The sequence below is a fragment of the Nocardioides jensenii JCM 1364 = NBRC 14755 genome (assembly GCF_001552535.1).
Taxonomy (GTDB): Bacteria; Actinomycetota; Actinomycetes; order Propionibacteriales; family Nocardioidaceae; genus Nocardioides; species Nocardioides jensenii.
Genome location: NZ_BCRJ01000004.1, coordinates 54,033 through 111,703, shown reverse-complemented (window position 1 = coordinate 111,703; position 57,671 = coordinate 54,033). Strand labels below are relative to the sequence as shown.

General features: G+C 68.1%; 50 protein-coding genes and 1 tRNA gene (2 of these 51 cut by a window edge). 32 read left to right on the top strand and 19 right to left on the bottom strand.

Going from position 1 to position 57,671, the window contains the following annotated elements; genetic code table 11:
* The 12 genes from NJ4_RS02545 to NJ4_RS02495 all read left to right on the top strand — a co-directional run.
* Positions 1-1,017 carry the 3' portion of a sensor histidine kinase gene (locus NJ4_RS02545; protein ID WP_067429688.1) on the top strand. The gene continues 210 nt to the left of window position 1, outside the view, so 1,017 of the gene's 1,227 nt are visible here — the last part of the coding sequence; its start codon lies off the left edge, out of view; it ends in the stop codon at positions 1,015-1,017.
* A 102-nt stretch (positions 1,018-1,119) separates the two neighbouring features.
* Positions 1,120-1,977, top strand: a complete 858-nt coding sequence (locus tag NJ4_RS02540; protein ID WP_067429686.1) for a hypothetical protein — start codon at positions 1,120-1,122, stop codon at positions 1,975-1,977.
* Entirely contained in the window at positions 1,974-3,215 is a 1,242-nt protein-coding gene (locus NJ4_RS02535) for an NRAMP family divalent metal transporter (RefSeq protein ID WP_067429684.1), read from the top strand. The genes NJ4_RS02540 and NJ4_RS02535 overlap by 4 nt, the downstream gene beginning before the upstream one ends.
* 111 nt (positions 3,216-3,326) lie before the next feature.
* Entirely contained in the window at positions 3,327-4,556 is a 1,230-nt protein-coding gene (locus tag NJ4_RS02530; protein ID WP_067429682.1) for an MFS transporter, read from the top strand.
* A gap of 134 nt (positions 4,557-4,690) precedes the next feature.
* Positions 4,691-8,386, top strand: coding sequence for a nitrate reductase subunit alpha (locus tag NJ4_RS02525; RefSeq protein WP_067429679.1), 3,696 nt, complete (start codon positions 4,691-4,693; stop codon positions 8,384-8,386).
* A gap of 60 nt (positions 8,387-8,446) precedes the next feature.
* Complete coding sequence (gene narH, locus NJ4_RS02520; RefSeq protein WP_067429676.1) at positions 8,447-10,096, top strand: nitrate reductase subunit beta; 1,650 nt, start codon at positions 8,447-8,449, stop codon at positions 10,094-10,096.
* Positions 10,093-10,797 (top strand): nitrate reductase molybdenum cofactor assembly chaperone, encoded by a 705-nt coding sequence (gene narJ / locus NJ4_RS02515; protein WP_067429673.1) that lies wholly within the window; start codon positions 10,093-10,095, stop codon positions 10,795-10,797. The genes narH and narJ overlap by 4 nt, the downstream gene beginning before the upstream one ends.
* The gene (gene narI / locus NJ4_RS02510) at positions 10,794-11,525 is read left to right on the top strand and encodes a respiratory nitrate reductase subunit gamma (RefSeq protein ID WP_067429669.1); all 732 of its coding nucleotides are present in this window, start codon (positions 10,794-10,796) and stop codon (positions 11,523-11,525) included. Before narJ ends, narI begins: the two co-directional genes overlap by 4 nt.
* A 9-nt stretch (positions 11,526-11,534) precedes the next feature.
* Entirely contained in the window at positions 11,535-11,993 is a 459-nt protein-coding gene (locus NJ4_RS02505; RefSeq protein WP_067429664.1) for a hemerythrin domain-containing protein, read from the top strand.
* A complete protein-coding gene (locus NJ4_RS25485) occupies positions 11,980-12,132 on the top strand; it encodes a hypothetical protein (protein WP_157550614.1) in 153 nt (50 codons plus the stop codon). The genes NJ4_RS02505 and NJ4_RS25485 overlap by 14 nt, the downstream gene beginning before the upstream one ends.
* A gap of 162 nt (positions 12,133-12,294) precedes the next feature.
* Entirely contained in the window at positions 12,295-12,702 is a 408-nt protein-coding gene (locus tag NJ4_RS02500; protein WP_067429662.1) for a hypothetical protein, read from the top strand.
* Positions 12,703-12,781: 79 nt separating this feature from the next.
* Positions 12,782-13,675, top strand: coding sequence for a universal stress protein (locus NJ4_RS02495; RefSeq protein ID WP_067429658.1), 894 nt, complete (start codon positions 12,782-12,784; stop codon positions 13,673-13,675).
* Between the two features lie 107 nt (positions 13,676-13,782).
* Here NJ4_RS02495 and NJ4_RS02490 read toward each other — a convergent pair whose 3' ends face one another.
* Both NJ4_RS02490 and adhP read right to left on the bottom strand, forming a co-directional pair.
* Positions 13,783-14,184 (bottom strand): hypothetical protein, encoded by a 402-nt coding sequence (locus tag NJ4_RS02490; protein WP_245644416.1) that lies wholly within the window; start codon positions 14,182-14,184, stop codon positions 13,783-13,785.
* Between the two features lie 197 nt (positions 14,185-14,381).
* Positions 14,382-15,428 (bottom strand): alcohol dehydrogenase AdhP, encoded by a 1,047-nt coding sequence (gene adhP, locus NJ4_RS02485; protein ID WP_067429655.1) that lies wholly within the window; start codon positions 15,426-15,428, stop codon positions 14,382-14,384.
* Positions 15,429-15,756: 328 nt separating this feature from the next.
* On the opposite strand from adhP, the gene NJ4_RS02480 reads away from it, so the two are divergent.
* From NJ4_RS02480 to NJ4_RS02460, 5 genes are all read left to right on the top strand, one after another.
* On the top strand, positions 15,757-18,174 hold the full coding sequence (locus tag NJ4_RS02480; protein WP_067429652.1) for a phosphoketolase family protein: 2,418 nt from the start codon (positions 15,757-15,759) through the stop codon (positions 18,172-18,174).
* Positions 18,175-18,279: 105 nt separating this feature from the next.
* Entirely contained in the window at positions 18,280-19,209 is a 930-nt protein-coding gene (locus NJ4_RS02475; RefSeq protein WP_067429649.1) for a universal stress protein, read from the top strand.
* A 264-nt stretch (positions 19,210-19,473) separates the two neighbouring features.
* Positions 19,474-19,749: an SHOCT domain-containing protein gene (locus tag NJ4_RS02470; RefSeq protein WP_082748124.1), complete on the top strand. Its 276-nt coding sequence runs from the start codon at positions 19,474-19,476 to the stop codon at positions 19,747-19,749.
* Positions 19,750-19,927: 178 nt separating this feature from the next.
* Entirely contained in the window at positions 19,928-20,728 is an 801-nt protein-coding gene (locus NJ4_RS02465; RefSeq protein WP_067429642.1) for an ABC transporter ATP-binding protein, read from the top strand.
* A gap of 1 nt (position 20,729) precedes the next feature.
* Positions 20,730-23,279 (top strand): ABC transporter permease, encoded by a 2,550-nt coding sequence (locus NJ4_RS02460; protein WP_067429638.1) that lies wholly within the window; start codon positions 20,730-20,732, stop codon positions 23,277-23,279.
* A gap of 102 nt (positions 23,280-23,381) precedes the next feature.
* Here the strand turns inward: NJ4_RS02460 and NJ4_RS02455 are convergent, their stop codons facing one another.
* On the bottom strand, positions 23,382-23,684 hold the full coding sequence (locus NJ4_RS02455; protein ID WP_067429635.1) for a dsRBD fold-containing protein: 303 nt from the start codon (positions 23,682-23,684) through the stop codon (positions 23,382-23,384).
* A gap of 98 nt (positions 23,685-23,782) precedes the next feature.
* Positions 23,783-26,374 carry a cation-translocating P-type ATPase gene (locus NJ4_RS02450; protein ID WP_067429633.1) on the bottom strand — a complete coding sequence of 864 codons (2,592 nt, stop codon included), beginning with the start codon at positions 26,372-26,374 and terminating at the stop codon, positions 23,783-23,785.
* 271 nt (positions 26,375-26,645) lie between these two features.
* On the opposite strand from NJ4_RS02450, the gene NJ4_RS02445 reads away from it, so the two are divergent.
* Entirely contained in the window at positions 26,646-27,989 is a 1,344-nt protein-coding gene (locus NJ4_RS02445; protein WP_067429631.1) for an acyltransferase family protein, read from the top strand.
* A gap of 33 nt (positions 27,990-28,022) precedes the next feature.
* On the opposite strand, the gene NJ4_RS02440 is transcribed toward NJ4_RS02445, so the two are convergent.
* Positions 28,023-28,108: transfer RNA gene (locus NJ4_RS02440), tRNA-Leu, on the bottom strand.
* A gap of 78 nt (positions 28,109-28,186) precedes the next feature.
* On the opposite strand from NJ4_RS02440, the gene NJ4_RS02435 reads away from it, so the two are divergent.
* Together NJ4_RS02435 and NJ4_RS02430 are read left to right on the top strand one after the other, a co-directional pair.
* Positions 28,187-29,515 (top strand): M20/M25/M40 family metallo-hydrolase, encoded by a 1,329-nt coding sequence (locus NJ4_RS02435; RefSeq protein WP_067429629.1) that lies wholly within the window; start codon positions 28,187-28,189, stop codon positions 29,513-29,515.
* Positions 29,516-29,537: 22 nt separating this feature from the next.
* On the top strand, positions 29,538-30,023 hold the full coding sequence (locus tag NJ4_RS02430) for a cupin domain-containing protein (RefSeq protein WP_067429628.1): 486 nt from the start codon (positions 29,538-29,540) through the stop codon (positions 30,021-30,023).
* A gap of 33 nt (positions 30,024-30,056) precedes the next feature.
* Here the strand turns inward: NJ4_RS02430 and NJ4_RS02425 are convergent, their stop codons facing one another.
* Positions 30,057-30,287, bottom strand: coding sequence for a DUF5703 family protein (locus NJ4_RS02425; protein WP_067429627.1), 231 nt, complete (start codon positions 30,285-30,287; stop codon positions 30,057-30,059).
* 3 nt (positions 30,288-30,290) lie between these two features.
* Positions 30,291-31,241 (bottom strand): aldo/keto reductase, encoded by a 951-nt coding sequence (locus NJ4_RS02420; protein ID WP_067429625.1) that lies wholly within the window; start codon positions 31,239-31,241, stop codon positions 30,291-30,293.
* Between the two features lie 98 nt (positions 31,242-31,339).
* Between NJ4_RS02420 and NJ4_RS02415 the strand changes: the two genes are divergently transcribed.
* Positions 31,340-32,164, top strand: coding sequence for an undecaprenyl-diphosphate phosphatase (locus tag NJ4_RS02415; protein ID WP_067429622.1), 825 nt, complete (start codon positions 31,340-31,342; stop codon positions 32,162-32,164).
* A 313-nt stretch (positions 32,165-32,477) separates the two neighbouring features.
* The gene (locus NJ4_RS02410; RefSeq protein WP_067429618.1) at positions 32,478-32,759 is read left to right on the top strand and encodes a GIY-YIG nuclease family protein; all 282 of its coding nucleotides are present in this window, start codon (positions 32,478-32,480) and stop codon (positions 32,757-32,759) included.
* Between the two features lie 108 nt (positions 32,760-32,867).
* Here the strand turns inward: NJ4_RS02410 and corA are convergent, their stop codons facing one another.
* Complete coding sequence (gene corA / locus NJ4_RS02405) at positions 32,868-33,848, bottom strand: magnesium/cobalt transporter CorA (RefSeq protein WP_067429615.1); 981 nt, start codon at positions 33,846-33,848, stop codon at positions 32,868-32,870.
* Positions 33,849-33,881: 33 nt separating this feature from the next.
* Between corA and NJ4_RS02400 the strand changes: the two genes are divergently transcribed.
* From NJ4_RS02400 to mshC, 4 genes are read left to right on the top strand one after another with little or no spacing between them, the layout of a single operon-like run.
* Positions 33,882-34,580, top strand: coding sequence for a histidine phosphatase family protein (locus NJ4_RS02400; RefSeq protein WP_067429612.1), 699 nt, complete (start codon positions 33,882-33,884; stop codon positions 34,578-34,580).
* Positions 34,581-34,589: 9 nt separating this feature from the next.
* On the top strand, positions 34,590-35,168 hold the full coding sequence (locus NJ4_RS02395) for a DUF3090 domain-containing protein (RefSeq protein WP_067429609.1): 579 nt from the start codon (positions 34,590-34,592) through the stop codon (positions 35,166-35,168).
* The gene (locus NJ4_RS02390; RefSeq protein WP_082748106.1) at positions 35,165-35,935 is read left to right on the top strand and encodes an SCO1664 family protein; all 771 of its coding nucleotides are present in this window, start codon (positions 35,165-35,167) and stop codon (positions 35,933-35,935) included. The genes NJ4_RS02395 and NJ4_RS02390 overlap by 4 nt, the downstream gene beginning before the upstream one ends.
* Positions 35,936-35,957: 22 nt before the next feature.
* Entirely contained in the window at positions 35,958-37,184 is a 1,227-nt protein-coding gene (mshC, locus tag NJ4_RS02385; protein ID WP_067429606.1) for a cysteine--1-D-myo-inosityl 2-amino-2-deoxy-alpha-D-glucopyranoside ligase, read from the top strand.
* A 6-nt stretch (positions 37,185-37,190) separates the two neighbouring features.
* Here the strand turns inward: mshC and NJ4_RS02380 are convergent, their stop codons facing one another.
* Positions 37,191-38,036: a PAC2 family protein gene (locus tag NJ4_RS02380; protein WP_067429603.1), complete on the bottom strand. Its 846-nt coding sequence runs from the start codon at positions 38,034-38,036 to the stop codon at positions 37,191-37,193.
* A gap of 196 nt (positions 38,037-38,232) precedes the next feature.
* Here NJ4_RS02380 and metH point away from each other — a divergent pair, with 196 nt between their 5' ends.
* Positions 38,233-41,955 carry a methionine synthase gene (gene metH / locus NJ4_RS02375; RefSeq protein WP_281178238.1) on the top strand — a complete coding sequence of 1,241 codons (3,723 nt, stop codon included), beginning with the start codon at positions 38,233-38,235 and terminating at the stop codon, positions 41,953-41,955.
* A gap of 21 nt (positions 41,956-41,976) precedes the next feature.
* Here the strand turns inward: metH and NJ4_RS02370 are convergent, their stop codons facing one another.
* The 8 genes from NJ4_RS02370 to NJ4_RS26855 form a co-directional block, all read right to left on the bottom strand.
* A complete protein-coding gene (locus NJ4_RS02370; RefSeq protein ID WP_217996719.1) occupies positions 41,977-42,768 on the bottom strand; it encodes a prepilin peptidase in 792 nt (263 codons plus the stop codon).
* Positions 42,765-44,942, bottom strand: a complete 2,178-nt coding sequence (locus NJ4_RS02365) for a hypothetical protein (protein ID WP_067429593.1) — start codon at positions 44,940-44,942, stop codon at positions 42,765-42,767. Before NJ4_RS02365 ends, NJ4_RS02370 begins: the two co-directional genes overlap by 4 nt.
* Positions 44,939-45,589 (bottom strand): type II secretion system protein, encoded by a 651-nt coding sequence (locus NJ4_RS02360; RefSeq protein ID WP_169799201.1) that lies wholly within the window; start codon positions 45,587-45,589, stop codon positions 44,939-44,941. Before NJ4_RS02360 ends, NJ4_RS02365 begins: the two co-directional genes overlap by 4 nt.
* Positions 45,580-46,059 carry a type IV pilus modification PilV family protein gene (locus tag NJ4_RS02355; protein WP_067429587.1) on the bottom strand — a complete coding sequence of 160 codons (480 nt, stop codon included), beginning with the start codon at positions 46,057-46,059 and terminating at the stop codon, positions 45,580-45,582. Before NJ4_RS02355 ends, NJ4_RS02360 begins: the two co-directional genes overlap by 10 nt.
* On the bottom strand, positions 46,059-47,264 hold the full coding sequence (locus NJ4_RS02350; protein ID WP_067429583.1) for a type II secretion system F family protein: 1,206 nt from the start codon (positions 47,262-47,264) through the stop codon (positions 46,059-46,061). Before NJ4_RS02350 ends, NJ4_RS02355 begins: the two co-directional genes overlap by 1 nt.
* Before the next feature lie 2 nt (positions 47,265-47,266).
* Positions 47,267-49,006, bottom strand: a complete 1,740-nt coding sequence (locus NJ4_RS02345) for a GspE/PulE family protein (RefSeq protein ID WP_245644415.1) — start codon at positions 49,004-49,006, stop codon at positions 47,267-47,269.
* Positions 49,003-50,121 carry a type IV pilus twitching motility protein PilT gene (locus NJ4_RS02340; RefSeq protein ID WP_067429580.1) on the bottom strand — a complete coding sequence of 373 codons (1,119 nt, stop codon included), beginning with the start codon at positions 50,119-50,121 and terminating at the stop codon, positions 49,003-49,005. The genes NJ4_RS02345 and NJ4_RS02340 overlap by 4 nt, the downstream gene beginning before the upstream one ends.
* Before the next feature lie 95 nt (positions 50,122-50,216).
* Positions 50,217-50,582 (bottom strand): type II secretion system protein, encoded by a 366-nt coding sequence (locus NJ4_RS26855; RefSeq protein ID WP_067429577.1) that lies wholly within the window; start codon positions 50,580-50,582, stop codon positions 50,217-50,219.
* Between the two features lie 225 nt (positions 50,583-50,807).
* Between NJ4_RS26855 and NJ4_RS02330 the strand changes: the two genes are divergently transcribed.
* Positions 50,808-51,455, top strand: a complete 648-nt coding sequence (locus NJ4_RS02330; protein ID WP_245644414.1) for an HAD family hydrolase — start codon at positions 50,808-50,810, stop codon at positions 51,453-51,455.
* 8 nt (positions 51,456-51,463) lie between these two features.
* Here the strand turns inward: NJ4_RS02330 and NJ4_RS02325 are convergent, their stop codons facing one another.
* Positions 51,464-52,396: a RecB family exonuclease gene (locus NJ4_RS02325; RefSeq protein ID WP_082748105.1), complete on the bottom strand. Its 933-nt coding sequence runs from the start codon at positions 52,394-52,396 to the stop codon at positions 51,464-51,466.
* Positions 52,397-52,512: 116 nt separating this feature from the next.
* On the opposite strand from NJ4_RS02325, the gene NJ4_RS02320 reads away from it, so the two are divergent.
* The 3 genes from NJ4_RS02320 to arc all read left to right on the top strand — a co-directional run bounded on the left by NJ4_RS02320 (position 52,513) and on the right by arc (position 56,544).
* Positions 52,513-53,673: a site-2 protease family protein gene (locus tag NJ4_RS02320; protein ID WP_245644413.1), complete on the top strand. Its 1,161-nt coding sequence runs from the start codon at positions 52,513-52,515 to the stop codon at positions 53,671-53,673.
* 10 nt (positions 53,674-53,683) lie between these two features.
* On the top strand, positions 53,684-54,670 hold the full coding sequence (locus tag NJ4_RS02315) for a tRNA (adenine-N1)-methyltransferase (RefSeq protein ID WP_157550612.1): 987 nt from the start codon (positions 53,684-53,686) through the stop codon (positions 54,668-54,670).
* A 134-nt stretch (positions 54,671-54,804) separates the two neighbouring features.
* On the top strand, positions 54,805-56,544 hold the full coding sequence (gene arc / locus NJ4_RS02310) for a proteasome ATPase (protein ID WP_067429981.1): 1,740 nt from the start codon (positions 54,805-54,807) through the stop codon (positions 56,542-56,544).
* Positions 56,545-56,566: 22 nt separating this feature from the next.
* On the opposite strand, the gene NJ4_RS02305 is transcribed toward arc, so the two are convergent.
* Positions 56,567-57,184 carry a class I SAM-dependent methyltransferase gene (locus NJ4_RS02305; protein ID WP_067429574.1) on the bottom strand — a complete coding sequence of 206 codons (618 nt, stop codon included), beginning with the start codon at positions 57,182-57,184 and terminating at the stop codon, positions 56,567-56,569.
* Positions 57,185-57,262: 78 nt separating this feature from the next.
* Here NJ4_RS02305 and NJ4_RS02300 point away from each other — a divergent pair, with 78 nt between their 5' ends.
* On the top strand, positions 57,263-57,671 hold the 5' end (the start) of the coding sequence (locus tag NJ4_RS02300; protein ID WP_067429570.1) for a helix-turn-helix transcriptional regulator. It continues 1,244 nt past the right edge of the window; 409 of the gene's 1,653 nt are visible here — the first part of the coding sequence; its start codon is at positions 57,263-57,265; its stop codon lies off the right edge, out of view.

Genomic DNA, 57,671 nt, shown 5'->3' with positions numbered 1-57,671 from the left:
GTCGTGGTGGTGGGACCGGAGGGTCGGACCATCTCCCCGGGGATGCCGAAGGGACTGCCCGACGAGGATCAGATCGCCGCCACGCAACGCGACGGCAAGACCCGCCAGGTCGACATCGAGCGCGGCGGCGACACTTACACGGTCCGGACCGTCGCGGTGGGCGACCGGGTCACACAGGCCGTCCTGGACCAGCACGAGGCGGCCGAGGAACGCGGCCGCATCCTCACGGCCCTGCTGATCGCAGGCGTGGTGGGTGTGTTGCTGGCGGCACTGGTGGCCGCCTGGTTGGCCCGGCGAACCGTTCGGCCGCTGGCCGAGACCATCGCCATGCAACGCAGGTTCGTGGCCGATGCGGGCCATGAGTTGCGTACGCCGCTCACGTTGTTGAGCACCCGCGCACAGCTGCTGTCACGTCGTCTGGACCGCGACCCCAGCGTGACGGACCACGTGCTCGCCGATGTCGAAGGAATCGTCGGGGACACCCGAACACTCAGCGAGATTCTCGACGAGCTGCTGTCTGCCGCAGACACTCGCACCCAGACCCAGTGGACGTCTGTCGACATCGGCGGCCTGGTCGCGGACGTGGCAGGATCCACAGCCGCGACCGCTGAAAAGTCGGGAGTGACCCTCACCGTGACCCCTGGAGCATCGGGTCCCGCCATCGAGGGGTCGTCCTCGGCACTGCGCCGTGCCCTTCTGGCGCTGCTCGAGAACGCTGTGGGCCACGCAAGGTCCGCAGTCGTGATCGCCGTACGGGCTTCCGCAGACCGGGTGGACATCCAGGTGACCGACGACGGTCCCGGGATTCCGAAGGATGTCGCACCACGGCTGTTCGATCGGTTCTCCAGCCACCGGGCCGAGGCACCAGTTCCGGGTGCCCCTCGCCACTACGGCCTCGGCCTTGCCCTGGTTGCCGACGTGGCGGCCAATCACCAGGGCCGGGTCGCCGTCGCGAACCGCACCGATGGCCAGTCGGGCGCAGTGTTCACCCTCACTCTGCCGCGCCGGACGAGGTGAGCCCCGGATCATCGGCCACAGCGCTCCGCGGGGCCGAAGGTCCTACGGAGCGGCGTCGTTCGCCCCTGCCTGTGCCGGGTGGTGACGGCACAGAATTGCGCCATGGAACGACGTCTGCACTGGCGCCGGTGGCTCGCTGGAGGCGTCCGCCTCGTTGAGCGCGGACGACGTACCGAACGGAGTTGCGACGTCGCTCCCGGGCTGCACCTGTTCTCGAACTGGCTGGGCGCCGGCGTGTTCGACGAGTCGGGTCATCGACTCGGGTGGTTTCGGGACCTGGTGACGGACCTGGTCGCGGGCGCCCAGCATCCGCCGGTCACGCACGTGGTCATCGGGGCCCCGGACGGTCGACGCCTCGTGGCCCCGTTCGCGAGCCTTTCTGCCCGGCCCGGCACGGGGACACTCACCTTGAGCGGGACTGCCGCGCCGGCGACCGAGTCGGTGCCCGGCCCGACCAGTCTGCTGGTGCGCCGGGATGTGCTTGATGCACCTGTCGTCCTGGCCGTGCCGCCGAGGCGTACCCGGGTGAGTGACGTCGTCATCGAGGTCGGCCCCGACGGTGCACACGTCGTCGGCGTTGACCTCAGCACCTCCGGGATGCTGCGTCGCTTCGGAGGCAGAGCATCGTCGGCCTCCGCGCAGCAGGCGGTGCCGCTGTCCGAGGTCCACCTGATCTCGGCACACGGTCATGCGGCGCAGTTGGCGACCCCACACCCGCGGGTGCTCACGCTCCCTGCCCAAGGCATGGCCGAGGTGCTGACCCGCGTCCCCGTGGCACACGCACGCGACATCATCCATGCCGCCGACCGGGACCTGCGCGAGGAGGCCGTGGGGTTGCTGCACCCGCATGTGCGGGCCCGGGTGACGGGCAGTGGCGGGCCGCCGCGGCGCACCCGTCGGCTGGGCGGCTGGCGCCTCCACAGCCCCGCGACGCACCGCCGCGACGGTGACCGGGAATGACGGAAGCCGCCCGGGCAGAAGCGGCACGGCGTCCGATCAGAAGATCCCTGCCGCTCCTCGCCGTCCTCGGACCGGGCCTGCTGGCAGGCCTCTCCGACGACGACCCGGCGGGCATCACGACGTACTCCGTGCTGGGTGCCGACCACGGTTACAGGTTGTTGTGGGTGCTGTTGCTCTCCACCGTGGCCCTGATGGTCTTCCACGACCTCGGGGCGCGACTGGGTGTCGTCACCGGCCAGGGGCTGATCGGTCTGATTCGACACCGCTACGGGGTCGGCATCGGCGCGGCTGCGCTGGTGGCGCTGGTTGCCGCGAACCTGGGTACGGCGACCGCGGAGTTCGCCGGGATCGCCGCCGGTGGGGAACTCCTGGGTGTCAGCCGCTACGTCGCCGTGCCGGTGGCTGCCGTGGCTGTGTCGTGGCTGGTGCTCGCGGGAAGCTTTCATCGCGTCGAACACGTGTTGATGGCGTTGGCCGCCGTCTTCCTCGCCTACCTGGGCGCCGGCATACTCGCCCAACCGGACTGGTCCGCCGCCTTCACTGGCCTGGTGACTCCACGGATGAGCCTCCGCCACGACGACACACTGATCGTGGCCGCGACGGTGGGCACCACGCTGGCACCTTGGGGTGTGAGCTTCATCCAGTCCTACGCAGTCGACAAGAGGCTGACCGTCAAGGACCTTCGATACGAGCGCCTGGACGTCGTGCTCGGTGCGGCGCTCACCGGCATCATCGGCTTCTTCGTCGTGGTCTCCTGTGCGGCGACCCTGCACGAGTCAGACGTCAGCATCCAGACCGCCGACGACGCCGCTGCCGCCCTTGCGCCCGTTGCGGGCAACCTCGCCGGGCTGTGTCTGGCGGTCGGGCTGATCGGGGCGGCGCTGTTGGCCTCTGCCATCCTTCCGCTGTCCACCGCTTACTCCGTCTGCGACTTCACGGGTTCCGAAGCCGCCCTGGACCGCTCCTTCTCCGAGGCGCGCCTGTTCTACCTGAGCAACATCGCCGTCACGACGGTCGCCGCCGGGATCGTGCTGATTCCTGCCCTGCCACTCGTGCCGGTCCTGGTGTGGACCCAGATGCTCAACGCGGTCCTGATTGTTCCACTCCTGGTGCTGATGGCCCGACTCTCTCGCGACCGAACAGTCCTGGGCGGCCACGTCGTGTCCCGGCCGCTCGCGGCGATGCAGATTCTCGTGGTCGTCGCGGTCACGCTCTGCGTGGTGCTGCTGGTTGTCTGACGGTGCCGATTCGTTGGCCCCACGGAGAAGGGACCTTCGGCCCGGTCGCAACTCGGACTTCCTTGCCAAGGTGGATGCGTGCAGACACCAACAACGAGTAGCGTCACGGTCATGACCACCGTCGACAAGACGACGCGAGGCACCGCCGGTTCCCCTGGGCTGATGCTGGCGATGGCCACTCTCGGCTTCGCGGTCAACTTCTGGGCATGGGCGCTCCTGAGCCCCCTCGGCCCGTTGTTCCGCGACAAGGGGACCCTGGGGGCGCTGACCGAGTCCGACGTGGCACTGCTGGTCGCAGTGCCCGTCGTCGTCGGGTCGCTGGGAAGGATCGTCGTCGGCGCGCTGACAGACCGCTTCGGCGGACGGGTCATGTTCCCGCTGGTGTCGGCAGCGACCATCGTGCCGGTCCTGTTCATCGGCTTCTTCGCGCAGACGTCGTACGCCGCCCTGCTCTTCGGTGGCTTCTTCCTCGGGATCGGCGGCACTGCGTTCGCGGTCGGTGTGCCGTTCGTCAACGCCTGGTTCCCGCCGGAGCGACGCGGCCTGGCTGTCGGCATCTTCGGCGCCGGAATGGGCGGCACCGCGATCAGTGCGCTGACCACGGTGAAGCTCTACACCAACGTCGGTGAGCGGGCACCGTTCCTGATCATGGCCGTCGTACTCGCGGTCTACGCAGCCGCGGCGTGGCTGGTGCTGCGCGATGCGCCGGGACGCACCGTCCCCACCACACCACTGGTGCAACGGCTGACCGCGACCGCACGTCTCCCGATCACCTGGCAGGCCAGCCTGCTCTACGCGGTGGCCTTCGGCGGCTACGTCGCGTTCTCGGTCTACCTGCCGTCGTACCTCAAGGTCGCCTACGAGCTGACCCCTGCCGACGCCGCGAACCGGATGGCCGGATTCGTCGTCGTCGCGGTCATCATGCGACCAGTTGGCGGCTGGCTCTCGGACCGGTTCGGCGCGATCCCGGTGCTCGCCACCGGCTACGGCATCGTGGTGGTCGGGGCTGGCATCACGGCCACGCAGCCGATCCTGGAACACGTGGGAACCTTCTCGTTCCTGGCCATGGCTGCAGCTCTCGGAGCCGGGAGCGGCGCGACCTTCGCACTGGTCGCACGAGTGACCGAGCAGTCACGGGTCGGCGGTGTGACCGGAATGGTCGGCGCGGCTGGCGGGCTGGGCGGGTTCCTGCCGCCACTGATCATGGGCTACATCTACGGCCGCACCGACTCCTACGCCATCGGCCTGTGGATGCTGTCAGTGACTGCCGCCCTGGCGCTGGCACTCACGATCACCGTGGTCGCCCGCACCGCACGAACCCACCAGTCCGCCGATGCATGACCTGACGTCTTCAGGCCAAGCGAGTATGGTCCGAGATGAACGGTCCGAAGCACACACCCGCAGAAGACCTGAGGCAATGTCGCGTGAGCCATGAAGCCAAGAGCCAGACCCAGCGCAACGGGAACGCAGTCGGAATGGACGGTGGGCTGAGCGAAGCGCTGGTGCGCACTCGCCGCTACTTCACGAGGGACAAGGTCTCCGAAGACCTGCGTTCCCTGCACAAGACCGGTGGACGCGATGCCGACGACTTCTACCGCGACCGGTGGAGCCACGACAAGGTGGTCCGCTCCACGCACGGCGTGAACTGCACGGGCTCCTGCTCGTGGAAGGTCTACGTCAAGGACGGCATCATCACCTGGGAGACCCAGCAGACCGACTACCCGTCGGTGGGCCCGGACTCCCCGGAGTACGAACCCCGCGGCTGCCCCCGTGGCGCGGCGTTCTCCTGGTACACCTACTCGCCGACCCGGGTGCGCTACCCCTACGTGCGGGGTGTCCTGCTCCAGATGTTTCGCGAGGCCAAGGCCCAGCACGACGGTGACCCGGTCAAGGCCTGGGCGCACATCGTCGAGAACCCGCTCCGGGCCAAGGCCTACAAGTCGGCCCGCGGCAAGGGCGGCCTGGTCCGTGCCACGTGGGAAGAGGCCAGCGAGATCGTCGCGGCTGCGCACGTGCACACGATCAAGAAGTACGGCCCCGACCGGGTCGCCGGGTTCTCGCCGATCCCCGCCATGTCGATGGTCTCCCACGCCTCCGGTGCCCGGTTCGTGAACCTCATCGGCGGCTCGATGCTGAGCTTCTACGACTGGTACGCCGACCTGCCGGTCGCCTCACCCCAGGTGTTCGGCGACCAGACCGACGTCCCGGAGTCGGGCGACTGGTGGAACGCCGGCTACCTGATCATGTGGGGCTCGAACCTTCCGGTCACCCGCACCCCGGACGCGCACTGGATGGTCGAGGCCCGCTACCGGGGTCAGAAGGTCGTCGCGGTCGCGCCCGACTACGCCGACAACGTGAAGTTCGCCGACGAGTGGCTGCCCGCGAGGCCGGGCACCGATGCCGCGCTGGCGATGGCGATGGGCCACGTCGTGCTCAAGGAGTTCTTCGTCGACCGCCAGACGCCGTACTTCACCGACTACGTCAAGGCCTACACCGACCTGCCCTACTTGGTGAGGCTCGACGAAGCCGCCGATGGCCAGTTCACCGCGGGCAAGTTCCTGACCGCCTCCGACCTCGCCTCGACCGATCCGGCGGAGGAGAACGCCGCCTTCAAGACCGTCCTCATCGACGCACGCACCGGCGAGCCGGTCGTGCCGAACGGCTCGCTCGGCCATCGCTACGGCGACGCCGGGGTCGGCAAGTGGAACCTCGAACTCGGCGAGACTGACCCGAAGCTCTCACTGCTCGACGGGGCCGAAGAGACCGTGCTCGTCCGGTTCCCACGCTTCGACACCCCCGACGGTGCGGCTGCCGACCTGCCCCGGGGTGTTCCGGTGCGCCGCATCGACGGTCACCTCGTCACCACGGTCTTCGACCTGCTGCTCGCGCAGTACGGCGTCGGCCGCGACGGATTGCCGGGGGAGTGGGCCAGCGACTACGACGACCCGGAGTCGCCGTACACGCCCGCGTGGCAGGAGAAGATCACCGGCGTCCCGGCTGCGACCGCGGCCCGGATCGGCCGCGAGTTCGCCGCGAATGCCGAGGAGTCCAAGGGGCGCTCGATGATCGTGATGGGGGCCGGCACCAACCATTGGTTCCACTCCGACACGATCTACCGCGCGTTCCTCACCTTGACCAACCTGACCGGCTGCCAGGGCGTCAACGGCGGAGGCTGGGCCCACTACGTCGGGCAGGAGAAGGTGCGGCCGATCACCGGCTACACCCAGATCGCCAATGCGCTCGACTGGAACCGGCCTCCGCGCAACATGATCCAGACGGCGTACTGGTACCTCCACACCAACCAGTTCCGCTATGACCAGTTCGGCGCCGACACCCTCTCAGCCACCACGGGCACCGGCCAGCTGGCTGGCAAGTCCACGGCCGACGTGATCGCGCAGAGCGCACGCATGGGGTGGATGCCGTCGTACCCCACGTTCGACCGCAACCCGCTCGACCTGAGCGACGACGCGGCCACCGCGGGGAAGCCCGTGGGCGAGTACATCGTGGAGCAGCTCAAGGCGGGCGAGCTCGACTTCGCCGGCGAAGATCCCGATGCGCCGCAGAACTACCCGCGCATTCTCTCCATCTGGCGGGCCAACCTGCTCGGCTCGTCGGGCAAGGGCAACGAGTACTTCCTCAAGCACCTGCTCGGCACCGACTCGTCGGTGCGCGCCACCGAGACACCCGAGGGCCAACGCCCCGTCGACGTGACGTGGCGCGACGAGGCACCCGAGGGCAAGCTCGACCTGTTGATGACCATCGACTTCCGGCAGACCAGCACGACGATCTTCTCAGACGTCGTGCTGCCGGCGGCCACCTGGTACGAGAAGCACGACCTCAACACCACCGACATGCACCCGTTCGTGCACTCCTTCAACCCGGCGATCGCACCACCGTGGCAGACCCGCACCGACTGGGACGCGTGGCAGACCATCGCCGAGAAGTTCAGCGAGCTGGCCACCACCCACCTCGGGGTCCGCAAGGACGTCGTCGCGGTGCCGTTGACGCACGACACCCCCGACGCGATGGCGAACCCGCACGGCGTGGTCCGCGACTGGAAGAAGGGCGAGTGCGAGCCGATCCCGGGCGTCACGATGCCCAAGCTGGTCGAGGTCGAACGTGACTACGGCGCCGTCGCCGAGAAGATGAACGCGCTCGGGCCGCTGGTCGACACCCTCGGCGCGACCACCAAGGGAGTCACCTTCGAGCTGGGCAAACAGGTCGACTACCTGCGGGCCAAGAACGGCGCCGTTCGAGGCGGCGTCGCGGACGGTCGGCCCTCGCTGAAGAAGGACGTCAACGTCTGCGAGGCGATCCTCGCGATGTCGGGCACCACCAACGGCCACCTGGCCACCCAGGGCTTCAAGACTCTCGAGAAGCGCACCGGGGTGCGACTGGCCGACCTGGCCGAGGAGCACGAGGGCAAGCAGATCACCTTCGCCGACACCCAGGGCCCGCCGGTGCCGGTGATCACTTCACCGGAGTGGTCGGGCTCCGAGACGGGTGGGCGACGGTACTCGCCGTTCACCATCAACGTGGAGCGCAAGAAGCCCTGGCACACGCTGACCGGGCGCATGCACTTCTACCTCGACCACGACTGGATGACCGAGCTCGGTGAGGGCCTGCCCGTCTACCGTCCGCCGCTCAACATGGCCGCGCTGTTCGCGGAACCCGCTCTCGGCAACGTCTCCGACGGTTCGAACGGAGAGGTCGAGGGCCTGACCGTGCGCTACCTGACCCCGCACAACAAGTGGTCGATCCACTCGGAGTACCAGGACAACCTGTTCATGCTGTCGCTCTCTCGCGGCGGGCAGAACATCTGGATGAGCGACCGGGACGCCGCGAAGGTGGGCATCAAGGACAACGACTGGATCGAGGCGGTCAACCGCAACGGTGTCGTCGTCGCCCGGGCGATCGTCTCGCACCGGATGCCCGAGGGCACGGTGTACATGTACCACGCGCAGGACCGTCTCATCGACGTACCGCTCGCGGAGACGTCGGGCAAGCGCGGCGGCATCCACAACTCGCTGACCCGGCTGCTCGTGAAGCCGTCCCACCTGATCGGGGGCTACGCGCAGTTGACGTTCGCGTTCAACTATCTCGGCCCCACCGGCAACCAACGTGACGAGGTCACCATCATCCGCAAGCGCAGCCAGGACGTGACGTACTGATGGGTCTCGATACGACGCTCGCCGGCGCTCGCGTCACTCGATCCCCGAGGGGGCACTGACATGCGTGTGATGGCGCAGATGGCGATGGTGATGAACCTCGACAAGTGCATCGGGTGTCACACCTGCTCGGTGACGTGCAAGCAGGCGTGGACGAACCGGTCGGGCACGGAATACATCTGGTTCAACAACGTCGAGACCCGACCGGGGCTCGGCTACCCGCGCACCTACGAGGACCAGGACAAGTGGAAGGGCGGTTGGGAGCTCAACAAGAGCGGCCGGATGAAGCTCAAGGGCGGTGGACGCTTCAAGAGCCTCGTGACGATCTTCTCCAACCCCAAGCTGCCCTCGATCGACGAGTACTACGAGCCGTGGACCTACGACTACGCCACGCTCACCGATGCACCGGCGCAGGAGCACACGCCCGTCGCTCGGCCGAAGTCGCTGATCAGCGGCAAGAACATGAAGATCTCGTGGTCGGCCAACTGGGACGACGACCTGGGCGGCTCCACCGAGACCGCGCACCGCGACCCGATGCTCGCGAAGATCGCCGACAAGGTGAAGTTCGAGTTCGAGCAGACCTTCATGTTCTACCTGCCGCGGATCTGCGAGCACTGCCTGAACCCGTCGTGTGCGGCGTCGTGTCCGAGCGGTGCGATCTACAAGCGCGAGGAGGACGGCATCGTCCTGGTCGACCAGGACAAGTGCCGTGGCTGGCGCAAGTGCGTCTCCGGCTGCCCCTACAAGAAGATCTACTTCAACCACCGCACCGGCAAGGCCGAGAAGTGCACGTTCTGCTTCCCGCGCATCGAGGTGGGCCTCCCCACCGTCTGCGCGGAGACCTGCGTCGGTCGACTGCGCTACATCGGCCTCATGCTGTACGACGCCGACAAGGTGCTGGAGGCCGCCTCGACCGAGGACGAGCACGGTCTCTACGAGGCCCAGCGCGATGTCTTCCTCGACCCGTTCGACCCCGAGGTGATGCGTGAGGCCGAGAAGGCCGGCATCGCCCGCGACTGGATCGACGCCGCGCAGCGTTCCCCGATCTACGCGCTGATCAACACCTTCCGGGTGGCCCTGCCGCTGCACCCGGAATACCGCACCATGCCGATGGTCTGGTACATCCCGCCGCTGTCGCCGGTGGTCGACGTGGTCCAGGAGACTGGGGAGGACGCCGAGGACAAGGGCAACCTGTTCGCCGCGATCGACGCACTGCGGATCCCGGTGGAGTACCTCGCCGAGCTGTTCACGGCAGGCGACGTCGCACCGGTGGACGCCGTGCTCAAGAAGCTGGCCGCGATGCGCTGCTACATGCGCGACATCAACATGGGCCGTGAGTCGGACCCCTCCATCCCGGCCGCGGTCGGGATGAGCGAGGAGGAGATGTACGACATGTACCGGCTCCTCGCGATCGCCAAGTACGACGAGCGCTACGTCATCCCCTCCGCGCACACCGAGCAGGCGCACTCGCTGGAGGAGCTCGGCACGGAGTGCGCTGTGAGTGAGTACGGCGGCGGGCAGCACGACCTGTTCGGCGAGGGCTCCGGAACACCGACGCCGATCGCGGTGGAGAACTTCGAGATGCTGCAGAACCGGCAGACCGCCGACACGCTGGCCGGGCCGGAGAACAAGGGTGCCCGGGTGAACCTGCTCAACTGGGACGGCAAGGGATCCCCACCCGGGCTGTTCCCGCCGAAGGGACCGGACTCGTGAGCCGCCGGTCCAGGCGGGACTCCTCGCTGTCACCCGGGCAGCTGACGGTGGTCTGGCAGTCGACGTCGTTGCTGCTGGGCTACCCCGACGAGGCTCTCCTGGAGCAGCTCGACCTGATCCACGCCGCCTCGCTCGAGCTGCCGGACGCCACCGGCGAGCCCATCCGCAGGTTCGTGGCTCACCTCCGCTCGACTCCGCTGGAGCTGGCGCAGGAGGACTACGTGGAGACCTTCGACAACCGTCGCCGGTGCAACCTGTTCCTCACCTACTTCGCCCACGGCGACACGCGCAAGCGGGGGATGGCCCTGCTGCGCTTCAAGCAGACCTACCTCGGCTCGGGGTTCGTGCTCGACGAGTCCGAGCTGCCGGACCACCTGGCCGTGGTTCTCGAGTACGCCGCCACCTGCGACCAGGACCTCGGTCGGGGACTGATGCTGGACCACCGGGCGGGGCTCGAGCTGCTGCGCATCTCGCTGCGCGACATGCGCAAGCCCTGGGCCGATCTACTTGATGCGATCACCGCCACGCTGCCGCCGTTGCGGGGCGACGAGCAGGACGCCGTACGCCGGCTCGCCGCGGAGGGCCCGCCCGAGGAAGAGGTCGGCCTCGCTCCCTTCGCCACCCCGGCGTTCAGCCCGGGCGCACCCGAGGAGTCACCCACCCTGCTGCCCATGCCGTCCTTCCCCGGAGCTCGCCGATGAGCACGTTCCTGTGGGTCGTGGTGCCCTACATCTGCCTGACCGTCTTCGTCGTCGGCCATGCCTGGCGCTACCGCTACGACAAGTTCGGCTGGACGACGCGCTCCTCCCAGCTCTACGAGCGAACCTTGCTGCGAATCGGCAGCCCGCTGTTCCACTTCGGCATGCTCGGGGTCGTCGGTGGCCACGTGATCGGTCTGCTCGTGCCGCGATCGTGGACGGCGGCAGTCGGCATCGACGACCACGTCTACCACGTCGTGGCGGTCGGGGGTGGGCTGGTGGCGGGCATCATGGCGACGGTCGGCATGGTCATCCTGATCTATCGGCGACGCACGGTCGGTCCGGTCTTCTCGGCCACGACCCCGATGGACAAGGTCATGTATCTGTTCCTCGGTGTGGCGATCCTCCTCGGGATGTGGAACACGATCGCCGGGTCGATCTTCACGCTCGGCGGGGAGTACAACTACCGAGAGGGAGTCTCCGTCTGGTACCGCTCGTTCCTCGCGTTCCAGCCCGATGCCGGGCTCATGGCGGATGCGCCCCTCGGGTTCCAGCTGCACGCGCTGGTCGCCTTCGGACTCTTCGCGCTGTGGCCCTTCACCCGCCTGGTGCACGTCTTCAGTGCACCGGTGGGCTACCTGACGCGTCCCTACATCGTCTACCGCAGCCGTGACGAACAGGAGTTGGGCAGCCACACCCCGCGCCGCGGCTGGGACCGGATCAACAAGTAGTGCACCGACATGTGTGAGCACTGCGGATGTCGAGGCATCGAGCCGATCGCGAGCCTGATGGACGAGCACTACGCGATGCTTGACCTCTCGGGGGACATCAGGCGGTGCCTGGCGGCCCGGGAGATGGTGCGAGCTGGCGCCCTGCTTGCGGAGCTCGGTCGTCAGCTCGTCCCGCACGCGAGTCGCGAGGAACGCGGAGTCTTCGCCGCCCTCAAGCACGAGGGTGAGTTCGTCGAGGAGGTCCTCGAGCTCGAGGCAGATCATGCCGCATTCGACGACGTGTTGGCCGACCTCGACCCTGCAGCCCCGGACTTCCGAGATCGCGTCGAAGTCCTGCTCCAGGACCTCTCGCTGCACATCGACCGGGAGAACCTGGGCATCTTCCCCGTTGCGGTCGTCACCCTCGGTGGCGCAGGGTGGGACCTGGTCACGCGTGCCCACGGAGGGGGACTGGATGACGTGGGGTGACCGGCCCCAGGTACCCGCCGGCCCCACGGACCTCGCCCGGCTCTCCGAGCTCGACCGGGCCGCGAGCGATGCTTGGTGCTACCTGCAGGACGACCCGTTCCTGCGCGAACCGCTGCGCCCCGAGCACATGCCACCGTGAGCGGACACGTCCGGGAGTTCCAGCATTGCGCGGCTGGCCTGGATTCCGCCCGATGTCCGTGGTCTGATGGACACAAGGTGTCAATCCGCTGACCCAGCCCCTGCGTGGGGGCAGGTTTGAGTTGGCCGGAACCAAACAGCGATTGCTCGTTGGGAGACGGCTGTGGACGATCCAGAGGTACCGTTCGAGGAACTCGACCAGGCCGTTGGTCCTGAGGAGCGTCAGCGCGAGCGCGATGCCGACGAGCGCGACGTGCTCGCAGACAAGAGGGAGTCTCGCCTTGCTCGACGTGAGGCCCGCACTGATGTGCGCGAGGCCGTGATTGAGCAACGAAGGGAAGCAGTGCAGGGCATCCTTGCTGACGCCCAGGAACGAGACGATCAGGCTGATGATCGAGACGCGATGGCGAACAGTCGTGACCTTGCCGCCAGCCTTCGAGCGTTCTTGAAGGACGACAACTACGAAGCAACCGTGAGCGCACGTCGCGCGGCGGCGCTCGACCGCTTGGACTCGAAAGGTGATCGGAGCTCAGCTGCCGACGACAGATCCAAGCTCACCGAGGACGAGTAGTCGGACAAGGGTCATTCGGCCCCCGAGGTCGGGCAATCGGCCGCTGTCAGGGCCGTGTGGACTGGCAGAGTCTGGTTGCATGACCACCGCTGCTCAACTTCCCGCAGGCACGATCGTCGTCGGAATCGACGGCTCCACGCACAGCGAGCGGGCGCTCAACTGGGCCATCGCCCAGGCACAGCTCGAAAAGCGGCCGTTGACGCTGCTCCACGGCGCCAACGTCCGGGGGTGGGACGGACTCAGCCCCTACGGAGTGGACCGCCACCTCGTGGTCAATGCGGTCACGAGCGAGGCCCAGACGTTGCTGACACACGTGCATCACATCGTGACCGCCAGAGCGCCTGACCTCGATGTCGTGGAGGCGCTCGTCATCGGTGACCCGCGCCAGGTCCTGAACGAGGCGTCGAAGCGGGCCTCGATGCTCGTGCTCGGATCACACGGACGCGGTCCGATGACGAGTCTGCAGCTCGGGTCAGTCAGCCTTGCGGTCTCCCGGAATGCGGGATGCCCGGTCGTGATCCTGCGACCTCAGAAGCCGGACACGGAGGGAAACGGCATCGTGGTGGGCATCGGTGGACACGAGCGCAACCTCGCTCCGCTGGAGTTCGCGTATCTTCAGGCGTCCCTCAGGTCGCTGCCGCTGACGGTGATGCACGGCTTCTGGGACCCGCACGGGCCCATGGGTTTCAGCTTGATCGGACCTGATGAACCAGGCAACGAGAACGAGTACCGGTTGGTGGCCGAGACGATCGCCGGGATGTCGGAGAAGTTCCCGGATGTCGAGGTCAGCGTGCAGTTGCGCCGCGGTCTGGTTGAGGACTGCCTCATTCGGGCAGCCAAGGGCATGGGCATGGTCGTGGTGGGTGCCCACCCGGACGGCGTACCGCTCGACGTTCTGACGGGCAGCCCGACACGTGCGCTCGTCGAGTTCGCCGACTGCATGGTTGCGGTCGTGCCCTCGCGGACGTCCTGAGCGGCGCGAGGGACTGCTTCAAACCGGGCCGTCTGACCTACACATACGATGCGGCCTTCTGCCGCTGAAGTCCGGCTCGGATCGACGTGATGCTGGATGCATGCTCACTAGGACGTCTTCTGCCTGGCAGCCACGACGAGTCCGGCCGCCCATCCTGGCGCGCGGCCGTGGCCGGGAGGCGCAACGGAGTCAACACCGTGGCCGCTGCGGGCGAGAAGCCAGGACGTGAGGGAGTTGGAGTTCCACATGTCACCCGTTGCCTGCTCGTCCCTGCCCCAGGTGCGGGCAGGGAAGTCCGGCACGAGGTCCAGCAAACGCCGGGCGTGCTGCTCGTCGCTGCTGAGTCGCTGAGCGCCTCCGACGGCATCCGTCAGATCCGGGATGACGCCGTCACGCCAGCGGTGGACCTCGTAGCGGAAGAGAGGCGAGCGGCCGAGGACCTGGAGTCCCACGGGACCGACGGCGACCACGCCGCGGTTCCCCGGAGGCAGCCCCCACCGTGGAGTCATTTCGATCACGTATCGAGTTCCGACGACAAGGACCTCGAGGGCAGAGTGATAGAGCGCGCGGCTCTGGCGATGATGGTGCCGTGCCGAGACCGTCTCGTACAGGCGCCCACTCCGGCGCACGAGGCCAGAGGATTCGCCAGCGCCGAGTGGGAGCCAGAGCAGATCGACGTAGGACGGCGCCAACGGGTCACGCACCGTCAGAGCTTGGCGGGAAGCTCAGCGGGCACTGGCGCGTATTCGAAGACCAGACGAGCACTGACCGTGCCGGAGAGGACCTCGGCGATGGCGTCGTTGACATCGTCGATGGCGCGCGTTTCCGTGACCACACGGGTGCGCCCTGCGGCATGGAGAGCGAAGACCTCGGTGAGATCCTGACGCGTGCCCACGATCGACCCGATGATCGAGATCCCCTTGAGCACCGTCTCGAAGATGGGGATGTCCATCGAGGCAGCATCACCCGGGAGCGCCACGCAGATGAGTCGCCCACCACGGCGCAGGGACGCGAACGCCTGCTCGAAGACGTGGGGTGACGCTGCCAGCACCACGGCCACGTCGAGGCTGCCGAGTGCAGTGAGTGCAGCCACCGGGTCAGTCCGGCTGGCGTTGACGACGTGCTCGGCTCCGAGCTCCTGGGCGAGCTCGAGCTTGTCATCCGAGATGTCGATGGCGACGACCGAGCCGCCCATGATGGCGGCGTATTGGACTGCCAGGTGTCCAAGCCCCCCGATGCCGAAGACACCCACGCGCTCGGTGGGGACGATCTGGGCGACCCTCAGAGCCTTGTACGTCGTCACCCCGGCACAGCTGAGGGGAGAGGCATCGACGGAGGTGATGCCGTCGGGCACTGGCACGACGTACGTGGCGTCGGCCACGGCGTACTCGGCGAACGCGCCGTCGATGGAGTAGCCGCTGTTCTCCTGCTTCTCGCACAGGGGCTCGCGGCCGTCGATGCAGTAGCGACAGGCACCGCACGCGGATCCGAGCCAGGCAATGGCGACGCGCTCGCCGACCCGTCGGCTGGTGACGCCTTCGCCGAGCCGTTCGACGATACCGACGCCCTCGTGGCCCGGCACGAAGGGGAGCACCGGCCGAATGGGCCAGTCGCCTCTGGCAGCGTGGATGTCGGTGTGGCACAGTCCGCAGGTCTCCAGGCGCACCAAGACCTGACCCGTCGCAGGGACAGGGATCTCCCGCTCGACAATCTCAAGTGATTCGGAGAATGCGGTGACGACGGCTGCCTTCATGGCGAGCCCCTCTCTTCATGGGCGGTTCGTGGCGTCCGGCTCGAGTGAGTCAGCATCGGCCACGTGCGCCTCTGGCCCACCCTCGTCGCACGTGGACGGCTGTCGACAGGGCCGGTGGTCCCACGAACTGTGTTGCGGACGGGACCTTGGACCCGGGTGGGCGACGCGCGCCTCCCGATAGCGTCGACGTCATGAGCGAGCACTGTGGAGGCCGAGGGGGGGCGAGCCGATCGCGAACTTGATGGACGCGCTCGCTTCCCTGTTGCGGTCGTCACCCTCGGCGGCGCAGGGTGGGACCTGGTGACGCACGCTCACGGAGGAGGACTGGATGACGTTGGGTGACCCGACACCGGTTGGAGCCGGCGCAACGGACCTTGCTCGGCTCTCCGAGCTCGACCTGGCCGCGATCGACGCCTGGTGGCGCGCCAACAACTACCTGACCATCGGCCAGATCTACCTGCAGGGCAATCCGCTCCTGCGCGAGCCGCTGCGCCCCGAGCACATCAAGCCCCGTCTCCTGGGTCACTGGGGCACGAGCCCCGGGCTGTCGCTGCTCTACGCGCACGCCTCCCGCCTGATCCGGCTCACCGGCCAGCAGATGATCTACCTGGCCGGGCCCGGTCACGGTGGTCCGGCCCTGGTGGCCGCGGGCTACCTCGAAGGCACCTACAGCGAGGTGTACCCCCAGGTCAGCCGCGACGCTGAGGGGCTGCGTCGGCTGTTCCGCCAGTTCAGCGCGCCGGGCGGCATCCCGAGCCACGTCTCCGTGACCACCCCGGGGTCCATCCACGAGGGCGGCGAGCTCGGCTACGTGCTGATGCACGCGTTCGGCGCCGTGATGGACAACCCTGATCTCATCGCCCTGGCCGTCGTGGGTGACGGCGAGGCAGAGACCGGGCCCCTCGAGGGGTCGTGGAAGGGCATCTCCTTCCTCAATCCCGCGCGCGACGGGGCAGTGCTGCCTGTCCTCCACCTCAACGGTGCGAAGATCTCCGGCCCCACCGTGCTGGCTCGCAAGCACCCCGCCGAGGTGCGCAGCCTGTTCGAGGGTCACGGGTACGACGTGATCGAGGTGTCCGGAGACGATCTCCCGGGCATGCACCATCGCGTGGCCGAGGCGCTGGCCACGGCGTACTCACGAATCAGGCAGATCCAGCAGGAGGCCTCCGGCGGTGACTGGAACGGCCGGCGGCCGAGGTGGCCGATGATCGTGCTGCGCAGCCCCAAGGGCTGGACCGGGCCGGACACCGTCGACGGTGTCCAGGTCGCCGGCACCTGGCGTGCGCACCAGGTGCCCCTGTCGGGAGTGCGTGACAACCCGGAGCACCTGGCGATGCTCGAGACGTGGCTGCGCTCCTACCGGCCCGAGGAACTGTTCGATGCGGCCGGTGGGCCGACCGCGGGCGTCCTCGCCGCCAACCCGGAGGGCGCGATGCGGATGAGTGCGCATCCGGCCGCCAACGCCGGCAGTGGCTCGGGCGACCTGGCGATCCCTGACTTCCGTGACTTCGCCCTGGAGGTGGCGACACCGGCGACCAGTCGCGCGGAGTCGACGCGAGCGCTCGGCGCGATGCTCGCAGAGATCTATCGACGCAACCCCCGCGACTTCAGGCTGTTCTGTCCCGACGAGACCAACTCGAACAGGCTCGGCGCCGTCTTCGAGGTCTCCGACCGTGCCTGGGCCGAGTCCGTGCAGCCCGGGGACGTGTCGCTCTCGCGTGACGGGCGGGTCATGGAGGTGCTCAGCGAGCACAACTGCCACGGCTGGCTGGAGGGCTACACCCTCACCGGCCGGCACGGCATGTTCGCGAGCTATGAGGCCTTCGCCATGGTGAGCGCGTCGCAGACGATTCAGCACAGCAAGTGGCTGGAGGAGGCCGCATCCCTGGAGTGGCGCACCCCGCCGCCCAGTCTGAACATCCTGTTGACCTCGACTGCCTGGCGCAATGACCACAACGGCTTCTCCCACCAGGGTCCCGGCCTGATCCAGAACGTCATCACCCAGCGCGGCTCGGTGTCACGGGTCTACTTCCCGCCGGATGCGAACTGCCTGCTGTCCGTGGCCGATCACGCCCTGAGGTCGCGGGCCTACGTGAACCTGATCGTGATCGACAAGCAGCCGCAGCTGCAGTGGCTCTCGATCGATGATGCCGTGGAGCACTGCGCCCGGGGCGGCGGGATCTGGGAGTGGGCGGGCTCGGACGACGGCAGCACCGACCCCGACGTGGTGCTCGCCTGCGCCGGCGACGTGGTGACGATGGAGACGGTCGCCGCAGCTGCGCTGCTGCGTGAGCACCTGCCGCAGCTGAAGGTGCGCGTGGTCAACGTGGTCGACCTGATGGCCCTGTCCCGCAAGGAGGACCATCCGCACGGTATGGGCGACACGTTGTTTCGGGAGCTGTTCACCGACCGGGTCGACGTGGTCTTCGCCTTCCACGGGTACCCCGGCGCGATCCACCAGCTCGTGCACGGGCGACCCGAGGCAGACCGCTTCCATGTGCGCGGTTTCATCGAGGAGGGCACCACGACCACGCCGTTCGACATGGTGGTGCGCAACCGGGCATCGCGCTATCACCTGGTGATGGACGCGATCAACAACGCGCGGCGTACGCCGCGGGGTGCGACCGAGCTCAAGCGTTGGTGTGAGGAGCAGCTGGTCATCCACGAGGCCTACGTGGTCGAACACCTCGAGGACATGCCGGCCGTTCGGGACTGGTCGATGGGGGAGCGCCCCGCAACGCGTTGAACGACGGGGCTCGGCAGCGAAGGTCCCGGGGGATCGGGTCTTTGGTCTCTGCGCGCTGGTGCGAGCGTGGAGAAGGCTGGAGGGGACCGATCAGAGGGAGTGGACATGAACGAGACCCCGAACCGCATCGTCGCCGCTGTGGCGGGCGACGACTCGACGGCGTTGCTGCAGTTCGCGGCCCAAGAGGCCGTGAGCACCCACAGCGAACTGCACCTGGTGCACGTGATGCGGATGCCGCCCGACCTGCCGGCCTCCTTCGACGAGGCTCGAGGGGCTGCCCGGGCGTTCGGCGAGCTGATCCTCGATCGAGCCAAGAGCGCTGTTCTCGAGCTGGTGGGCGAAGGTGCCGCGGTCACCCAGGAACTGGTGGAGGACAGCCGCGGTGTCGTCCACGACATCATCGCGCGCTCCGACGGAGCCCGGCTGGTCGTCCTCCAGCACCGCCACCTCACCGGCCTGCACCGCTTCACCAGCATGTCGACGACACAAGGAGTCGCCTCGAGAGCAGATGCGCCCGTGGTCTCGGTCCCAGAGTCGTGGAGGTCGACGCAGGAGCAGCACCACCGGACCACCGTGGCCGTGAACGATCCAGCCGGCGCGGAGCGTGTTCTGCGCACTGCCTTCGCACTCGCAGACCGCCGTCAGGACGAGCTGCGAGTCGTGCACGCGTGGTGGTTGTCGAACGGGTACGACGACGTTGTCGTGGGGGATGACGCGCGCGCGGACTGGGACAGGCGCCTGCGTGCCGAATTCGCCCCACATCTGGAGGAGCTCCAGGCACGTCACCCCGATGTACGAGTCGAGTTGCAGGTGCGGCACGCGTCTGTGGGTCGCGCCCTGCTCGACGCGTCCCGGGAGAGCGATCTCGTGGTCATGGGACGGCGCCACCCCTACCTTCCCATCGGTTCGCACCTCGGGCCCCTGGTGCGCACCGTGCTCCGAGCGAGTGAGGTACCAGTGGTCCTGGTCGAGAACGCGAAGCACACCCGCACGGCGATGCCGCGCAGCGTCGACCTGGTGCCTCCCTTCTACTGATGCTCAGGAACGGAGTGCGACATGAGTTGTCCGCTGACGCCCGGGCACGGCTGGCCGCCTCGCTCGATGCCCTGGCCACGTGGTGAAGGTGGTCGCGCGGTTCTTGTGACCGGCGGCGGTCGCCTCGGGGAGGGGGCAAGACGAAAGTGCCCGCTGCGGGTTGACCTTGGGCCCTAGGGAGGGGCGCCCGGTCGAGAGAAGACTGTCGGGTGAGCGGACGCATCAGCGATCGCGCGGACCTGATGAAGGAGTGAGGTGGCGGACATGCGGTACTGGAACGACGGACACATGGACAATGGTTGGGGCATCGTCATGATGCTCGCCATGCTGGGTATCTGGGCACTTGTCGCGGTGACAGCCGTCTGGGTCGTCCGCTCCTCGGGGACGTCAGCGACGGCGCCGGGTGGCCATGCCGCGTCGCCGCCCCACAGCGTCACGACGAGTGCGGAGAAGATCCTCGCGGAGCGATTGGCCCGGGGAGAAATCGACGTCGACGAGTACCGGGGCCGTCTCGAGACCCTGAGGTCACAGGTCACGTGACGATCGCCGGGTGAACCCCGGCAGCTGCGGACGCGTCCCGTGGATGGCGGTGCTGGTGCACCAAAGTCCCGGGCTCACGGGACCTCTGTCTCTGCCCGGAGAGTGGTCCGAACGGAAGGCTCGGGACCGAGCCTCGGCGCCGTGGCCGGGTGCAACCGTTCGACCGAGATGGGGAACCATGACAGACCTGCTTGCTGCAACAGCCCGCCGCGCGGAGCCCGCTCGACAGGTGGCCGCACGCACCGTGGATCTGCGCAAGGTCTACGGAACGGGCGACGCCGCGCTCGCGGCGCTGGACGGCGTCTCCCTGGAGTTCGTCACGGGTGAGTTCACAGCAGTCATGGGGCCTTCGGGCTCGGGCAAGTCGACGCTGCTGCACTGCATGGCGGCGCTGGACACTGCCAGCTCGGGACGTGTGTACGTCGGCGACACGGAACTGTCCGGTCTCAACGATCGGAAGCTCACGCGACTGCGGCGCGACAAACTCGGCTTCGTCTTTCAGTCCTACAACCTGATTCCCACCCTCTCCGCACGGGAGAACATCGTGCTGCCCCTGGCGATTGCGGGCAGGCGGCCCGACCCCGCCTGGTTCGACGAAGTCGTCGACGCCGTAGGGATGCGGGATCGACTCGAGCATCGCCCACACGAGCTTTCCGGGGGTCAGCAGCAGCGGGCAGCCGCCGCACGCGCACTGGTCTCCAAGCCGGCCATTGTGTTCGCCGACGAACCCACGGGCAATCTCGACTCTCGCGCCGGTGCGGAGCTCCTGTCGTTCCTCCGACGCAGCGTGGACGAGCACGGGCAGACCATCGTGATGGTCACACACGATCCGGTTGCCGCCGCCTACACCGACCGGGTGATCTTCCTGGCGGACGGGAAGGTGGTCGGCGACCTGCGGGAGCCGACGGCGGACGCCGTGCTGGAGCGGATGAAGCACCTCAGCTCGGCGGCGTCCGGCGCCACCGGGATCGGCAGCTGACATGCTCCGCGTGATTCTGCACAACGTTGCCGCACGCAAGGTCCGCATGCTGCTCAGCGCACTCGCTGTGGTCCTGGGCGTTGCCTTCGTTGCCGGGTCCTTCATCTTCACGGACTCCATGGGACGGGCCTTCGACGGCATCGTGACCGGCTCGACCGCCGAGGCGCTGGTGACCCCCGATGGGTACGAGGACGTGATCAACGACTCTGGTGTGGTGTCCCCCGAGACCCTGCCCGCATCTGTCGTGGACACCCTGAGCACGTTGCCGCAGGTGGCGGCAGCCGACGGAAATGTCGAAGCGCAGGGCGTCTTCGTGATCAGCAAGTCGGGAGAGCTGGTGGGTGGCAATGGGCCGCCTGCATTCGCGTTCAACTTCAACGACACGGTCGCGATCTCGGGGAACCGGATCCTGAACCTGGTCGACGGCGACCTGCCCCAGGGTGCACACGAACTCCTTCTCGACGTCGACACCGCCGAAAAGGGCGGCTATCGGATCGGCGACGAGGTCACCCTGGCAACCCGCGGCGACCAACCGATCATCCATGCACGTCTGACCGGACTGATCCGGTTCGGTTCCGAGGACGGACTGGTCGGCGCCACGCTGGCGATCTTCGACACCGAGGCGATGCAAGCCATGTTCTTCGACGGCCACGACGTCTACACGAGCATCGCCCTGACCGCGGCAGACGGGGTGTCCCAGTCGGAGCTGCGCGACGCAGCCGCGACCGCACTACCCGCTGACCTCGTGGTCGAGACCGGCGACACCGTCGTGGAGGAACAGGCCAGTGGCATCGAGGAGATGCTCGGGTTCGTCAACATCTTCCTGCTCGTCTTCGCCGGACTGTCGATGGTCGTCGGAGCGTTCCTGATCGTCAACACGTTCTCGATCCTGATCACTCAGCGCGCCCGCGAGCTCGCGTTGCTGCGTGCGCTCGGCGCCTCGCGCGGCCAGGTGAACCGGGCGGTGATGGCAGAGGCGGTTGTGATGGGACTGGTCGGCTCTACCGCGGGTGTGGGCCTCGGCTATCTGCTCGCCGTGGCACTCAAGACAGTCTTCGGCCTTGTCGGCTTCGACATCGGACAGGCCGACCTTCCACTGAGTAGCCGAACGATCCTGATCTCCTTCCTCCTCGGCACGCTGCTCAGCACCGCGGCTGCCTACCTTCCGGCGCGCCGGGCTGCCCGGGTCAGCATCGTTGAGGGCATGGCCGGGCAGGACGCCCTGACCGGTGCCACGTCCCGATGGCTCCGACTCACAGGGTTCGTCCTGCTGGTCGGGGGAGCGGCCGTCCTCGGAATGGGTCTGACCCTCGGCGGTGAGATCCTGCTGATCGGGGCCGGGATGCTGGCCATCCTGCTCGGGGTCACGGTGAACGCCGCCCTGATCGGTCGACCCGTGGTGCGCGCCTTCGGCGTCGCCTATCGGCGGTTGTTCGGCGAGGTCGGCGTGCTCGCCACCGAGAACGCCCTGCGCAACCGCCGACGTACGGCGGCGACCGCCAGCGCCCTGATGGTGGGGCTCGCCCTGGTGTCACTCGTGGCGGTGCTCGGTCAGTCGGCGAAGCTCAGCACCGACCGGGCCATCGAGGACTCCCTGACCGCGGACCTGATGGTCTCGAGTGCGACCCAGCAAGCATTCTCCCCAACCTACGGCGAGCGCATCAAGGAGGTCGAAGGGGTCGCATCGGTGGCCGTGGTGCGCACCGCGATGGCGACGCTCGACGATGCGGCGGTCTCCGTCGTCGCCGTGGACCCGACGATCTTCGGTTCAGTAGTCGACGTACGCCTCGATCGGGGCTCACTGGCGGACGTGCGGGGCACGCGTGTCGTGATGAGCTCCTCGGCAGCTGCCACGCACCACCTGTCGGTGGGTGACGAGTTCAGCATCGAGGTCAACGATCGGCTGGGCCGGTACGTCGTGGGCGGTCTCTACTCCGGTACCGGCGCGGTCAGTGGCGACGTCCTCATGTCGCTCGATCAGTTGGCCGCGGCGGGTGGCGATGCTGCGGACACGATGCTGTTCGTGCTCGCCGACGGTTCGGTCTCCCAGCAGGCGGTCCGGGCCGGCATCGAGGACGTCCTCGCCGGCGACCCGACGGTGAACCTGCAGGACCAGGACGAGTACGCCGACCAGCAGCGAGCGGCCATCAACCAGTTGCTCTACCTGATCTATGCACTCCTCGCACTCGCCGTTGTGATAGCGATCCTCGGCGTGACCAACACCCTCGCGCTGTCGGCGGTCGAGAGGACCCGGGAGATCGGTCTCCTGCGTGCACTCGGTCTGGCGAGGCGCCAGTTGCGCACCATGATCAGGCTCGAGGCGATCGTCATCGCGGTCCTGGGCGCGGTCCTGGGACTGGTCACGGGGGTGTGCTTCGGGATCGCGCTGCAACACGTGGTGGCCAGTCAGGGGGTCGACGTGCTGGGAATTCCGTGGCTGCAGCTTGCTGGGCTGCTGGCCATGGCCGTCGTCGTGGGGGTTCTCGCCGCTGCAGTTCCCGCCCGGCGTGCCAGCCGGATGAACGTCCTCGCCGCGATCGCTGCGGACTGACGAGCAGAACAGGGAAGTCGACGGTGACGCCTCGGGCGTGCACCCTCGATCACGCTGTGGAGGGCCCGGTGGCTGCACCGGGCCCCCACTCGGAGGCTGGGCTCATGCCCAGGCGGTGTCGCGCGGCGGCCAGTCGGAATCACCGGTGACGGCTTCGATGTCGGCATCGGCCGTCCGGAGGAGGACGGCAGCCAGGCTCGACAAGGCTCGTCCGGCGGCCAGCTCATCACCGATCTCGGGGACGTCCGTGTCCGCCGGACTGAGACGAGCCGATCCGGTCCCAGTCAGGCTGGTCCCACCCGTGTCCAGACGTGCCTCGGCATGGGTGCCGCCGTCGTGTTCGGAGAGGAAGATCCGGACCGACCACTCTCGAGCGGCCGGGGTCTGGGTGTGTTGGTTCGACATGTTGTGTGCTCCTTGAGGTCGGGTTCGGGTGTTCTCCACAGTGGGATGCTTCTCAGCAGCGGGAGAGAGTCCCGTTGCCCGGACCGCCGGGACCAAGGTCAACCGGTGGCGCGAAGGGTGTGGTGTGCACGCGTCGACAGGCGGCCTCGGAGAATCTTGTTGGCTCCGTCCGCGAGAATCACTGCACAGGCCGTGGCAGCGGCGTAGGACCACCCGGTGGCGCCCGGCCATGCGCCACCCAACAGATCGGCCAGGGGAGTCCACCCCAAGAACAATGCGAGCAGGACGAGCTCGGCCGCGATGGCCCACAGGACCAGCCGGTTGCTCAGGAGATCGAGGCGCCACACCGGACGTGAGGTGCTCCGGCATGCCAAGGCATTGGCGATCTGTCCCAAGGCGATGGCCGCGAACGCGGTGCCCGATGCCTGCGCCAGCAGTGACGCGGACGGTTCCTCACCCCAGCCCCAGCCACCTGCGAGCAGGATCAGGGTGAAGGCGCCCAGGGAGCAGAATGCCTGCACCGGGCCCAGCAGCCCGAAGGCTCGGAGGAGCACGGGACGGTCGAGGACGTTGCGGGAATGCCGGCCGCGCATGATCCCCTTCCGCGGCGGTTCCGCTCCCAGAGCGAGGGCGGGCAGCATGTCGGTGCCGATGTCGAGCGCCAGAACCTGGAGCACACCGATGGCGAGCGGGAAGGATCCACCCGAGCCGGCCCAGATCGCGAACGGAGCGAGCTCTGCGATGTTGTCGGTGAGGTGGTACGTCAGGAATCGTCGAACGTTCTGGAACGTGGCCCGGCCAAGCTCGACCGCCTTCACGATCGTCCCGAAGTGGTCATCGAGCAGCACCAGGTCCGCGGACTCGCGAGCGACGTCACTGCCGCTGGCGCCCATGGCCACTCCGACGTCAGCCTCCCGCAACGCCGGTACGTCGTTGACGCCGTCCCCGGTCATCGCGACGACGTGTCCGCGGCCACGCAGTGCGCGCGCGATCTTGAACTTGTCCTCAGGAGTCACCCGAGCGACCACGCATCCCTCGGGACGATCCAGGAGCAGCGCCAGTGCTTCGTCGTCCTCGGGGAGGTCCTTGCCCTCGACCACGAATCCCGACTCGTCGATCAGGCCGACCTCCCGGGCGATCGCACCTGCGGTCCCCGGATGGTCGCCGGTCAGCATTGCGACGCGGATGCCGGCGGAACGACAGGCCTGGAGCGATGCCCCGACGTTCTCGCGCGTTGGGTCCTCGAGCGCGAGCAGCCCCAGGAAGCTCAGCCCGCTCTCCTGCTGGTCCTCCCCGTCCCCGGCCGACCAGCGACGTTCCGCCACCGCCACAACGCGTCGGCCCTGAGACGTGAACAGCTCAAGGATCTGCTCTGCCTCCGTCGGGACATCGACGCAGCGGGCGAGGACCCGCTCCGGAGCACCCAGCACCGAGACCACACCGTCGAAGTAGGCGGAGCTGAGCATCCGGGTCGACGTGTAGGGGCGCCGTTCCGGCTCCTCGACCACGTCCTCGACCCCGGCTCGCAGGGCGAGACAGTGGATGGCGGCCTCCATCGGATCGCCTTGGGCCTTCCACGCTTGGCCCTCGTGCTCGATCCGACCGGTCACGCACCGGAGGGCCGCGGTTCCGATACGGGAGACTTCCGCGCGAGCACGGTCAGTCCCCACCATGTCTGCCCCTGGCTCATAGCCTGTTCCCTGCACGGTCACCCGTCCGGACCGTGTCAACACCTCGACCACGGCCATCCTGTTCTGGGTGATGGTTCCTGTCTTGTCCGTGCAGATGAACGTGGTCGCGCCCAGGGTCTCGACGGCATCGAGACGACGTACGAGAGCGTGGCGTTCAGCCATCTCCTGGGCGCCGCGAGCCAGCGACAACGTGACGGTTGGCAGCAGGCCCTCCGGGACGAGCGCCACCATGACACCGACACCGAAGAGGAATGCGCTGGTTCGGTCGAGTCCGAGTGTCAAGGACGTCAGCCCGAGGCCGGCGCCGGTGAGGAAGGCGATCACGGCGATCACCCGAACCACGTGGGCGACCTGGCTGGTCATCGGGCTGGGAGGGCGTTGCGCCGAGCCGGCCAGTGCGGAGATCCCGGCAACCGTGGTGGTCGTGCCTGTCGCCACCACGGTTGCGGCACCCTCACCCTGAACCACGAACGTCCCTGCCATCAGGCGATCACCCGCCACGTGGGTAACGGCCCCGCTCTCTCCCGTCACCATCGACTCGTCCATGGTCAGGCCAGCTTCGTCGTCGAGGAGCATGTCGGCGCCCACCCGGTCACCCGCCGTGAGCAGTACGACGTCGCCGACGACCAGCTCCGTGGCATCGATGGACTGGACGAGCCCGTCGCGTACGACCTGGGCGACCTGGGGCAGCAGGGACCGCAGCCGGTCGGTCGAGCGGTCAGCCCGGTGCTCCTGCCAGAAGGCGAAGGCGGCGTTGAGCACGATGATGAAGACGATCGCCACGGTCAGCGGCGGCATCCCGGCCAGCAGAGCCAGGACGGCGGCCACCCACAACAGCACGGCCAGAAGATGGGTCATCTGGGCGAGGAACTGCCTGAGCGGGTGCGGACGGTTGGCCGAGGGAAGGACGTTCAGACCATCGCGGGCCAATCGGTTCGCAGCATCCTGGTGAGTGAGGCCGGGGGTCGCGGCGCCGCGTGCGTCCAGACGAGCTTGCATTGAATCCTCCTGCCGCCAAATCTCTCCGACGCGTCGTACCCGAGGCAGGGCCGAAGGTCCCGTGCGGGGTCGACCAACTGCCGTGTCTCGGCCCACCAACGAGGGGGTTTGATCAATGAAGGACCCCACCACCGAGGAGGACGGATGAGCACCTGGACCGTCTTACCCGGGCCAGGCGAGCGTCCAGACCGGGGCGCCGTCGGATGACGATCGCCGGAACAGCACGTCACGGGCCGTGGCGTTGATGTCGCGCACGACTCGTGCAGGAGCAATGCAAGCGCTGGAGCTGCACACGTCCGCACAACGCAACCGGGTCGTCGACCTGGTCCGGGTGCTTGCGCTGGTAGCCGTCGTGCTCGGCCACTGGCTCAAGCAGGGCTGGTACGTCGACACCGAGGTCACGTTGCACCGGGCGGGTTTGCTGGGTATCGCCCCCTGGACGCACCCCCTCACCTGGATCTTCCAGGTGATTCCGTTGTTCTTCGTGGTGGGTGGCTACGCCAACGTGGTGTCGTGGCGGCATGCGCGGGCGGTGGGCTCCCGCTACGGCACCTGGTTGGCGAGCCGGACCACTCGACTCACACGGCCGGTCCTGCCGCTGCTGGTCTTCTGGGCGGTGCTGGCGCCACTGGCACCTCACATTGGTCTTGGCGGCGAGTGGCTGCGCATCGGTTCCTTGACCTCGCTGGTGCCGCTCTGGTTTCTCGCCACGTATCTGGTCGTCGTGGCGGTGGCACCCATGAGCGTCGGGGCCTGGGATCGATGGGGGCCGCGCACCCTCGCCGTCGGACTTCTCGCGTTCCCGGTTGATGCCCTGAGCCTGCACTTCGACAGCACGGCGATCGGTGCGCTGAACCTGCTGATCGTGTGGGGAACCCTGCACCAGTTCGGCTACGCGTGGCGGGACGGCACCTTTCGTCGGCCCGCCCATGCCCTCCTGCTCGTTCTTCTCGGGTTCGGCGCGGCTGTTGCGCTCGTCTGGTTCGGTCCCTACGGGGTGTCGATGGTCGGCGTCAGTGGCCATGGAGTGAACAACACCAACCCGCCGCGCGCCACGATCCTGATGCTGGGTTGTGCACTCACCGGCATGGTGCTGCTGGCCGAACCGGCCCTGCGCCGGTTCGCCGGCCGCCCACGGGTGTGGCGCACCATCGTCGTCGTCGAGGCCCGGATGATGACGATCTATCTCTGGCACCTCACCGCGTTGGTGATGCTGGGTGCGGTGTCGCTGTGGTTCGGAGGGGTGGGTCTGCATGCCAGGCCCGACACCCTCGAATGGTGGACCGCGCGACCTGTCTGGATCGTCCTTCTCGGCGCCACGACAGGGGCCGTCGTGGCGGTGGTCGGACGCTTCGAGGATCCGCACCCGGCGAGGACCAGGGCTGCGCGCGGAGCGGTCCTTCCCCTGCTCAGGGTCGGCCTGACGGTGGTCCTTCTGGCGCTGCTTGCGGACGACGGTCTGGGTCACTCTGCGCGCGTGCCTGAACCCTGGCTTCTCGTGATCGCGGCCGTGGTCGTGCTGGCGCGACCTCACCCGAGGCAGGCGAGGGCACGGGAGGCTGGACGGCCTCGAGGCAGCCTGCCGACCGACGACAGGATCGCGGCCCAGAAATGAAGAAAAGGCCCCGTGGAGCCGGGGCCTTTCCAGTGTCCGAGGGGGGACTTGAACCCCCACGCCCTAATACGGGCACTAGCACCTCAAGCTAGCGCGTCTGCCAATTCCGCCACCCGGACGAGTGCTGGAGAACTGTAGCAAGAGACGTCCCGAAAACTCACATCGGCCCCACTGGTGACGGATGCAAGGATGGGGGCATGTCTGCATCCGACGAGACGACGGTTCCCACCCCGGCCTACGACCCCGCCGCCGAGGTGGTCGACATCTGCCGCGACCTGATCCGGATCGACACCTCCAACTACGGGGACGACGACGGTCCGGGGGAGCGCAAGGCCGCCGAGCTGGTGGCCGGCCTGCTCGACGAGGTCGGCATCTCGAGCAACCTCTACGAGTCCGAGCCGGGCCGAACGTCGCTGATCGCCCGCTGGGGTGACGGCCCTGGTGAGCCACTGCTGCTGCATGGCCACCTGGACGTCGTACCGGCGGCGGCCGAGGACTGGCAGTTCGACCCGTTCGCCGCGGAGATCCACGACGGCTACGTGTGGGGCCGTGGTGCGGTCGACATGAAGGACTTCGACGCGATGGCGCTCTCGGTGATCCGCGCGCGGGCCCGTGCGGGGGCGATGCCGCCGCGGCCGATCGTGCTCTGCTTCACCGCCGACGAAGAGGCCGGCGGGCACAAGGGCGCCGAGTTCCTCATCGACAACCACGCCGACGAGATCGCCGACTGCACCGAGGCGGTCGGTGAGGTGGGTGGGTTCACCACCACCGTCCGAGGCAAGCGGATCTACCTGATCGAGGCCGCCGAGAAGGGGATGGCCTGGATGAAGCTGACCGCGCGCGGCAACGCCGGTCACGGCTCGATGATCAACCACCACAATGCGGTCACCGAGCTCGCCGGTGCGGTGGCCCGGATCGGCGCCCACCAGTGGCCGGTCAGGCTGACACCGGCGATGGAGGTGCTGCTGGCCTCCGTCGCCGACATCGCCGGCACGGAGGCCACCCCTGAGAACGCGGAGGCACTGGTCTCGGAGTTCGAGAGCTCGGCTCGCATGCTGGGTGCGGTCATTCGCAACACCGCCAACCCGACCATGCTGAACGCTGGCTACAAGGTCAACGTCATCCCCACCGAGGCCACCGCCCACATCGACGGCCGCTTCCTGCCCGGCTTCGAGGACGAGTTCTTCGCGACTCTCGCCGAGCTCTGCGGCGAGCACGTCACCTGGGAGTTCGTCTCCAAGCAGCAGCCCTGGGACTCGCCGTACGACGGCCAGATCGTCGATGCCATGACCCAGTCGATCCTGGCCGAGGACCCCGACGGCATCGTCGCGCCCTACCTCATGTCGGGCGGCACGGATGCCAAGCACTTCCGCAAGCTCGGCATGACCTCCTACGGGTTCGCCCCTCTCCGGTTGCCGCAGGACCTCGACTTCGGGGCGCTCTTCCACGGCGTCGACGAGCGGGTCCCGGTCGACGCACTCGAGTTCGGGGCCCGGGTCTTCGACAAATTCCTCGACCGCGCCTGACTCGGCTGCTTGGCTGGGGGTCATGTCCTACCCAGACCCGATCTACGTCGGCGACGGTGAGGCCAGCGCGACGGTGCGCCCCAACGACGCCGACCACACGCTGACCTACCGCAGCGGCGGCACCGTCGACTACCTCGCGACCGGGGCCAGCACCGGCGGGCTGTTCGGCCTCTATCGCTGGAACTTCGCCGAAGGTGTCAGCGGCCCCGACCCGCACTTCCACAAGACGATCACCGAGTCGTTCTACATCCTCTCGGGCACGGTCAAGATCTACAACGGCACGGACTGGGTCGACACCCACGCCGGCGACTTCGTGCACGTTCCGGCCGGGGGAGTCCACGGCTTCCGCAACGAGTCGGGGCAGAAGGCCTCGATGCTGCTGCACTTCTCACCCGGCGCGCCCCGCGAGTCCTACTTCGAGACCCTGAAGAAGCTCGGCGAGGGTCTCACCATGACCGACGAGGAGCGCGACGCGTTCTACCTGGCGCACGACAACTACTGGCTCTGACCTGTGCCCACCTGCCGCTGGACGGGAGCCGGTTCAGACGTAGTAGAACTCGGGGCGCGGCTGCCGGATGATCTTGCGTCGCAGGATGACCCGGCGTACGCCGTCCGCGCCGATGCGCACGCTGCGGAGCTCCCAGCCGCCCTGCTCGGCGCGCTCGACGAGCAGTCGGGTGACCACGTTGCGGCTCAGCTCGCTCGACAGGGTGAGGTTGTCGTACTCCCACTCCACGTTCCTGCGGAACGCCTTGCGTGCTGTGGCCGCCATGGATCAGTCTCCTCCGGACACGTCGTCGAGGGCCTCGACGATCTCGGTGGGCAGGGACAGCTCATCAGTACCCAGTGCGGCGCCGAGCTGGGCCGCCGTACGTGCTCCGACGATCGGGGCGGTGACCCCGGGCCGGTCGCGGACCCAGACCAGGGCGACCTCGAGCGGCGACCAGTCCAGGCCCTCGCCGGCGCGGACCACGGCCTCGACGATGCGCTGCGACTGTTCGCCCAGGTAGTTGCCGACGAAGTTGGCGAAGTGGGCGGAGGCGGCTCGAGAGTCGGCCGGGGTGCCGTGGCGGTACTTGCCGGTGAGCACGCCGCGACCCAGGGGGGACCAGGGGAGTACGCCGAGCCCGAGGGCACGGGCCGCGTCGAGCACCTCGTGCTCGATCGTGCGGTTCAGCAGCGAGTATTCGACCTGGGTGGAGGCCAGGGTGGCCCGCCCGGGCACGGCGCGCTGCCAGGTCGCGGCCTGCGCGGTCTGCCAGCCGTTGTAGTTGGAGACTCCGACGTACGCCGCCCGACCGGTGGTCACGGCGTAGTCGAGTGCGCCCAAGGTCTCTTCGAGCGGCGTGCCGTCGACCCACGTGTGCACCTGCCAGAGGTCGACGTGGTCGACGCCGAGCCGGCGCAGTGACTGGTCGAGGCTGGAGATCATGTGGCCGCGGGACACGTTGGATTCGCGCTGACCGCGACGGCGGGAGATGCCCGCCTTGGTCGCGAGAACGACGTCGTCGCGCGGGACCACATCGCCGAGGAGGCTGCCGATCAGCTCCTCGGACGCGCCGTCGCCGTAGCCAGCTGCGGTGTCCAGCAAGTTGCCGCCGGCCTCGATGAAGGCGATCAGCTGGTCGCGGGCCTCGTGCTCGTCGGTGTCGCGTCCCCAGGTGAGAGTGCCCAGACCGAGCCGCGAGACCTTGAGCCCGGTCGATCCCAGGGTGCGTTGCTGCATGGGCGCAACGGTAGCCACCCCGGGCCACACCGGCCCCGAGGCACGCCGGAGCGGACACCGGGCGGGTTCACATCACATCCCGGCGTAGGCTTCGCGCCGTGCTTGACTTCCTCAAGGCCGTGTTCCTCGGCGTGCTCCAGGGCCTGACCGAGTTCCTGCCCATCTCGAGCAGTGCCCATCTCCGCATCTTCCCGGAGTTCTTCGGCTGGGAGGACCCGGGGGCCGCGTTCACCGCGGTGATCCAGATCGGCACCGAGCTGGCCGTGCTGATCTACTTCCGCAAGGACATCTGGCGGATCGCCTCGATGTGGCTCAAGTCGCTGGTCAAGCCGGAGTACCGCGGGCACATCGACGCCCGGATGGGCTGGTACGTCATCGTCGGCTCGGTCCCGATCGTCGTCCTTGGCATCGCCCTCAAGAACGTCATCGAGCATGACTTCCGCAGCCTGTGGATCGTCGGCACCACCTTGATCGTGCTCGGCGTGATCCTGGGCATCGCCGACCGCATCGGCTCGGGCGAACGCGCGATCAAGCAGATGAACCTCAAGCACGCCGGGCTGCTCGGCTTCGCCCAGGCCTGCGCTCTGATCCCCGGGGTGTCCCGGTCGGGCGCGACGATCTCGATGGGCCGGTTCCTCGGCTACGACCGCGAGGCGGCCACCCGGTTCGCCTTCCTCCTGGCCATCCCCGCCGTCGTGGGGGCCGGACTGTTCGAGCTCAAGGAGATCGGCCGGACCGACAACCCCTACGGCTGGGGCCCGACCATCACCGCAACGGTGGTCTCGTTCATCGTCGGGTACGCCGCGATCGCCTGGTTGTTGCGCTATGTCTCCACCAAGTCCTACCTGCCGTTCGTGATCTATCGGATCGGCCTCGGGGCGCTGGTGCTCGCTCTGCTGGCCGGTGGCGTGATCGCCGCCTGACGGCTGTTCCCCGTTGGTCGAGTAGTGAGCGCCAGCGAATGTATCGAGGCCCCGTGGGGTGGTCTCGGTAGGTCGCCTCATTTCTCGGTGGCACTCGAGCACCGGGTTTCGTTGGTCGAGTAGTGAGCGCCAGCGAACGTATCGAGACCCCCGAATCAGGGCAGGTCTCGGTACGCCGCCTCGGTTCTCGGTGGCACTCGAGCACCGGGTTTCGTTGGTCGAGTAGTGAGCGCCAGCGAACGTATCGAGACCGTTTGTCCACAGGCATGTGTCGAGGCGTGGCGCTCCGATTCTGGGAGCGAGATGCTTGCTCATGGCCTTCACTTACATGCTCCTGTGCTCAGACAACACCTACTACGTCGGAAGCACGCGCCACCTCGAGAAGCGTCTCGAACAACACCGAGTCGGCAAAGGAGCTGACTACACCAGAAGACGGCTACCGGTGAAGCTCGTCTGGTTTGAGGAACACGAGAACGTGGGCTTGGCGTTCGCCCGCGAGAAGCAGGTTCAGAACTGGAGCCGGGCAAAACGCGAGGCGCTGGCCGAAGGCCGCTGGGGTGACCTGGCCAGCCTCGCTCGCAAGAAGTTTTCGTGATGTGGTCTCGATACGCCGCCTCGTTCCTCGGCGGCACTCGACCACCGAACCAGGCCAGGTCTCGGTACGCCGCCTCGTTCCTCGGCGGCACTCGACCACCGAGAGTGGTCAGAGCCAGCCGGACTTCTTGAAGAACACGAAGACGGCCAGCGAGCTCAGTGCCATCAGGCACAACGCGAACGGGTAGCCGAAGGCCCAGTGCAGCTCCGGCATGTGGTCGAAGTTCATCCCGTAGATCGCGCCGACCAGGGTGGGCGCGGCGACCAGCCCGACCCCGGCCGAGATCTTGCGCATGTCCTCGTTCTGCTGGACCGAGATCCGGGCCTGCTGGGCCTCGAACGCCGACGACAGCAACGAGTCGAGGTTGTCGACAGTCTCCGCGACACGGCTGAGATGGTCGCCCACGTCACGGAAGTAGGGGGCCGCGTTGGGGGACATGCCCGCGACGGTGCCACCGGACGCCCGGCGGATCGGATCGCGTAGTGGCAGGACGGCACGACGCACCTCGGCCAGCTCCCGCTTGAGGACGTAGATGCGGGGCGAGTCATCGGTGCGCTCGGGGGCGAAGACCGACGCCTCGACCTCGTCGACGTCCTCCTCGAGGCTTGCCGCGACGCTCTCGTAGGCGTCGACCACCCGGTCGCACACCGCGTAGACGACGGCGGTCGGCCCGTGGACCAGCAGCTCCTTCTTGGACTCCAGGTAGATGCGGGAGCCGTGCAGCTCAGAACCCTGACCGTGGCGCACGGTGACCACGAAGTCCGAGCCGACGAAGATGTTGATCTCGCCGGTCTCGACCGCGTCCTCCTCATCGACGTACCAGAGCGTCTTGAGCACCAGGAACAGCGAGTCGTCGTACTTCTCCAGCTTGGGCCGTTGGTGGGCGTTGACGGCGTCCTCGACCGCGAGCGGGTGCAGGTCGAAGACGTCCGCGACGGCGGTCAGCTCGTCGGCGCTGGGGTCGAGCAGCCCCACCCAGACGAAGCTGTCGGGTTCGTCGCAGCGGGCGCGCACGGACCTGAGGTCGGCAATGTCGGCCTCGAGGGGCACCCGGACCCCGTTGCGGTAGAGCGCGTTGTCGACGATCACGGTTGTGAGGCTACGCCGGATACGCTCCGGGGCATGGCAACGGTGATCCTTGTGCGACACGGGCGCAGTTCGGCGAACACCAGCGGAGTGCTGGCCGGCCGCACGGGCGGCGTACGACTCGACGAGACGGGCACGGCCCAGGCCGACCGAACGGCCGCCCGGCTTGCTGCCGTGCAGCTGGCGGCCGTGGTCAGCAGCCCGTTGGAACGGTGCCGGCAGACGGCCCGCCGCATCGCCGGGGCCCAGGCCGGGTCACCCGGCGTGCGCACCGAGCGCGGCATCATCGAGTGCGACTACGGGGACTGGACCGGCCGGCCGATCAAGGACCTCACCAAGGAGAAGCTGTGGGCCACCGTGCAACAGCATCCCTCGGCCGTGGTCTTCCCCGGTGGGGAGTCACTGACCGCGATGATGGCCCGCTCGGTTTCCGCCGTACGCCGGCTCGACGCCGAGATCACCGCCGAGCACGGCGAGAACGCGGTGTGGGTGGCGGTCAGTCACGGCGACATCATCAAGTCGGTCCTCGCCGATGCCCTGGGCATGCACCTCGATCTCTTCCAGCGTCTGCACGTCGACCCGGCGTCCGTCTCGATCGTGCGCTACTCGAGCACGCGGCCGTTCGTGCTCGGCACCAACACGCACGAGGGTGACCTCGCGTGGCTGGCACCGAAGAAGAAGAAGCGTCGCCCCAGCACGGATGCGGTCGTCGGCGGCGGCGCCGGACCGGAATAGGGTTGGGCCATGCCTCCCGTGATCCACGAATTCGACCCGCCCGACAGGTTCGTCGCCGGAACCGTCGGAGAGCCTGGTGACCGCACCTTCTTTCTCCAGGCACGCCAGGGCACCCGGCTGGTCACTGTGTCCTTGGAGAAGCAGCAGGTGGCCGTGCTCTCCGAACGCATCGACGACCTGCTCGACGAGCTGATGGCCAACGCCGAGACCCAGACGGTGATCCCCGCGGTCGCGCCGCTCGACCTCGACGACACCGGGCCGCTCGACCAGCCGATCGAGGAGGAGTTCCGGGCCGGCACGATGACCCTGTCGTGGGAGAGCGACGTCGAGCGCATCGTGGTCGAGGTGTTCCCGTTCAACGAGGCGGCCGTGGTCAGCCCCGACCAGGTCGACGAGGACTTCACCGAACCCGAGCCCGAGGAGGTCTTCGTGGTCCGGATCACCGCAGGTGCGGCGCGGGCGTTCGTCAAGCGTGCCGCGCAGGTGATCGACGCCGGTCGACCCAGTTGCCCCTTCTGCGGTGGACCGATCGATCCCGACGGTCACCTCTGTGTGCGCGCCAACGGCTTCCGCCGCAGGAACCCGTGACCGAGCCCGTCCTGCCGGCCGTCATCTCGACGGGCGACCTCGAGATCGTCGGGCGGGTGATGCCGGCCTCGAACGCCACCTTCGTCGGGCTCGTCGAGGGCACCCAGGTGGTCTACAAGCCGGTGGCCGGTGAGCGTCCCCTGTGGGACTTTCCCGACGGCACGCTGGCCCAGCGTGAGGTCGCGGCGTACGCCGTCTCGCAGGCGCTCGGGTGGAACGTGGTGCCGACCACCGTGCTGCGCGAGGGCCCGCACGGCCCCGGCATGGTGCAGGCCTGGGCCGAACCCGATGTCGACCAGGCTCCCGTCGACGTCGTGCCCGAGGGCGAGCTGCCCGAGGGCTACCTGCACGTGTTCGACGCGATCGGCCCCGACGACGAGCCGGTGGCACTGGTGCACGAGGACTCACCCCCGTTGCGACGGATGGCGATCTTCGACGTGCTGGTCAACAACGGCGACCGCAAGGGAGGCCACGTGCTGGCGATGACCGATGGCCACCGCTACGGCGTCGACCACGGAGTCTCCTTCCACGTCGAGAACAAGCTGCGCAGCGTCCTGTGGGGGTGGCTCGGTACGCCGGTCAGCGACGACGAGGCGGTCGTCGTACGCCGGGTGGCCGGGGACGACGACCTCCTGAAGCGACTCGGTGACCTGATCACCCCGCGCGAGCTGGCAGCCTTCGTCGGGCGGTGCGACGCGTTGCTGGCGACGGGTGTGATGCCTGAGCCGTCCGGGGAGTGGCCCGCCATCCCGTGGCCGGCCTTCTAGAAGAGTTCGTTAGGCTGCGGCCATGCAGACGTGGTCAGCCCCGCAGGTTCCCTCCCTCCCCGTTCGGGGCCCGCAGGTCTCCGTCCATGACACCAGCTCCGGTGGTCTCGTTGCCACCACGCCGGACGACGTCGCCCGGCTCTACGTCTGCGGCATCACGCCGTACGACGCCACGCACATGGGCCACGCCGCGACCTACGTCGCGTTCGACCTGCTCAACCGGGCCTGGCGAGCGGCCGGTCATGACGTGCACTACGTGCAGAACGTCACCGACGTCGACGACCCGCTGTTGGAGCGGGCCACCAAGGTGGGTGTCGCCTGGGAAGAGCTCGCCCTGCGTGAGACCGAGCTGTTCCGCGAGGACATGGAGGCGTTGCGGGTGCTCCCGCCGCGCAACTACATCGGCGCCGTGGAGTCGATCCAGCTGGTCATCGACCTGGTCGAGAAGCTGCGGGCCACGGGCTCGGTCTACACCGTCGACACCGACCTCTACTTCTCGGTGACCGCCGACCCGGCCTTCGGCCAGGTGTCCGGGTGGGATCGCGACCAGATGCTGGAGGTCTTCGCCGAACGCGGCGGCGACCCCGACCGCGAGGGCAAGAAGGACCCGCTCGACTGCGTCCTGTGGCGCGGTGAGCGCGAGGGCGAGCCTGCCTGGGACAGCCCGTTCGGGCCCGGCCGGCCCGGATGGCACATCGAGTGCGCGGCGATCGCGCTCCAGCACCTCGGCACCGGATTCGACGTGCAGGGCGGCGGCAGCGACCTGGTCTTCCCGCACCACGAGATGTCGGCCGGCGAGGTCCAGGTGGCCGAGCGCGGTGAGGCGTTCGCCAAGGCCTACGCCCACGCCGGGATGGTCGCCTACGACGGCGAGAAGATGTCGAAGTCCAAGGGCAACCTGGTCTTCGTCTCGGCCCTGCGTCGCAGCGACGTCGACCCGATGGCGATCCGGTTGACGCTGTTGCGGCAGCACTACCGCTCCGACTGGGAGTGGACCGACGACCTGCTGTGGGCCTCGGTGGACACCCTGGCCTCGTGGCGGGAGACGCTCGCCTCGGGCGCTGGAGCGCCCACACGGTCGGTGGTGGACGACGTGCTCGCCGCGCTGGCCGACGACCTCGACGCTCCCCGGGCGCTGGCCGCACTCGACGCCTGGTTCGCGGCCACAGCGGCCGGCGACACGACCGAGCCGAGCGCCGCTCAGACGATCCGCACCCTGCTCGACGCCTCGCTCGGCCTCGCCCTCTGATCGAGGTCAGTCGGTGTTTCGGCGCTTGAGATAGCGCTCGAACTCCCGCGCGATCGCCTCGCCCGAGGCCTCGGGAAGGTCGGCGGTGTCGCGGGTCTCCTCGAGGGCGCGCACGTAGTCGGCGATCTCTTCCTCTTCCTCGGCCAGCTCGTCGACGCCGCGCTCCCAGGCACGGGCGTCCTCGGGCAGGTCGAGGAGCGGGATCGCCGTGCCGAGCAGCTCCTCGAGCTGACCGATCAGTGCCAGTGTTGCCTTCGGGCAGGGGGGCTGGGCCACGTAGTGGGGCACCGCCGCCCAGTAGGAGACGGCCGGGATGTCGAGCAGGACGCAGGCGTCCTGGAACACGCCGACGATCCCGGTGGATCCCTCGTAGGTCGACTGCTCGATGTCGAGCCGGTCGACGAGGTCGGGTTCGGTGGCCGTGCCCGTGACCGGGATCGGCCGGGTGTGTGGCGTGTCGGCGAGCAGCGCGCCCAGCGTGACCACCAACTGGCCGCCCAGGTCGTCGCAGACGGCGAGGAGCTCGGCGCAGAACTGGCGCCAACGCATGTTCGGCTCGAGGCCCCGGATCAGGATCACGTCGCGGTCCAGGCCCGGGGGAGAAGCGATCGCGACCTGGGTGCTCGGCCAGGTCAACGAGCGGTGCCCGCGGGCGTCGGTGCCGACCACAGGACGGTTCATCTGGAAGTCGTAGAAGTCCTCGGGATCCACGGTGGCGACCACCCGGGCGTCCCACACCTCCATCAGGTGGTCGACGACCGAGGAGGCAGCGTCCGCGGCGTCGTTCCAGCCCTCGAAGGCGGCGATGACGACGGGGTCCACCAGGTCGGGCACTTCTTCCACTTCGATCATCACCTCAGCGTAGTGGTCGCAGGTGTACGTTCGCCGTGGGCGGGCCGTCGGACCGACGTGCCGAGCCCGGCCGGATTTCGTGACTGCGCGCGGATTCGCTCGTTGAGGCAACGCAATGTCAGCATGCGGGAAACCTGTCCGGAACATGGACGGCCTGCCTACGCTGATTGAGTCCGCTACCTCGGAGAGGAAATCCGTGCCCGAGTCCCAGAACCTTCGCCCCGATGCCACCGCTGCCCTGCAGGCGCTGATGGCCGAGCGGATTGTGGTGCTCGACGGGGCGATGGGCACCGCGATCCAGCGGGATCGCCCGAGTGAGGAGGGATACCGCGGCGAGCGTTTCGCCGACTGGAAGCAAGACCTCCAGGGCAACAACGACCTCCTCTCCCTCACCCAGCCGGACATCATCCGCAGCATCCACGAGGAGTACCTCAGCGCCGGTGCCGACCTGATCGAGACCAACACGTTCAACGCGAACGCGATCTCACTCGGCGACTACGGCATGGAAGACCTCGCCTACGAGATCAACTACGAGAGCGCCCGCCTGGCTCGGGCCGCCTGTGACGCCGTCGAGACCCCGGAGCACCCGCGATACGTCGCCGGCGCGCTCGGCCCCACGACGCGAACGGCCTCCATCTCGCCCGACGTCAACGACCCCGGCGCCCGCAACGTCCTCTACGACCAGCTCGTCGACGCCTACGCGACTGCGGCCGCCGGGCTCGTCGACGGCGGCGCCGACCTGTTGATGATCGAGACGATCTTCGACACGCTCAATGCCAAGGCCGCGATCTTCGCGGTCGAGACCCTCTTCGAGGAGCGTGGCCGACGCTGGCCGGTGATCATCTCCGGGACGATCACCGACGCCTCCGGCCGCACCCTCTCGGGCCAGGTCACCGAGGCGTTCTGGAACTCCGTGCGCCACGCGAGGCCCCTGGCCATCGGGCTCAACTGTGCGCTCGGTGCGGAGGAGATGCGCCCCTACGTCGCCGAGCTGAGCCGCATCGCCGACTGCCACGTGGCCTGCTATCCCAACGCCGGACTTCCCAACGCCTTCGGCGAGTACGACGAGACGCCCGACCACATGGCCGGGGTGATCCGTGAGTTCGCCGACAGCGGGCTGGTCAACATCCTGGGCGGGTGCTGCGGCACCACGCCCGACCACATCGCCGCGATCGCGAAGTCGGCCGAGGGCCTGACCCCGCGCGTCCTGCCCTCGGTCCCGAGCGCCATGCGCCTCTCGGGCCTCGAACCGGTGACCATCGACGAGAGCTCCCTGTTCGTCAACGTCGGCGAGCGCACCAACATCACCGGGTCGGCCCGGTTCCGCAACCTGATCAAGGACGGCAACTACGACGCCGCCCTGGCCGTGGCCGCCCAGCAGGTGGAGAACGGCGCCCAGGTCATCGACGTCAACATGGACGAAGGCATGATCGACGGCGTCGCCGCGATGGACCGGTTCCTCAAGCTGGTGGCGGGGGAGCCCGACATCAGCCGGGTGCCGATCATGATCGACTCGTCCAAGTTTGCGGTGATCGAGGCCGGCCTCAAGTGCGTGCAGGGCAAGCCGATCGTCAACTCGATCTCCATGAAGGAGGGCGAGGACAAGTTCCGCAACGAGGCCCGTCTGTGCCGCAAGTACGGCGCCGCCGTGGTCGTCATGGCCTTCGACGAGGAGGGCCAGGCCGACAACCTGGAACGCCGCATCGAGATCTGCCAGCGGGCCTACACGATCTTGGTCGACGAGGTCGGCTTCCCGGCCGAGGACATCATCTTCGACCCGAACTGCTTCGCCCTGGCGACCGGAATCGAGGAGCATGCCAACTACGGCGTCGACTTCATCGAGGCCACCCGCTGGATCAAGCAGAACCTGCCCGGTGCCCAGATCTCGGGCGGCATCTCCAACGCGTCCTTCTCGTTCCGCGGCAACAACCCGGTGCGTGAGGCGATCCACGCGGTCTTCCTCTTCCACGCGATCCGGGCCGGCCTCTCGATGGGGATCGTCAACGCCGGTGCGCTCGTGGTCTACGACGACATCGACACCGAGCTGCGCGAGCGGATCGAGGACGTCGTACTCAACCGGCGTGACGACGCCGCCGAGCGACTTCTCGAGATTGCCGAGAAGTTCAACAACAAGGGTCAGGAGCAGGACCCGGCCAAGGTCGACGAATGGCGCTCGCTGCCGATCCGCGAACGCATCACCCACGCCCTGGTCAAGGGCCTCGACGCCTTCGTCGAGGAGGACACCGAGGAGCTCCGCGCCGAGATCAAGGCGGCCGGCGGGAAGCCGATCGAGGTCATCGAGGGCCCGTTGATGGACGGCATGAACGTGGTCGGCGACCTGTTCGGCGCCGGCAAGATGTTCCTCCCGCAGGTGGTCAAGAGCGCGCGCGTGATGAAGAAGGCGGTGGCCTACCTGCTGCCGTTCATCGAGGCCGAGAAGCAGCCGGGCGACGCCGAGACCAACAACGGCACCATCGTCATGGCCACGGTCAAGGGCGACGTCCACGACATCGGCAAGAACATCGTCGGCGTGGTGCTGCAGTGCAACAACTACGAGGTCATCGACCTCGGGGTGATGGTGCCTGCCCAGAAGATCCTCGACACCGCCCGCGAGGTCGGCGCCGACATGATCGGGCTCTCCGGGCTGATCACGCCCTCCTTGGACGAGATGGTCAACGTGGCCGCGGAGATGAAGCGGCAGGAGTTCACCATCCCGCTGCTGATCGGCGGCGCCACCACCTCCCGGGCGCACACGGCGGTCAAGGTCGACAAGCAGTACGACGGGGCGGTGGTCTGGGTCAAGGACGCCTCCCGGTCGGTGCCGGTCGCGGCCGCCCTGCTCAGTGATGCGCAGCGGCCCAAGCTGCTGGCCGACATCAAGGATGACTACGACGCGCTGCGCGAGCGGCACGCCAACAAGCAGGACCGGCCGATGCTCACCCTCGAGAGGGCGCGGGCCAACCGCACGCCGATCGAGTGGGAGGGCTACGTCCCGCCGCTGCCGCGCGAGCCCGGCATCCACGTGCTCACCGACTACGACCTCTCCGAGCTGCGTGAGTTCATCGACTGGCAGCCGTTCTTCAATGCGTGGGAGATGAAGGGCAAGTTCCCCGACATCCTCAACAGCCCCTCGGCCGGCGAGGAGGCCCGCAAGCTGTACGACGACGCGCAGCGGATGCTCGACCTCGTCGTCAAGGAGGGCTGGCTGACCGCCAACGCGGTCTTCGGACTGTTCCCCGCCAACGCGGTCGGCGACGACATCGAGGTGTACACCGACGACTCGCGGACCGACGTACGCGCGATGCTGCGCAACCTGCGACAGCAGGGTGAGCACCGTGACGGCATCCCGAACCGTTCGCTGGGTGACTACGTCGCGCCCAAGGAGACCGGCCTGGCCGACCACGTCGGGGCGTTCGCGGTCACCGCAGGACTTGGGGCGGTCGAGCGGATCATGAAGTTCAAGGAAGACCTCGACGACTACTCCGCGATCATGCTCGAGGCAATCGCCGACCGGCTCGCCGAGGCCTTCGCCGAGCGGTTGCACCAGCGGGTGCGCACCGAGTTCTGGGGCCACGACGAAGGCGAGACGCTCTCCAACGAGGACCTGATCGCCGAGAAGTACCGCGGCATCCGCCCCGCACCCGGCTACCCCGCGTGCCCGGAGCACACGGAGAAGCAGACGCTCTGGGAGCTGCTCGACGTCACCGCCAACACCGGCATCGAGCTCACCGAGGGGATGGCGATGTGGCCCGGCGCCGCGGTGTCGGGGTGGTACTTCTCGCACCCGCAGTCGCAGTACTTCGTGGTGGGCCGCATGCAGCGCGACCAGGTCAGTGACTACGCGAAGCGCAAGGGCTGGACCCAGGCCGAGGCGGAGCGTTGGCTCTCCTCGAACCTGGCCTACGAGCCCGAGGACTGAGAGAGTTCCGGGCCGGGGTGCCTACAACCTGACCAACATCAGGTACTGGTCGCCGAGCAGTCCGGCACCGAGGATGGCGGTCCAGGCGCCGATGATCATGAACGGACCGAACGGCACCGCTGTACGCCGCCCGGCCCGCCGGGCCGCGATCAGGATCACTCCCACGAGTGCGCCGAAGAGGAAACCCAGGAACGCCCCGACCAGCAGCGTGCCCCACGACAGCCACGCCGTCATGGCTCCGATCACCCCCGCCAGCTTGACGTCGCCGAACCCCATGGCCCCGGGCGCAGCCACTGCGATGGCCAGGAAGGCAACGAACAGTGCGACCGCACCCACCAGCGCGCGCAGCTGGGCATCCGGGGCAGCGGTGATCGCCAGCAGGACGGCGAGCACCGGATAGGCAGGCAGCACCATCACGTTGGGCAGTCGACGTACGTCGAGATCGATCAGAGCCAACGCGATGCCGAGCCCGGCGAACCACCAGTAGGCGGGCAGAGCGAGGGGGCTGTCGACGAAGCGAAGCCCCACCAGTGCGAAGGCGATGCCTGTGCAGGCCTCGACCAGCGGGTAGCGGGCACTGATCGGGCTGTGACAGTCGAAGCAGCGACCGCGCAACAGCAGCCAACCGAGGACGGGCACGTTGTGCCGGGGCCGCACTGCTGCGCCACAGGCCGGGCAGTGTGAAGCCGGGCTGACCACCGAGAGCCCGAGCGGCACCCGGTGGATGACGACGTTGAGGAACGACCCGATGGCCAGGCCGAGCAGGCCGCCCAGCACCGGGATCATCAACCGGAGAAGTTCGTGCTCGCTCAACGCCGGTGGCTCCAGCTGAGCACCGAGATCTGCCGGTGAGGTGGACCGGGCGTGCCGCCCTGGTCGAAGATCTTCACCCGTGTCGTGAGGTCGGGGCTGCCACTCGGTGTGCAGCCAGTGGCCACACCGGGGCAGAGGTAGACCTCGAGGCGCACCATCGTCGTCTCGATCCCGAAGCCGGGTGAGTTCTCGGGCAGCTCGATCACCCAGCCGGGGTAGTCGAACGACCCGGTCTCGAAGATCTTGAGCGAGCGGGCGATGACACCGAACCGGAAGACCGACTCGGCGATGTTGTTCAGGGCGAGGTCGATCGAGGCCAGCGGCGCATAGCTGGTGCCCTGGATGTAGAGGGTGGTGGTGTTCCCCAGTGCCTGGATCAAGGGTGCACCACCCACCGTGGCGACCGTGTTGCCCGGGATCGCGGTCGTGGTCTGCCCTCGCAGTGTCGGCAGGTAGTAGGTCAGTTCGAGGCGCACCGCATCGAGCTGCGACGTCTGGTTGCGCCCGAGCGAGGCCTCGAACTTCACCTTGGCACCGTCGAACCCGCTGTCGTGCACCGCCTTCTGAAGAGCACCCCAGCCGGTCTGCGTGGCGAGGTCCACGATCTCGGGCCCCAAGGTGGTGCGGGCCGGCAGGGTCTGGCTGATCGGCGCGGTCCCCAGGTTGGGGGTGAGCGTGATCTTGTTCTGGCTGCCGGTCGAGCGGTGCGCGACCGTCAGCCGCGCACCGGTGAGCACCGTGCCCTTGGGGAGAGCGGTGGCGGGGGCGAACCCGCTCATCGTGATCGAGCTGGTCAGGGCGCTGTTGCTTCCGGTGTTGTCCCGGGCCCAGACGGCCAGGTTGGCGCTCGTCGTCTGGTTGCCGTCGACCTTCTGCAGGTTGGCGGCGGTGACCTGGGTGAACGTGCCCCCGGTGCCTGCGGGGGAGACCACCGGGGTGCCGGTGGTGGTCAGCTCGTCGGCACCGCCGAGCACGGTGCGGCTCGCGGCCCCGATCTTCTGGCCGTACACCGCGATGGGGGGACGGTCGGCGTGGTAGCTGGCACAGATCTCCACTGCGGAGTCCTGGCCGTTGGCGTTGACCTGCATTCGACTGTCACCACCGAAGATGAACTGCACGCCCTGGGCGTTGACGTCCTCGATCGGGTTGACGCACCGTCCGGGCACGGTGGTGTCGGTGGTGAGCGTTCCCGCCACCAGCGTCTTCCTCCTTCCGATCTTCCACACGTTGCCTCCGGCGGTCGCGATGTCCGTGTCGTGGAGCGCGTCGCCGGGATTGTTGTGGAAGTCGAAGTAGTAGGTCCCCGGCTTGAAGTGGAGGAAGCAGGCCTGGTTCGAGTCCGTCAGTGCGTTGAGCTTCGCCACGTCGTCGTAGTAGCCGGGCTCGAGGGCGACGGAGCCGCCGTTGCAGTTCGCCGGTGGGGTCTGCAGGGCCGGGATCCCGGTGCCGGCGAGCTCCAGATCGCTCGGATAGTTGGGGTCCGCCACCGTGCCCGCCCCACAGTTGACCACAGGGGCGACCATGGCGCTTTCCGGCGCGCAACCACTGTGAGCGCGGATGCTCTCCGTCGACTCCAGGTTGCCGTTGTTGTCGCGGACGATGTTCGAGTTGGACCAGACACCGCCGCGCACACGGAACGCGCCTGCGGGACCGTTCGTCCTGAACGAGAAGCCATCCTCACTGCCGGTGCTGAGCGTGAGGATCGCGTTGCCGGGCTTGTTGGCGTTGCTGATCGGCACGGCCGACCCCTGGTCGCCGGTCGCGTCCTCGGGGGTGCACGTCACTGCCGCGGACATCACGCTCTTGGTGTCACCGGGGGTCTGGGGGAGCAGCCCGTCCAGGGTCAGGGTGTTCTCGACCGTGCCGTCGAGGTTGTAGCCGAAGCAACCGGTGCCGGCTTTGTTGGTGTAGTACCACGAGGGCGGTTCGTGGTCCCCGATGTTGTGCCCGGTGCGCAGCGCGTTGAGAGCCACCTCAGCGCCCGCATCAGCCGCGTAGGACGAGTTCGCCACGTCGCGCAGTGCCACGGTGGCGCGGATGCTGCCGTCGCCGCGGGTGAGCAGGGCGGTGGTCACCAGAGCAACCGTGGTGATGACCACGAGGGCGATGATCAGGATCGCTCCGCCCTCGTCGTCGCGCAGTCGTCGGAGTCGACGGACGATCCGGGCGATCATGACTGTCTCCGTTCGCCCGAGAGAGTGGCGGTGTAGGAGGTGGTGTCGTTGCGCCCGGGCTCGAACGCGGAGAGGTGCAGGTCGACGAAGGTCGGCACGGCGCTGCCCACCCCGCCGCACGCCACGTCGCAGGTCACGGTGGGAACCGAGTCGAGGCTGCGGGCCACCACCAAGGTCGAGTCGACGTCGATGCCGGTGCACCGCACCCGGACCAGCTCCGAGCTGCCCTCGGCCGGCCGCGTCAGATAGCTGACAGTGACTGTGCCGGGAGGTGCTGTGGAGTCCAGGTTCCCGGGGTCGTACTCGCTCCAGGCAAGGGTGGTGACCGGCGTTCCGGCAGGCAGCGAACAGGCGGGCGTGACGCCGACCGACCGCTGAAGCGGATAAGTCTTGGTGGCCGGGTCGTAGTGGCGTACGCCGATGCTGGCCACGTCGCGCTGCCAGTAGGCGGCCGCGAACTGCACGGACTGCGACTCGGTGATCCGGGACTGAGTGTCCACCGTGGTCCGGAAATAGCTGAGCACCACGCTGAAGAGTCCGGCGGTGATGATGCCGAGGATCGCCACGGTCATGACCAGCTCGACCAGGGTGAAGCCGTCCTCGCGCTCGCGGAGTGCCCGCCCACGGTGGACCGGGTTCAGCTGCATGACGACCCCGCCCCACATGGTTTCCGGACCACGATCGTGAGCGACTCGGTGGCCCGGCCGTCAGCGCTGCGGATCTCCAGGCGCAGCCGCTGCACACCCTTGTCCTGGCAGGGTGCTGCGCCGACCTGTACGCCGTTCCCGTCGAGGGGTACGGCGGCGGCTTGGTGTGGGGTGAACGTGCTGGGCAGGGTGTCGATGTGCCCGGTCACAGCGGGGACGTTGTAGGCGTTGGCGGGGGCACAGGGAACATAGTTGCCGTTCTCGCGCAGGTGGCTCTCGATCGCCTCGGCGTAGCTGCGGACGTAGGCCCCACCCGTGGTCTGCTTGCGGTGGATGTCGGACGCCTGCACGCTCAGCTGCAGACCGGCAAGGATTGCGACCGCGGCAATCGAGAGGATCGACAGCGCGACGAGGACCTCGACCAGGCTCTCCCCGGTCTCGCTCCGCCGTGGCGTGGCCCGGGGCACCATCAGATCTCCACCTGGTCGAAGACGCCGTACATGGCCGAGACCAGAGCCACGGCGACGAATCCCACGATCAGGCCCATCACCACGATCACCGCCGGCTCGAAGAGTGCGGTGACCTTCTTGATCTTGTAGTCCAGCTCGACCTCGTAGTACTGCGCGGTCATCTCCAACTGGTGGTCCAGGGTGCCGGTCTCCTCACCGACGCGCAGCATCTGCGTCGCGGTGCCGGGGAACAGCTGGGTGCGGGCCAGCGGCGCGGCCAGGCCCTGGCCCTCCAACATCTGCTCGGTGACGCCGTTGAGTCGTTTGACGAAGACCCGGTTGCGCATCGAACCGGTGGCCACCGCCATCGCCTCGGGCAGGTTGACGCCCGCGCTCACCAGCGAGGCCAGCACTCGACAGAAGCGCTCGACCAGCATGAACCGGATGGTCTCTCCGATCACCGGGAGCCGGAGCACCATGGTGTCGCGTGCGTACTTGACCCGGTGAAAGCGCAGCAGCAGCCAACTCACCAGTGCCGCGACCGCGAGTCCGGCAAGGATCGCCCACCACCATTGCCCGAGGAAGTCGGTGAAGCCGAGCAGGATCCGCGTCGGCAGTGGCAGTTCGGCATCGAGGTTCTCGAAGAAGACCTCGAACTTCGGCAACACGTAGATCGAGAGCACCAACACGGTGACCACGGACATGGCAGCGATCACCGTCGGATAGATCAGCGCCGCCTTGATCCGCCGGCGCGCCTCGAGGTCGCGCTCGAGATAGAGGGCCAACCTGGACAGGGCGATGTCGAGCTCGCCGGTGAGTTCCGCGGAGCGCACGATGCCGCGGTAGTAGGCCGGGAAGACCTTCGGGAAGCGCTCCAGGGTGTCGGAGAAGCGTTCTCCGCTCCGAAGGCCGTCCTCGATCTCATGCATCATCCGACGCAACGAGGAGTTCTCGCTCTCGGCGCCGATCGAGTGCACCGCGTCCAGAATCGGTAGTCCTGCGCGCAGGAAGGCCCCGATCTGGCGGGACAGGTGCATCACGTGCTCACGCTTGATCCGAGGTCCGGAGATCTCGTAGGCCAGCAGGTGCTTCTTCTCGGTGACCCGCAGGTTGCGCAGCTCCCGTTGATAGAGGGCGATCTCCGCATCACCGCGGCTACCGGCTCGCTCGACCCCCTTGACCTCGGCGCCGGCGATGGTGGTTCCGACGTACGCATACCTGTGCATGGTCAGACTCCCGTGACATAGATGGCGCGCATGACTTCTGCGGCCGTGGTGGTGCCGTCCTCGACGAGGCGGGCAGCCTGCTCCCACAGCGTGCGCATGCCCTGGCTGCGGGCCAGCCTGCGCATCTCGTCGTGCGGGGCCCGCTCGATGAGCAGCTCGCGCACCTCGTCGGTGACGGTGAGCAGCTCGTAGACACCGATCCTCTCGAGGAATCCGGTGTGTGCGCAGAAGTGGCAGCCCGTCCCGCGCTTGAACCCGTCCTCGGGCTCGCCTCCGCCGACCATCCGCAGGAACTCGAGCTCCTCCGGGGTGGGTTCGTAGGGCGCCAGGCACGAGGTGCAGCTGCGGCGGACCAGCCGCTGGGCGACCACGGCGGTCACTGAGGAGGCGATGAGGAACCCCTCGATGCCCATGTCGAGCATCCGGTAGAGCGCCGCGACTGCCTCGGTCGCGTGCAGTGACGAGAGCACCAGGTGGCCGGTGAGCGCGGACTGGACGGCGATCCGTGCGGTGTCGAGGTCGCGGATCTCACCGACGAGGATGATGTCGGGGTCCTGACGCAGGATCGACTTGAGTCCGGTGGTGAAGGTGATCCCGGCCTGCACGTTGATCTGGATCTGGTTGATCGAGTCAAAGGTGTACTCGACCGGGTCCTCGATGGTCATGATGTTCTTGTCGGGCTGGTTCAGCTCACCCAGCGACGCGTAGAGCGTGGTCGTCTTCCCACCCCCGGTCGGCCCGGCGCAGATCACCATGCCGTACGGCGATCGGATCAGTCGGCGATACTGCTCCGCAGTGTCGGCCGGCATGCCGAGCTGCACGAGCTCGAAGAGCGGCCGGCTCTTGTCGAGCAGCCGCATCACGACCTTCTCGCCGCCCACGACCGAGGTGGTCGCGACTCGGATGTCGACCTCGCGGTCCTCGACCTCCATGCTGATCTGGCCGTCCTGCGGCCGGCGGCGCTCCACGATGTTCATTTGCGCAAGGATCTTGACCCGGCTGACCAGGGCCGGTCCGATCGACCCGGGCAGGTCGAGAACGTCGCTCAGCGCACCGTCGATGCGATATCGCACCCTGACTCGGTTGCCCGACGGCTCGATGTGGATGTCGGAGGCCCGATCGCGCAGGGCCTGGGTGATGATCATCTGCACCACCCTGACCACCGGGGCGTCCTCGTTGGCGCTCGCAGTCTCCAGCCGGGCCGCCTCCCGGCGCAGCAGGTCACGAGCCTCGAACTGCTGCACCTGCCCGCCGACCTCGCGGGTCGCCCGGTAGGAGGAGTCCAGGGCACGGTCGAGATCACGGCGGGTGGCGACGGCCGCTCGCATCGGCATGCCCAGTCGGTCGGTGATGGCGGCCACCTGGGACGGCGACGGGTCGGCCACCGCCACGATGACCGTCCCGTCCTCGACCGAGAGCGGGAGAGCGCGCAGGACGTGTGCCTCCTCCTGCGTGAGGAGGGCGACCGCGTCCGTCTCGGGCTCGGTGGACCGGAAGTCGACCAGGTCCACCCCGTAGTGCTCGGCCAGCGTGCTGGCCAGAGCTTCTTCGCTGATCGTGGCGGTGGCGATCAGCTTCTCGGCAAGGCCGCCGTCGCCGGGCGCCGCTCGTGCGGCGTCGAGCTGGTAGGGCTGCAGCTGCCCGGCGCCGATCAGCACCCCGGCCAGGGTCTCGTCCGCATTAGCGGTCGTAGGTGCGAGTGGTGCCGGGTCCATGTGTCGTTGCGTGCGGGCGAACTTCATGACTTCAGGCCTCCGATGCCCCTCAGGCTCGCGGAGAGGTGCGGGCGCGTCTCGATGTCCTTCGGGTGGAGACTGCGGGCGGCCGCGTCCTCCACCGTGACCACGCCGTCGGCGATCAGCTGGGAGAGCGACTGCTCGAGGGTGACCATGCCTTCGCGCTGGCCGGTGACGACCGAGTTGCGCAGCTGGTGGGTCTTGCCCTCCTTGATCAGGTTGCGCACGGCCGGGGTGGCGACCAGCACCTCGTACGCCGCGACCATGCCACCGCCGATGCGGGGGATCAGCCGCTGGTAGACCACGCAGCTGAGAGCGGCGGCGAGCTGCACCCGGATCTGGGCCTGCTGCGCGGCGGGGAAGACGTCGATCATGCGGCCCAACGACTGTGCGGTGTCGTTCGTGTGCAGGGTGGCGAAGACCAGGTGTCCGGTCTCGGCCACGGTGAGCGCGAACCCGATCGACTCGAGGTCACGCATCTCGCCGACGAGCAGCACGTCGGGGTCCTCGCGGAGCACCGAGCGGAGCGCATGGTGGAAGGCGTCGGTGTCGGTGCCGACCTCGCGCTGGTTGACTGCCGAGCGCTTGTGGTCGTGGACGTATTCGATCGGGTCCTCGACCGTGATGATGTGGCAGCCACGGTTGGTGTTGATCAGGTCGACCAGTGAGGCCAGCGTGGTCGACTTGCCCGAGCCGGTCGGACCGGTCATCAGGATCAGCCCCTGGTGACGGAGCGAGAGCTCGCGCAGGGTGGCCGGGAGACCGAGGTCGTCCGGGGTCGGGATCTCCCGGGGGATCATCCGCAGGGCGACCGCGGTCATGCCGCGCTGGGTGAACGCGTTGCCACGGATGCGGGCCTGGTCGCGCCAGGAGAAGGAGAAGTCGTATTCGTGGCACGTGTCCCAGGTGCCGCGCTGCTCAGGGGTGAGCACCTCGGCGAGCAGGGCGTCGACGGCGGACGAGTCCAGGGGTGCCTGCCCCTCGACCGGCGCCAGTGTGCCGTCGACCCGCACCATCGGCGGAAGCCCGACCGTGAGCAGCAGGTCGGTGCCGTGTGCGTTCCAGAGCCCACCGAGCAGTCGGTCGATCCGCTGCCCGATCTGGTGGACGTTGCTCACCATGATGTTCCCCTCGAAATTGATCGGTGGGGAGGGCCGCCGAGGACGACGGCCCTCCCCGTTGCTGAATTGGCGTTGCTGGACTGGCGGTCAGCCGATCAGTCGCAGGAGGTGCCCTTGGCGAGCGTGTAGGTGGCGCCACCGCCGGTGTAGGTCACGTCGACCTGGGGGTCACCACTGGCGCTCGGGTCCTCGGTGAGGAAGCTCGGCACCAGTGCGGCCGTGGTGGCCGGGTAGACGCCGTTGTCGTCGTTGGCGTAGTAGGCCTCGAGTGCGGTCACCGTCGTCTTGTAGTTCGCCTCGCAGGCCGCCTCCTCGCCGGTGTCGGTGATGCCCCGGACCGAGAAGACCACGATCGCCGCAAGGACGCCGAGGATCACGATGACGATGAGGAGCTCGATGAGCGTGAAGCCGCTGTCGCTGCGGCGTGAGGTGCGGGCCTTGTCAATTGCACGTCGAATCATGGGTCGATCTCTCTTTCTCGGAAGCCGAGGAGGCTCTTGTGCTCCTCTGGCAGATGTGCTCGAGGTCTGCGGCGCCCTACCAACCCCGAAGTTGTTCTGCGCGATTCCGTTCGATCGGCTCAAGCAAGAACGACGCTAGGTCGGTGCTCGTGCGCGGCGATGGGGAGTGACCCAAACGTCCCCCAATTGAGGTATCGCCCTCGGGGGCCGTGAAAGGATCCCCGGGTGAATCTCGCGGCTGTACTCATGGACATGGACGGGACCCTGGTCGACACCGAGCCCTACTGGATCAGCACCGAGTACGCCCTTGCCGAGAAGTACGGCGGCACCTGGAGCGACGAGCACGCCCTCAGCCTGGTCGGGAACGACCTGATCGAGTCGGGCCGCTACATCCGCGAACACATGGGCATCGACCTCGAGCCGGCCCAGATCGTCGAGGAGCTGCTCGACGGTGTGGTGGCGCAGGTGGAACGTCAGGTGCCGTGGTGTCCCGGCGGGGTCGAGCTGCTGGCTGACCTGCAGGCTGCCGGAGTTCCCTGTGCGCTGGTCACCATGAGCTACCGGCGCTTCGTCGCGCCGATCCTGGCGGCGCTGCCCGAGGACACGTTCCGGGTGGTGGTCACCGGCGACACCGTGAGCCAGGGCAAGCCGCACCCGGAGCCGTATCTGAAGGGCGCCGCCCTGCTCGGCGTGCCTCCCGAGCAGTGCCTGGCCATCGAGGACTCGAACACCGGTGTGCGTTCCGCAGTCGCGGCCGGGTGCACGGTGCTCGTCGTACCCAACCACGTGCCGGTGCTCGACGGGGAGCGGCGCATCTTCCGCGACTCCCTCGAAGGCCTCGACGCAGCTGGGCTGGCCGAGCTCCGGGTCTGAGACACTCCCTAGGGGCCTGAGAGCCCTTCGTCGGTGTTCACGTCGCCGGACGGATCCTCGGCAGGAGACGCGATCTGGAAGATCGGCAACGGCGGGATCTCGCCGCCGAACTCGGGACACTTGTCCTGATAGCTGCACCAGCCGCAGAGCTTGCTGCGGCGGGGGCGCCAGTCACCGGTGAGCTCGGCGTGCCGGATGGCCTTCCAGACGGCCTCGATCTTGCGCTCGACCGAGCGGAGGTCGGCCTCGTCGGGGGAGTAGCGCAAGATCTCGCCGTTGCCGAGATAGATCAGCTGGAGCATCGCCGGGATCACGCCCCGCGTGCGCCAGATGACCAACGCGTAGAACTTCATCTGGAACAGCGCCTTGGCCTCGAACATCTCGCCGGGAGCTCGGCCGGTCTTGTAGTCCGATATGCGGACGGCCCCGTTGGGGGCGATGTCGATGCGGTCGATGAAGCCTCGGAGCAGCAGCTTCGAGTCGAGAATGGTCTCGACGTACAGCTCGCGCTCGGCAGGCTCGAGCCGGGTCGGGTCCTCGAGCTCGAAGTACTTGTCGAGCACCGTGCGGCAGGAGGCCAACCACGACTCGAAGTCACGTGCCGTCTCACCCTCCGGCGCCGCGAACAGCTCAGCCACCGTGGGCTCGGCCTCCACGAGGTCGCTCCAGGCAGGCGTCAGCATCTCCTGCGCACGCGGAGGAGTGCGTTCGAGGGCGGGCAGGTCGTAGAGGTCCTCGAGCACCTTGTGCACGAGGGTGCCCCGGATGGCGTCGGCCGACGGCTCCTCGGGGAACTTGTCGATGGTGCGGTAGCGGTAGAGCAGCGGACAGGTCATGAAGTCGCCGGCGCGGCTGGGGGAGAGCGCGCCGATCACGTCGACACCGTCGACCGGCGTGGAGTGCTTCTCCGCCGGTGACTGGCTCTCCGGTGACTGCTGCATCGCGACTGACCTCCCGTGCTTGGACCCACGACACTAGGCGACGACTCCGACAGTCCCGACGCACGCCCACGGGCGGGCTGCGGGCAGGTGGGGTGGCGTCCGATAGCGTTGGTGTCGTGCCCGATCAAGATCCGCGACTCGCCGAGGAGTCGACTCGACCCCCGAGACCCCCGGGCACGCTCCGCGTCGGACAGATCGCGGGTGTCGACGTACTGATCACCACCTCGTGGTTCTTCATCGCGGCACTGATCGCGGTGCTGATGGCGCCCCGGGTCGACCAGGTCGAGCCCGGTCTCGGCGGCTGGAAGTACGTCGCCGGGTTCGCGTTCGCCGTGGTGCTCTATCTCTCGGTGTTGCTGCACGAGGCCTCGCACGCTCTGATGGCGCAGCACTACGGCCACCCGGTCTCGTCGATCACGCTGCACTTCCTGGGCGGCGCGACGATGATCGAGGGCGAGGCGAGGCGTCCGCGCGAGGAGTTCTGGATCGCGGTGGTCGGCCCGCTCACCTCGATCGCGGTAGGTCTGCTCGCCATCCCGCTCTGGTTCGTCACGCCCGACGGCCTGCTCCGGATGGCCGTCGAGGGCCTGGCCGGCGCCAACCTGATCGTCGGCGTGATGAACCTGATCCCCGGACTGCCCCTCGACGGCGGGCGGGTGCTCAAGTCCGCGGTCTGGGGTGCAAGCGGCAACGTGCACAAGGGCACGCTCGCTGCCGGGTGGGGAGGCCGTCTCGTGGCGGTGCTCGCTCTGGGCTGGCCGCTGTTCATGAGGTCGGTGCTCGAGGTCCAGCCCCGCCTCGTCGACTACCTCCTCTCGTTCGTGGTCGCGGTCTTCCTGTGGACCGGTGCCACCGCCTCCATGCAGAGCGCCCGGCTGCGCCGGCGCCTGCCCTCGATCGTGGCCCGCAAGCTGGCCCGGCGTACCCTCGCGGTCCCCGACGACCTGCCGGTGGCCGAGGCCGTACGACGAGCGCAGGAGGCAGGTGCCGGCAGCATCGTCACCGTGTCGACCGCGGGCTCCCCGATCGGCATCGTCAACGAGTCGGCGCTGCTGGCCACCCCCGAGGAACGCCGCCCCTGGATGGCGGTCTCGACCGTGGCCCGCAGCATCGAGGACGGCCTGACCCTGCCCGCCTCGATCGTGGGCGAGGACCTGATCAAGGCGATCACCCGCAAGCCAGCCCATGAGTACCTCCTCGTCGAGGAGGACGGATCGATCTACGGCGTCCTGGCCACCGCAGACGTCGACAAGGCGTTCAGCGAGCGTCACCAGTAGGGTTCCGCCCATGCCTGACCTGGAATCGCCCGAGCCGACCGACCTGCCCGACGTGCCCCTCGAAGCGTGGTCCGGTGTGCACCGGGGGCCGCTCCGGGCAGGTGAGTGGGTGCGGCTGACCGACCAGAAGGGCCGGCGCCACAACTTCGAGCTGACGCCCGGCAAGCGCTTCTTCAGCAACCGCGGCCACATCGAGCACGACGAGCTGATCGGCCGCGACGAAGGCTTCACCGTGCCGTCGTCGGCCGGCGGCGAATATCTCGTGTTCCGTCCGTTGCTCTCCGAGTTCGTGGTCTCGATGCCGCGTGGTGCCGCGGTGGTCTACCCCAAGGACGCCGCCCAGATCGTGGCGATGGCCGACATCTTCCCGGGTGCCCGGGTGGTCGAGGCCGGTGTGGGCTCGGGCGCGCTGACCTGTTCCCTGCTGCGCGCCGTCGGACCGTGGGGCCGGGTCACCTCGTTCGAGCGCCGAGAGGAGTTCGCCGACGTGGCCCGTCAAAACGTGAACCAGTTCTTCTCCGCACCCGACGGTGAGACCCACCCCGCCTGGAACCTGCGCCTGGGCGACCTCCAGGAGGAGCTCCCCAGCCTCGGTGAGAAGGTCGACCGGATCATCCTCGACATGCTGGCGCCGTGGGAGTGCGTGGACGCCGTGGCCGACGCGCTGGCCCCGGGCGGCATCGTGGTCGGCTACGTCGCCACCACCACGCAGCTGTCGCGCTACGTCGAGACGGTGCGCGCGCACGGCGGGTTCACCGACCCACAGCCGTGGGAGTCCCTGGTGCGCGACTGGCACGTGGAAGGGCTCGCCGTCCGTCCCGGTCACAAGATGATCGGTCACACGGCCTTCCTCGTCACGGCACGTCGCATGGCCCCGGGTCAGACCGCTCCGCGCAAGAAGCGTCGCCCGGCCCCCGGCGCCTACGGCATCGACTACAGCGGTCCGCGTCCCGCCGACCTGCCGCCGCAGGTCTTCGAGGAGTCTTTCGACGACTGAGGTCGCCCCGCTGGTCCACCGATTCACGCACTCGTGACACGTTGCGCAGCAAATCGTTCCCGAACCGCGCGCCGAATTGCTTTCCTTCCTTCTCCTGATGGGTAAGGTCACAAGTGACGCAGGAGGTGGTGCACATGTCGGCATCTGACAATCCACGCAGTCCCGAAGAGCTCATCAGTCAGGTGAGGTTCCTCGAGGCCGAGGTCACTGACCTGCGCCGGAGGCTGGCCGACGGGCCAGGTCACTCCGGCGCGCTGGAGCAGCGACTGGTCGACACCCAGCGGTCCCTGGCCGCGGTCACGTCGCAGAACGAACGCCTGGCCCAGACCCTGCGTGAGGCGCGCGACCAGATCATGACGCTCAAGGAGGAGGTCGACCGGCTGGCCCAGCCGCCGGCCGGCTTCGGAACGTTCCTGGCCCGCAACGACGACGACTCGATCGACGTGTTCACCGGCGGCCGCAAGCTGCGCGTGACGGTCAGCCCCAACGTCGACCTCGACGAGTTGCGGCGCGGCCAGGAGGTCATGCTCAACGAGGCCCTCAACGTCGTCGCCGCGCTCGAGTTCGAGCAGATCGGCGAGGTCGTGATGCTCAAGGAGATCTTGGCCGACGGTGACCGGGTGCTGGTGATCGCCAACGCCGACGAGGAGCGCGTGGTCCGCATCGCGGAGCCCCTGCGCGACCTCAAGCTGCGTGCCGGCGACTCGCTGCTGCTCGACTCGCGGGCCGGCTACGTCTACGAGAAGGTGCCCAAGTCCGAGGTCGAGGAGCTCGTCCTCGAAGAGGTTCCCGACATCGACTACAGCGCGATCGGCGGCCTGATCGCCCAGATCGACCAGATCCGCGACGCCGTCGAGCTGCCCTACCTGCACCCCGAGCTCTTCAAGCAGCACCAGCTCAAGCCGCCGAAGGGTGTGTTGCTCTACGGCCCGCCCGGCTGCGGCAAGACGCTGATCGCCAAGGCGGTCGCCAACTCGTTGGCCAAGAAGGTGGCCGCCAAGACCGGTCAGGAGGGCAAGTCCTACTTCCTGAACATCAAGGGTCCCGAGCTGCTCAACAAGTACGTCGGCGAGACCGAGCGGCACATCCGCCTGGTCTTCCAGAGGGCTCGTGAGAAGGCCAGCGAGGGCACCCCGGTCATCGTGTTCTTCGACGAGATGGACTCCCTGTTCCGCACCCGCGGCTCCGGGGTCTCCTCCGACGTCGAGAACACCATCGTTCCCCAGCTGCTCAGCGAGATCGACGGCGTCGAGCTGCTCGAGAACGTGCTGGTGATCGGTGCCTCCAACCGTGAGGACATGATCGACCCGGCCATCCTGCGCCCGGGCCGTCTCGACGTGAAGATCAAGATCGAACGTCCGGACGCCGAGTCTGCGCGCGACATCTTCAGCAAGTACCTCACCGCCGAGCTGCCGTTGCACACCGACGACCTGGCCGAGTTCGGCAACGACCGTGACGCTTGCGTGGCCGGCATGATCCGGGCGACCGTCGAGCGGATGTACACCGAGACCGAGGAGAACCGCTTCCTCGAGGTGACCTACGCCAATGGCGACAAGGAGGTCCTCTACTTCAAGGACTTCAACTCCGGCGCGATGATCCAGAACATCGTCGACCGGGCGAAGAAGATGGCGATCAAGGACCTCCTCGATCACGAGCAGCTCGGCCTGCGGGTGCAGCACATGCTGCAGGCCTGCGTCGACGAGTTCAAGGAGAACGAGGACCTCCCCAACACCACGAACCCCGACGACTGGGCCCGCATCTCCGGCAAGAAGGGCGAGCGGATCGTCTTCATCCGCACGCTCATCACCGGCAAGCAGGGCACCGAGCCGGGGCGCTCGATCGACACGGTCGCCAACACCGGCCAATACCTCTGAGCATCCGGCTACCGCGGCATCGTCACCCGGCGACGCCGCGGTAGCCGTATGTCCACGGACGCCCGACTCGGGGGCCCGGCAGGTAGCGCTGGTCGAGCTCGAGCAGCTCGAAGCCGGCATCGCCGACCAGGGCGGGGACGTCGCGGTCCAGCTGGCAACCCCCGCACACCCGACCCTGGAGGCCGTTGAGCCGTCCCTGCCATCGCGCCACCCCCGCGTCGGGTGCCAGGCCGTGCTCGAGGAAGTGCAGTCGACCGCCGGGTCGCACCACCCGGCGTAGCTCGCGCAGCGCCCGGTCCGGGACGGGGATCGTGCACAACGAGAACGTCACCAGAGCTGCGTCGACGGAGGAGTCCGGGAGGTCGATCGACTGGCCGTCCAGGCCCACCCGCTCGACGGGGATCGGGGCCGTCTCACGACGGTGTGCCGACCGGGACCAGCCCAGATCGCTGGGCTCCACCGCGGCAACGCCGGTCACCGCACCCGGCAGGTGGGGGAGATTGAGCCCGGAGCCGAAGCCCACCTCGAGCACTCGGCCGGCCAGGCGCGCGCAGGTCTCCCGGCGCAGGGTGCTGATCTCGGGTGTGCTCAGCCCGGCATCGGTCAGTCGCGGCACGACGTGATCAACCCACCAGCCCATGCCCACAATCTAGTTGCCCGCACCGGAACCTGTGCCATTCCACGTCCACGACGCAGCATTTGCCGCCACAATCAGCGCATGACCGATCCGGCCCGACTGCTGCTCGCCGTCCTCGACAGCATCGTGGGCCACCGTCCGCTGGTCGCCCGCGAGCGTGCGCTCGGGGCCGGCTGCGGGCCCGTGGGCCAGGCTCTCGCCTCGTTCGCGTCGTCGATGGCGCAGGACTGGGAGCAGGCAGCCGAGCTCGCCGAGTCGGCGATCGCCGGAGCAGAGGGCCCGACCGCACTGTGGGCAGGTCGTGCTGCGGCGGCCCATGCCGCTGCGGGTTGGCCGGTACGTCGCCCCGCGGACTGGCTCGACCGCCTGGCCGAGGCGGAGCCGCTGCTCGAGGAGCTCGACGACGTGCCGGCCCCGTTCGCGGCGTACGCCGGCTGGCTGCTCGTCGAAGCGGGCCTGGCACAGGGCCGACTGGGCCTGGCCTCTCGCA

Bases quoted from the DNA above. Each gene is read 5' to 3' on its own strand.
- NJ4_RS02425 (WP_067429627.1), bottom strand. From the start codon at position 30,287: ATGGCGGCCACAGCACGCAAGGCGTTCCGCAGGAACGTGGAGTGGGAG.
- NJ4_RS02380 (WP_067429603.1), bottom strand. From the start codon at position 38,036: ATGATCGAAGTGGAAGAAGTGCCCGACCTGGTGGACCCCGTCGTCATC.
- NJ4_RS02430 (WP_067429628.1), top strand. From the start codon at position 29,538: ATGTCCTACCCAGACCCGATCTACGTCGGCGACGGTGAGGCCAGCGCG.
- NJ4_RS02535 (WP_067429684.1), top strand. From the start codon at position 1,974: ATGACGGAAGCCGCCCGGGCAGAAGCGGCACGGCGTCCGATCAGAAGA.
- NJ4_RS02505 (WP_067429664.1), top strand. From the start codon at position 11,535: ATGTGTGAGCACTGCGGATGTCGAGGCATCGAGCCGATCGCGAGCCTG.
- NJ4_RS02355 (WP_067429587.1), bottom strand. From the start codon at position 46,059: ATGGTGCCCCGGGCCACGCCACGGCGGAGCGAGACCGGGGAGAGCCTG.
- NJ4_RS02315 (WP_157550612.1), top strand. From the start codon at position 53,684: ATGCCTGACCTGGAATCGCCCGAGCCGACCGACCTGCCCGACGTGCCC.
- NJ4_RS25485 (WP_157550614.1), top strand. From the start codon at position 11,980: ATGACGTGGGGTGACCGGCCCCAGGTACCCGCCGGCCCCACGGACCTC.
- NJ4_RS02495 (WP_067429658.1), top strand. From the start codon at position 12,782: ATGACCACCGCTGCTCAACTTCCCGCAGGCACGATCGTCGTCGGAATC.
- NJ4_RS02460 (WP_067429638.1), top strand. From the start codon at position 20,730: ATGCTCCGCGTGATTCTGCACAACGTTGCCGCACGCAAGGTCCGCATG.
- mshC (WP_067429606.1), top strand. From the start codon at position 35,958: ATGCAGACGTGGTCAGCCCCGCAGGTTCCCTCCCTCCCCGTTCGGGGC.
- NJ4_RS02525 (WP_067429679.1), top strand. From the start codon at position 4,691: ATGGACGGTGGGCTGAGCGAAGCGCTGGTGCGCACTCGCCGCTACTTC.
- NJ4_RS02325 (WP_082748105.1), bottom strand. From the start codon at position 52,396: ATGCAGCAGTCACCGGAGAGCCAGTCACCGGCGGAGAAGCACTCCACG.
- NJ4_RS02480 (WP_067429652.1), top strand. From the start codon at position 15,757: ATGACGTTGGGTGACCCGACACCGGTTGGAGCCGGCGCAACGGACCTT.
- NJ4_RS02445 (WP_067429631.1), top strand. From the start codon at position 26,646: ATGCAAGCGCTGGAGCTGCACACGTCCGCACAACGCAACCGGGTCGTC.
- NJ4_RS02340 (WP_067429580.1), bottom strand. From the start codon at position 50,121: ATGGTGAGCAACGTCCACCAGATCGGGCAGCGGATCGACCGACTGCTC.
- NJ4_RS02395 (WP_067429609.1), top strand. From the start codon at position 34,590: ATGCCTCCCGTGATCCACGAATTCGACCCGCCCGACAGGTTCGTCGCC.
- NJ4_RS02540 (WP_067429686.1), top strand. From the start codon at position 1,120: ATGGAACGACGTCTGCACTGGCGCCGGTGGCTCGCTGGAGGCGTCCGC.
- NJ4_RS02470 (WP_082748124.1), top strand. From the start codon at position 19,474: ATGCGGTACTGGAACGACGGACACATGGACAATGGTTGGGGCATCGTC.
- narI (WP_067429669.1), top strand. From the start codon at position 10,794: ATGAGCACGTTCCTGTGGGTCGTGGTGCCCTACATCTGCCTGACCGTC.
- NJ4_RS02350 (WP_067429583.1), bottom strand. From the start codon at position 47,264: ATGCACAGGTATGCGTACGTCGGAACCACCATCGCCGGCGCCGAGGTC.
- NJ4_RS02490 (WP_245644416.1), bottom strand. From the start codon at position 14,184: ATGACTCCACGGTGGGGGCTGCCTCCGGGGAACCGCGGCGTGGTCGCC.
- adhP (WP_067429655.1), bottom strand. From the start codon at position 15,428: ATGAAGGCAGCCGTCGTCACCGCATTCTCCGAATCACTTGAGATTGTC.
- narH (WP_067429676.1), top strand. From the start codon at position 8,447: ATGCGTGTGATGGCGCAGATGGCGATGGTGATGAACCTCGACAAGTGC.
- NJ4_RS02420 (WP_067429625.1), bottom strand. From the start codon at position 31,241: ATGCAGCAACGCACCCTGGGATCGACCGGGCTCAAGGTCTCGCGGCTC.
- NJ4_RS02410 (WP_067429618.1), top strand. From the start codon at position 32,478: ATGGCCTTCACTTACATGCTCCTGTGCTCAGACAACACCTACTACGTC.
- NJ4_RS02435 (WP_067429629.1), top strand. From the start codon at position 28,187: ATGTCTGCATCCGACGAGACGACGGTTCCCACCCCGGCCTACGACCCC.
- NJ4_RS02530 (WP_067429682.1), top strand. From the start codon at position 3,327: ATGACCACCGTCGACAAGACGACGCGAGGCACCGCCGGTTCCCCTGGG.
- NJ4_RS02400 (WP_067429612.1), top strand. From the start codon at position 33,882: ATGGCAACGGTGATCCTTGTGCGACACGGGCGCAGTTCGGCGAACACC.
- NJ4_RS02360 (WP_169799201.1), bottom strand. From the start codon at position 45,589: ATGCAGCTGAACCCGGTCCACCGTGGGCGGGCACTCCGCGAGCGCGAG.
- NJ4_RS02305 (WP_067429574.1), bottom strand. From the start codon at position 57,184: ATGGGCTGGTGGGTTGATCACGTCGTGCCGCGACTGACCGATGCCGGG.
- NJ4_RS02455 (WP_067429635.1), bottom strand. From the start codon at position 23,684: ATGTCGAACCAACACACCCAGACCCCGGCCGCTCGAGAGTGGTCGGTC.
- NJ4_RS26855 (WP_067429577.1), bottom strand. From the start codon at position 50,582: ATGATTCGACGTGCAATTGACAAGGCCCGCACCTCACGCCGCAGCGAC.
- NJ4_RS02365 (WP_067429593.1), bottom strand. From the start codon at position 44,942: ATGATCGCCCGGATCGTCCGTCGACTCCGACGACTGCGCGACGACGAG.
- arc (WP_067429981.1), top strand. From the start codon at position 54,805: ATGTCGGCATCTGACAATCCACGCAGTCCCGAAGAGCTCATCAGTCAG.
- NJ4_RS02475 (WP_067429649.1), top strand. From the start codon at position 18,280: ATGAACGAGACCCCGAACCGCATCGTCGCCGCTGTGGCGGGCGACGAC.
- NJ4_RS02450 (WP_067429633.1), bottom strand. From the start codon at position 26,374: ATGCAAGCTCGTCTGGACGCACGCGGCGCCGCGACCCCCGGCCTCACT.
- NJ4_RS02465 (WP_067429642.1), top strand. From the start codon at position 19,928: ATGACAGACCTGCTTGCTGCAACAGCCCGCCGCGCGGAGCCCGCTCGA.
- NJ4_RS02345 (WP_245644415.1), bottom strand. From the start codon at position 49,006: ATGAAGTTCGCCCGCACGCAACGACACATGGACCCGGCACCACTCGCA.